Here is a 46,788-nt window from a genome sequence, read left to right as displayed (position 1 = left end):
GTTCAGCCCCGCGCACGTCCCCGCCACGACCCCCGCCACCACCGCGATCACGGCCAGGGAGCGCGGGGGAGGCTTCGCGGCGGGCGCGGAGCGCTCCCGCCACAGCGGCCCGCCCTCCCACCATCCGCGGCGGGCGGCGTAGAGCGCGGCGAGCGCGGCCGAGGCGGCGAGCCACCCGAGCAGCAGGACCCAGGTGGGCGGGTGGAGCAGCAGCCCGAGGTGGTAGACGACGGTCCATGCCGCGAAGAGGAGTACCGCCCAGTCGGTGACCCCGTCCATGAACCGGGTCGTCCGCGTCTCCCCTGCAAGGCGGCCGCTGCTCGTGCCGGCGGCGCGGTCCAGCACCTGGATCACCTGGGTCCCCCTTGAGCGCATTCGGGCACGCCACCGTTCTGCTCTGCCGGCGGGGGAGCCGAGGTCGGAAGGCCGATGCCCTGAACGTGAACGATTTTGTTGTGTGTTGGACGCCGTGCCCATACCCAGAGTTCACACATCCAGCCGCCGGATGTGCGGGTGCGCCGTGTCGTCGTGGAAGATCGTCGCTCCCGGTTATCAGTACTGATTTACTGCGCTATGCCCGATGTGCATGTTCTGATTGATGCGCTGTCGGAACCCCGCGCCCCGGCGGGCGCGCGTGAATGGATGTGATGCGCGGTGCGCCATGCGTTCGGCTTCTTCCTCGGCGTCGTGCTGACACCGGCGCTGGTGTACGGCGCGGCCTGGGGATACGTCCAGGCCGGCCAGTCCTTCGACGGCACCGGACAGGAGATCACCGACCGCACCCGCATCTACGGCGCATTCGCCCTGCTCGCCGCCGTGGGCCTGGTGATGGGCGTGATCATCGTCGCCCGCTGGGCGTCGCCGCTGGTCTCGCTCGTCCCGGCGCTGGCGCTGCTCGGCTTCTCGGCCTACTTCCTGATCGACCCCGGCCGCGCCCTGGACCTGCCGGGCAGGGTGCCGCCGGCCGGGGACATGGACTTCGGGCTGCGCATGCTCCTCGGCTCCGGCGTGTACGGGCTGATGGGGTTCGCGCTGCTGATGCCGACGTGGGCCCCGCGCCGCTGGAGCTCGGCCCGCGACGACGACTCCGCCGACATGGACTTCTACTCCGGCATGGAACGCCGCCCCTCCCGGAACGGCCCCTAGGGGACGACCGGGCGGTCCGGCCGCCGGTACGCGTGCTCGCCCCGGTAGAGGCCGGCGAGCACCTCCTCGATGCCGGCCTCCCGCAGGGAGATGTCGCGGACCTCATGGTCGCGCGCCAGCCCGGCCACCACCGCCGCCGCGTTCGCCTCGCCGGGCAGCCGCAGCCACTGCCGCGGCCCCTCCACCCGCTCCGCCTCGATCCCGCCCAGCCTGATCGGCGGCGCCGGGCGCGCCAGCTCCACGACGAGCACCCGGCCCGCGTCCACCGTCCGGCGCAGCTCGGCCAGCCCGCCGTCGTAGGCCAGCCGCCCATGGTCGATGATCATGACGCGGCGGCAGAGCCGCTCGATGTCGCCGAGATCGTGCGTGGTCAGCAGGATCGTGGTGCCGCGCTCGGTGTTGATCCGCGCCAGGAACTCGCGGACGGTCGCCTTGCTCACCACGTCCAGGCCGATCGTCGGCTCGTCAAGGACGAGCAGCTCGGGATCGTGCAGGAGCGCGGCGGCCAGGTCGCCGCGCATGCGCTGGCCGAGGCTGAGCTGGCGGACCGGGGTGTCCAGGAACGGCTCCAGCTCCAGCAGCGCGGTCAGCTCGGCGAGCCGCGTCCGGTGCGCGGCCGCGCCGACCCGGTAGAGCCGCCGGACGAGGGCCAGGCTGTCGCGCAGCGGCAGGTCCCACCACAGCGTCGTCCGCTGCCCGAACACGACGCCGAGCCGGCGGGCGAGGGACGTGCGCCGCCGTGACGGGTCCAGCCCGCACACGCGCAGCGAGCCGGACGACGCGGTGAGGATCCCGGTCAGCATCTTGATCGTCGTGGACTTGCCGGCGCCGTTCGGGCCCAGGTAGCCGACGAACTCGCCCGGCTCGACGGTGAACGACACCCCGTCCACCGCGCGCAGGGTCGTCCGCGTGCGCCGCAGGCCGCCGGAGCGCTTCCGGACGGTGAAGGACTTGACGACGTTCCCGGCCTCGATCATCGGCACCGGCCTCAGCTCCCCGTCGATCGGTAGTGGCGCAGCCCGGCCCGCCACGCCAGCGCGGCGGCCGCGCACAGCACGGCCGCCACGGCCGGGGACGCGAACCGCGCCGCGGCCGGCAGCCCGAGCGGGTCGGGGCGGTTCAGGACGTACAGCGCGGGCTGCCAGTTGACGAACGCCAGCGGGACGACGAACGTCACCCCGCGGACGAAGTCCCGCCCGAACATGGTCATCGGGTACTGCGTCAGGAACGCGCCCCCGTAGGTGACCGACTTGCTCGCGCCGTGGCTGTCGACCAGCACGAACTGCACCGCGCCCGCCAGCACCCACAGCGCCCCGAAGATCACCGTCCCGGACAGCACCATGACCGGGATCATCGCGGCCCGGCCCGGCGTCCAGGCCACCTCGGCCCGGGGCAGCGCGAGCGCCAGCATCGTTCCCGCCGGGACGAGCTTGCCGAAGCGGCGGGGCGAGAACTCCTCCGTCGCGACCTGGACGAGCGGGCTCACGGGACGCACGAGCATCGCGTCCAGCGTCCCGTGCCGCACATGCCGGCCGAGCCGCTCGGTGGTGCCGAGCACGATGTCGGAGATCCCGAAGGACAGCGCCGACGTCCCGTACAGGAACAGGACCTCCCATGCGCCGAACCCGGCGATGCGCGGGGCCTGGGAGAACAGGAGCCCGATCGCGGCGGCGTCCAGCCCGGTGACGACCGCCGTGGCGAGGGACAGCAGCGCCATCGACACCGGGTACTGCGCCGCCGCCCGGATCCACGTCCAGGCGAGCAGGCCGTACATGCGCACGGCGCCGGCCGGCGGGTCACCCACCGTGCACCACCAGCTTCCGCCGCGCCGCCCGCGTCAGGAGGGCGCCGGCCCCGAGCAGGACGGCGGCCCACGCCGCCTGGAAGCCGAGTGCGCCGATCAGCTCCGCACCGGTGTACCGGCCGAGGAACACGTCCGCGGGCACCTGGATCTGGGCCGCCCACGGCAGTGCCCGCGCGACCGTGCCGAGCGCCCCGGGGAACACGACCAGCGGCAGGATCATCCCGGAGAAGAACAGCGACATCACGAGCGTGACGGCCTGCAGGCCGCGGTCGTCGTGCAGCCAGAACATGCCCATCGCGACGAGGTAGCGCAGCCCGAAGCTCACGGCCGCGGCGAGCGGCACGGCCGCCGCGAACGCGGCGAGGCCCGCCGGGCCCGGCCAGCGGAACGGGAAGACCAGCGCCCCGGCCAGCAGCGGCGGCCCGGCGCGCAGCACCAGCGAGGCCGCGGCGCGGCCGAGGTCGTCGGCCAGCCACCAGCCCTGGAGCCCGGCCGGCCGGTGCAGGTCGATCGCGACGTCGCCGTTGCGGATGCGGTCGGTGAGGTCCATCCCGCCGAAGATCTGGACGGGCCCGATGAGCGCCTGGGTGATGAAGCAGAAGGTGACCGCGTCGGCCGCGTCGTACCCGCCGAGGGAGGGGCGCACCTCCCAGAGCGCCAGCAGGACGTACGCGCGCATGAACCCGAAGGCGGTGTTGGTGACGGACTCGGTCAGGGAACCGAGCGGATACGCGGTGTGACGGCGGAAGCCGTACCACCAGACCCACGGAAGAACGCCCACTTGCCCGGAGCCTAAGCAAGCGGGCGGCGCGCCACCACGTAATTTCGCACAGAGCGGTGGCGCGGCCCGCCCGCAGACGCCAGAAGGCCCCCGCGGGTGTAGGGACGCGGGGGCCTCCGGGGTTCCGGGGGAGCGGGCCGGAAGGCGGTCAGACCGGCGAGCAGGGTCGGCTCAGTGGAACTGGCCCTCTTCCGTCGAGCCCTTCAGCGCCGTGGTGGACGAGTCCGGGTTGATCGCGGTGCTGACCATGTCGAAGTAGCCGGTGCCGGCCTCGCGCTGGTGCTTGACCGCGGTGAAGCCCTTCTCGGCCGCCGCGAACTCGCGCTCCTGCAGGTCGACGTAGGCGGTCATGCCCTCGCGGGCGTAGCCGTGCGCCAGGTCGAACATGCCGTAGTTGAGCGCGTGGAAGCCGGCCAGGGTGATGAACTGGAACTTGAAGCCCATGTGGCCGAGCTCGCGCTGGAACTTGGCGATGGTCGAGTCGTCCAGGTGCGCCTTCCAGTTGAAGGACGGCGAGCAGTTGTACGCCAGCATCTGGTCGGGGTACTCGGCCTTGACCGCCTCGGCGAACTTGCGGGCCTCCTCCAGGTCCGGCGTGCCGGTCTCCATCCAGATGAGGTCGGAGTGCGGCGCGTAGGCCTTCGCGCGGGCGATGCAGGGCTCGATGCCGTTGCGGACCCGGTAGAAGCCCTCGGCGGTGCGCTCGCCGGTGATGAACTCGCGGTCGCGCTCGTCCACGTCCGTCGTGATCAGTGTCGCGGCCTCGGCGTCGGTCCGCGCGATGATCAGTGAGGGCACGTTCGAGATGTCCGCGGCGAGGCGGGCGGTGCTGAGGGTCTTGATGTGCTGCGAGGTCGGGATCAGGACCTTGCCGCCGAGGTGGCCGCACTTCTTCTCGGAGGCCAGCTGGTCCTCCCAGTGCACGCCCGCGGCGCCCGCGGCGATCATGCCCTTCATCAGCTCGAAGGCGTTCAGGACGCCGCCGAAGCCGGCCTCGGCGTCGGCCACGATGGGGGCGAGGAAGTGCGTGTCGCCCTCACCCTCGGCCCACTGGACCTGGTCGGCGCGCAGCAGCGCGTTGTTGATGCGGCGCACGACGGCCGGGACCGAGTTCGCCGGGTAGATGCTCTGGTCGGGGTAGGTCTGGCCCGCCAGGTTGGCGTCCGCCGCGACCTGCCAGCCCGACAGGTAGATGGCCTTGAGACCCGCCTTCACCTGCTGGACGGCCTGCAGCCCGGTCAGCGCGCCGAGGGAGTGGACGTAGTCCTCCTCGTGCAGGAGCTTCCAGAGCCGCTCGGCGCCGAGGCGCGCGAGGGTGTGCTCCTCCTGGACCGAACCGCGGATCCGCACGACGTCCTCGGCCGTGTAGGTCCGCTCGATGCCCTTCCAGCGGGGGTCGGTGTCCCACTGTCGCTGCAGCTCTTCGGCTGCGCCCTTGAGGCGACTTTCGCTGCTCATCATCTTGCCCTTCCGTGTCGTCCCCTGGGTGCCTGGATCCGACTATGCCCCGCTCGCAACCCCTTAATGAACTCGCGAGTAACAGAAGAACTGCGAAATTTCCGCTACCATGAACCCGTGACGACCTTGCGGACAGAAGAACCCCTCAACTTGACGAGCGACGTAGACCTCGTGACGTTCGGGCAGCGGCTCCGCCATCTGCGGCGCGGGCGCGGCATGACGCTGTCGGACCTCGGCGAGCGCGTCGGGCGCGCCCCGTCCCAGCTGTCCCTGCTGGAGAACGGCCGGCGCGAGCCCAAGCTGTCGCTGCTGCAGGCCCTCGCCGCTGCGCTGGAGTGCCCGGTGGAGGAACTGCTGCGGCGCCAGCCGCCCAGCCGCCGCGCGCAGCTGGAGATCGAGCTGGAGGAGGCGCAGCGCGACCCGCTCTACCGGACGCTCGGGCTGTCGCACCTCAAGGTCGGCAAGCGGATGCCGAACGAGGTGATCGAGCACATCCTCGCGCTGTACGGGGAGCTCAAGCGCAGCCGGACCAAGCCGACCGCGAGCCCCGAGGAGGCGCGCAAGGCCAACGCCGAGCTGCGCCGCCAGATGCACGAGCGCGGCAACCACTTCGCCGAGATCGAGTCGATCGCCTCCCAGACCCTCGACGCGGTCGGGTACCGGCGCGGCGCGGTGTCGCCGGGCCTGCTGATGACGCTGGTCGGCCACTTCGGCTTCAGCCTGCAGTACGTCCAGGACCTGCCGCGCTCCGTGCGGTCGGTCACCGACCTGCGCAACCGGCGGATCTACCTGGAGCGCGAGCAGCTCGGCATGCACACGCCGCGGACGATCCTGCTGCAGACCCTCGGCCACATCGCGCTGGACCACGACCAGCCGCGCGACTTCGCCGACTTCCTGCGCCAGCGCGTCGAGGCCAACTACTTCGGCGCCGCGATCATGATGCCCGAGCGCAGCGTCGTCCCCTTCCTGCAGGAGGCGAAGGCGGCGCGGGAACTGTCGGTGGAGGACCTCGCGGACGTCTTCTCCGTCTCCTACGAGATGGCCGCGCACCGCTTCACCAACGTCGCGACCCACCATCTCGACCTGGAGCTGCACTTCACCAAGAACGACGAGAACGGCACCATCTACAAGGCCTACGCCAACGACGGCCTGCTCTTCCCGCAGGACGAGGACGGCGCGATCGAGGGCCAGCGGATGTGCCGCGAGTGGGCCGGGCGGCACGTGTTCGGCGCGAACGACCGCTTCTCGGTCTACTACCAGTACACCGACACCCCCAAGGGCACGTACTGGTGCCTGTCGCACATCGACCCCACCCACGAGCGCGACTTCGCCATCACGCTCGGCGTCCGGTTCGAGGACTCGCGCTGGTTCCGCGGCCGGGAGACGTCCCGGCGGCGCAAGTCGTCCTGCCCGGACGGCGAATGCTGCCAGCGGCCCCCGAAGGCGCTGTCGGACCGGTGGGAGGGCATGGCCTGGCCGTCGGCGCGCGCGCACTCGCACGTCCTGTCGGTCCTGCCGCCCGGAGCCTTCCCCGGGGTGGACGACGCGGACGTCTACGAGTTCCTGGACCGGCACGCCGCCGTATGACCGGTGCGTTGCGCCCAGGTCAACTCTCCGGGGCGGTCCGTCCCGTTCCGTGGCGGCGGTGAATGATCTGGGAGGATCTGGCGTTTCCTAGTGGTGAGGGACCAGTGGTGAGGGACGCCCCGGTCTGGGACGTCCCGTCCGGACGCCGTCCGGGACGGTCCGCACGGAGGGAGAGCGCGTGCTGCCTGAGGTGGCTTCGTGGTTGCGCCGCCGCACGAGCGCGGCGGAGGACTGGCCGCCGCGCCTGGTGCTCGCCGCCAAGGGCGACACCAGGATCAGCGTCGTGCTGCCCGCGCGCGACGAGGAGGCGACGGTCGGCGCGATCGTGGCCGCCATCCGGGCGGACCTGGTCGAGCGGATCCCGCTGGTCGACGAGATCGTTGTGGTCGACTCCCGCTCCGCCGACCGGACCGCCGCCGTGGCCGCCGCGGCGGGCGCCGAGGTGGTCCATCAGGACGCCGTCCTTCCCGGACAGGGCCGCATGTCCGGCAAGGGCGAGGCGCTGTGGAAGTCCCTGGCCGCGACGTCGGGGGACCTGATCGTGTTCGTGGACGCCGATCTGCGCGAGTTCACCTCGTCCTACGTGACCGGGCTGCTGGGGCCGCTGCTGACCGACCCGTCCGTCGGCTACGTCAAGGGCTGCTACGACCGCCCGCTCGTCGAGGGCGAACGGCGCGTCGAGGGCGGCGGGGGCCGGGTGACCGAACTGGTCGCGCGCCCCCTGATCAACCTGCACTGGCCGCTGCTCGCCGGCGTCATCCAGCCGCTCGGCGGCGAGTACGCCGGCCGCCGCGCGCTGCTGGAGCGGCTGCCGTTCGTCACCGGCTACGGCGTGGAGCTCGGCCTCCTGCTGGACGTCTACCAGGACTCCGGGCTGGACGCGATCGCGCAGGTCGACCTCGGCCGGCGGCTGCACGCGCACCAGTCGACCGAGGCCCTCGGCGCGATGTCGGGCCAGATCATGCTGACCGGCTGGTCGCGGCTGGAGCGGCACGGCCGGATGGTGCCGCTGGAGGCCCCGTCCACCGCGCTGACCCGGTTCCGCCGCGGCGCGGACGGGCATGACCCCCACACCGCGGACGTCGCGGTGGGGGAGCGGCCCCCGATGATCGAGGTCCCCGGCTACGCCGCCGCGCGCTCGTTCTCGCCCGGCCGCAGGTGACGCCCGGTGCGCTGTGACTCCGGCCACGGTGTTACCCGCGGTAACGCCAAGAGGTGCTACCGTTGGTAACAGCGATATTGGAGAAAGGGTCTATTAATCATGACGAGCGCGGAGCCGGCGCCGTTCTCGCTGGAGCCCAGTGAGGACGTTCGCGAGGTCAGGGACTGGGTGCACGAGTTCGCCAGGGACGTCATCCGTCCCGCGGCCGAGGAGTGGGACGAACGCGAGGAGACGCCCTGGCCGCTGATCCAGGAGGCGTCCAAGGTCGGTCTCTACTCGCTCGACTTCTTCGCCACCCAGTGGCTGGAGCCGACCGGCCTCGGCATCCCGGTGGCCTTCGAGGAGATCTTCTGGGGCGACGCCGGCATCGGGCTGTCCATCGTGGGCACCGGCCTCGCCGCCGCGTCCATCGCCGCCGTCGGCACCGAGGAGCAGATCAACGAGTGGGTGCCGCAGATGTTCGGCACCCCCGACGACGTCAAGCTCGGCGCGTTCTGCTCCTCCGAGCCCGACGCGGGCAGCGACGTCGGCGCCATCCGCGCCCGCGCCGTCTTCGACGAGGCGAAGGACGAGTGGGTGCTGAACGGCACCAAGACCTGGGCCACCAACGGCGGCATCGCCGACGTCCACATCATCGTCGCGTCCGTGCACCCCGACCTCGGCAGCCGCGGCCAGGGCAGCTTCATCGTCCCGCCGGGCACGCCGGGGCTGCGGCAGGGCCAGAAGTTCAAGAAGCACGGCATCCGCGCCTCGCACACCGCCGAGGTGATCCTGGAGGACGTGCGCATCCCGAGCCACCTGATCATCGGCGGCAAGGACAGGTTCGACGAGCGCATCGCGCGGACCCGCGAGGGCAAGAGATCCAAGGGCCAGGCGGCGCTGAAGACGTTCGAGACCACTCGCCCGTCGGTCGGCGCGATGGCGCTCGGCGTCGGCCGCGCCGCCTACGACTACGCGCTCCAGTACGCGCGCGAGCGCGAGCAGTTCGGCAAGAAGATCGGCGACTTCCAGGCGATCGCGTTCAAGCTCGCCGACATGAAGTGCCGCCTCGACGCCGCCCGCCTCATGGTGTGGCGGGCCGGGTGGATGGCGCGCACCGGCAAGGACTTCGAGAACGCCGAGGGCTCGATGGCCAAGCTCATGGCGAGCGAGATGGCCGTGAACGTCACCGAGGAGGCCATCCAGATCCTCGGCGGCAACGGCTACACCCGCGAGTACCCGGTCGAGCGCATGCACCGCGACGCCAAGATCTTCACGATCTTCGAGGGCACCTCGGAGATCCAGCGCCTCGTCATCGGCCGCACCGTGACCGGCCTCCCCGTCCGCTGACGTCCGCGCAGGCCAGCGGCACCGCCATCACCACTTCCGTCCCACCGATGGCGGCCAGCCGCGGCCTCCGGCCACCATGACCAGGGGGTGGAGGGGTGGAGCTCGCCGGCGGGCGCAGGACGCCGTCGCTGAGATCCACCACCTCGGCTCCCGGAGCCATACCTGGGTATTCGAGGCGGACGGGGTTCCCGGACACCATCGTCCGATCGTGCGTGGTGCACCTGATCAGAATCAGCCTCCGGCCGGTCCCGCGCAAGCACCGCGCGGCCGTCGCCGCCGAACTGAAGAACATCTACACCGCGCGCTCGCGTGACCTGCGCGGACGAGGTTTCGGCAGGAGCAACGTGCTCGCGGCAGCGATCAAGGCGGTGCCGGTGACGATCGCTCGTGCCGGTCTCCATGGCCAGGCGGTCGAGCGCGAATGGGGGCGCCGGGAGTGGCGTGGCTGAAGCTCATCGGAACTGAGGTCGCCAGACACGCCGCACTAGGGCTCAGGGCGGTAGACGTGGCCCCGCTCGCTTCGCGCGAATAGGGTGTCCGTGGTCTCGGTGCCCTGGGCCCGGAGCACGCGCTTGAGGACCTTGTTCGTCGCTGTACTCGGCAGGTCGGTGGCGATCCGGACGAACTTCGGCCATGCCTTCGGCGACAGGTCCGGCTGGGCGTTCAGGAACTCCTGGAGATCGACGGGCGTGAGGGTCGCGCCGTCGCGCAGCACCAGCGCGCACATGAGCTGGTCGCCCGGGGCGTCGGCGTCCGGTACGCCGTACACCGCGGCCTGGCTGACCGCGTCGTTGCGCAGCAGCACCCGCTCGATCGGCGCCGCCGCGAGGTTCTCGCCGTCGACGCGCAGCCAGTCGTCGGTGCGACCCGCCAGGTACACGAAGCCCGCTTCGTCCCGATAGGCGAGATCGCCGGACCAGTACATGCCCCCGTCGAGCCGCTCGGAGGTCGCCTGTTCGTCGTTGTAGTAGCCGGCGAAGAACCCGGCCCCGGTGGTGTTGACCAGCTCGCCGACCGCCTCGTCCAGGTTGGTCACCCGGCCCAGGTCGTCGAAGACGGCGCGCGGGCACTCGGTGCGGGTGTCTCGGTCGTAGACGGCGACGCCGTCGAACGGCTGCCCGATGGAGCCGGACGGCGTGTCGTCAGTGCGGGTGATGATGACCGCGGTCTCGGTGGAGCCGAAGCCGTCCCACACGGTGCAGTCGAAGCGACGGGCGAACTCCTCGATGTCGCGGTCGCTCGCCTCGTTGCCGAACGCGACACGTAGCGGGTTGTCCCGGTCGTCGGGCTGTTCCGGCGTCGCGAGCAGGTAGGCGAGCGGCTTGCCGACGTAGTTGAGGTAGGTCGCACCGTAGTGGCGCAGGTCGCTGAGGAACCGGCCAGCGCTGAACTTGGCCGGCGCCAGAGCGGCACCGGCGTGGGCGTGCACGGCGTATCCGGCGAGAATGGCGTTGCTGTGGAACATGGGCATCGAGGAATAGACGATGTCCTCGGTCGTCAGGTCGAACTTGTCGGCGAGCGTCGCCCCCGACATCACCGCCATGAAGTTGGCGACCCGCACGGCCTTCGGCTCCCCGCTGGTGCCGGAGGTGAAGATCAGCATGAAGGTGTCCGTCGCGTCGGCCGTCGGGAACCCGGCGGTTCCACGCGGTGCGTCGGCCACCCGCTCGGGCCAGTCGACGTCGTCGGTGTCGACCACCGTCGCGCCACCGAGGTCGAGCCCGCCGAGCAGGGCCAGGTGCTGATGATCGGTCAGCAGGATCTGGCAGTCGGCCCGGCGTACGTCGGCCGCGAGACTCTCGCCGCGCCGGGTGGTGTTGATGCCGACGGTCACGTGCCCGCCGAGCGCACCCGCCGCGATCGCCATCGCCATTTCGGGGCTGTTGTGCATCAGCACGCCGACGTGGACCGGCCGGCCCGGGTCGGCCATCGCGCGCAGCACGTGCGCACGGGCGGCGCTCTCGCCGAGGTAGTCGCGCCAGCTCCGCACCTGGTCGCCGTACTTCAGGCCGGGCGTGTCCCGCTCGGCATGCCGGAGGAGGAGGGCCTGGACGGTGTCAGACACGGGACGGCTCCGATGCGGGCGCGGTGGGCGAGGCGGCGGCGGAGGGAACAGCCAGGTGGCGGCTCAGGAACGCCACGACGTGGCGGGTGGCGGCCTCGTGGAAGGGCTTGCCGGCGAAGAGGTCGAAGTGGTCGCCGGGGTAGTGCCGCACCTCGGCGCGACCGGCGAAGGCCGCCTTCGCCGCGGCGTACGGCGGCGCGCTCCTGTCGAAGTCGCAGATCTGCACCAGCCACGGGACCCGCAGCGACTTCGCGTCCTTGGCGGGCGTCCGGCCGCCGAGCTCCATCACGACGTCGGCGGCGATCTCGTTGCGCCAGGTCGGGCCCGCGAGCGCGAGGTAGTCCTCGTAGGCGCCGGGCAGAGTCAGGGCGCCGAGCTCCCCGGGACGAGCCACGACCGGGATCATCGTCGGCGCGCGGCCGGCCTTGCGTCGTACGGCCGAAGCGATGCCGCGGCCGGTGGAGGCGAGCAGCCGGGCCGGGCGGTGGTGCTTCGCGGCGAGCCGCGCGGCGGCGAGCCCGTCGACGAGCGGCACCGCGGAGACGACCGCCGCGACGTCGTCACGCGCGGCGGCTACGGAGACGACGTGGCCGCCCGCGAGCGAGATGCCCCAGAGCACGACCTGTTCGGCGTCGACGCCCGGCAGGCGCTTCGCCGCCTCGACGGCGGCGTGCCAGTCGGCGACCTGGCCGGTGACGGACACGCACTGGCGCGGACCACCGTCGCCGGCGTCGCTCGCGCCGAAGCCGCGGTAATCGAAGGTGACGGCGTGGAAGCCCGCCGCCGCGAACGCCTCGGCGAACGGCCGGAGGCCGGAGTCCTGGGTGCCGGCGAGGCCGTGGCCGAGCACCACGACGGGCGCACCATCCGCGCCGGCGTGATGCGTGGCGGCGCAGCGCACACCGGCCGAGGCGAAGTCGAAGGTGGTCATGCGATGCCTCCGTAGATGCTGGTCATCCAGATGTGCGTGAGCGCGTCGACGTGTTGCTCGCGCGGCGGCTCACCGCCGAGCGCATGGCGCTCGAGGGCGTGGTCGTTCAGGTCGAGGAGCACGGCGGCCAGGCCCGCCGCGTCCGGGCCGTCGGTCGCGTGCCCGGCGGCCCGCTCCCGCTCGATCATCTCCGCGACCATGCCCGCGAACTCGGCGCGGCCCGCGTCCCAGCCCTCCTGGACCTGCGGGTTCGCGGCCCTCGCTTCGAGCAGGGCGCGGTAGGTGTGCGGCGAGGCGTCGACGGAGTCGAAAAGCGAGTCGAGGACCTGCCGGATCCGCTCCCCGGGATCACCCTCCGCCTTGACCAGCAGGTCGGTCGCGTCGGACGCGGCGTCGTACAGGTCGGCCATCAGGGCGAGCACCGCGGTGGCCTTGCTCTCGAAGTAGAAGTAGAACGCCGAGCGGGTGACGCCGGCCCGCCGCGAGATCTCCGCGACGTTGACCTGGTCGAGGGTCTGCTCGCGCAGCAGGTCGTCGAGGGACTGGAGCAGGGCCGAGCGGCGCTGGTCGCCGCGGTTGGCGCTGCGGCGGTCGACCAGCCGCGCCCAGGTGCGCTCCTCGCTCACCCGCGCGCCTCCACGGGCCGCCGCGCCTGCCGCCGCCCAGCTCGCTCCATGCCCGCGGGGATCTCGCGGGTGCGCAGGTCGTGCTCGTAGAGGAAGTAGTCGAGCTGCTGGGTGTGCCGCGGCCGCTGCACCATGTGGGCGGTGTACTTCTGCTGGTCCTCGTCGATCACCCGCTCCATCTCGGCGACCGGCGGCGGCGCGTAGCGGCCGACGAGCCAGGCCGCGACAAGCCGGGTCTGGCACTCGACGAACGGGAACAGTGTCGGCGTCGCCTGGGCGAACCCGATGAACGCGAGGTCGTCCACGCCCGGCTTGAAGATCCGCTTGTAGAGGCGGATGTGGTTCTCGGGCGCGCTGAGGAAGTCGGGGTCGAAGAACGGGAAGGTGATGTTGTAGCCGGTGGCGTGGACGACGACGTCGAAGTCCTCGGCGGTGCCGTCGGTGAAGTGCACGGTAGGACCGTCCCAGCGCTCGATGTCGCCCTTGGCCCGCAGGTCGCCGGAGCCGAGCCGCAGCGGCAGCTCGACCGACTGCGTCGGGTGCGCCTCGAAGAACTTGTGGTTGGGCTCGGGCAGGCCGTAGTCGGTCGGGCGGCCGGCGGTCAGCGGCTGCATCACCTGCACGAACTTGCGCTGCCACGCGAACGGGATGTGCGGGGAGGTCCTGTAGTACTTGTCGGCGGGCGTTCCGGCGAAGTACTTCGGCACGATCCACGCACTGGACCGCGTCGAGATGACGACCTCGTTGTCGAGTGTCTTGCTGGAGAGCTCGACCGCGATGTCGGCGGCGCTGTTGCCCAGCCCGATGATCAGGATCCGCTTACCCGTCAGGTCGTAGGGCGTCTGAGGGTCGATGTAGGCGTGCGAGTGCATCGTCAGGCCGGTGAACTCTCCCGGCTTGTCGGCGAAGCGCGGGTCCCAGTGGTGGCCGTTGGCCACCAGGAGCACGTCGAAGCGGCGTACGCCGGTGCGCTCGGTCTCCAGCAGCCAGCCGCCGTCGGGGTGCCGCTCGGCGTGCACGACGCCGTTCTCGAACTCGATCCGGCGCCGGATGTCGAACGCGTCGGCGTAGCTGTCGAGGTAGTCCTTGATCTGGGTGTGGTGCGGGAAGTCGGGATACTCCTCGGGCATCGGGAAGTCTTTGAAGGACAGCTGGTGCTTCGAGGTGTCGATGTGCAGCGAGCGGTAGGCGCTGCTGTGCCCGTTGGGGTTGCCGAACGCCCAGTTGCCGCCGACGCGGTCCGAGGACTCGAACGTGGCGTACTCCAGCCCGTAGTCCTCCAGCATCTTGCTCATCGTCAGCCCGCTGATGCCGGCACCGATCACGGCGACCGTCGGACCACTCATCGGCTACTCCTCGGCATCTGCTTGACAAGCTGGCGTGACGCCCGTCACGTTAGGACTGCATTTGACACGTGTCAACAGATACAGACGAGCGTCAGGATGGTGGCGGATGAGTGAGCAGCGCACGGTCGTGGTGGTCGGGGGCGGGTCCGGCCTCGGAGCGGCGACGGCCGCGCTGCTGCGGTCGCAGGGCGACATCGTGGTGGTCGCCGACCTCCCCGGCACGGCCGCCGACGCCGAGGTCGACGTGACCGACGAGGGGGGAGTGGAGGCGCTCTTCGAGGGCGTCGTCGCCGAGCACGGGCGCTTCCACGGCGTGGTCAACTGTGCCGGCACGAGCACGCTCTCGCGAGTCGTCGACCACGACGCCGCGGAGTGGCGCCGGATCGTCGACGTCTGCCTCACCGGCGCGTTCCTCGTGCTCAAGCACGCCGGACTCCGGGTCGCCGACGGAGGCGCACTGGTGTCGCTGACCTCCCTCAACGCCCGCCAGCCCGGCACCGGCCTGGCTGCCTACTGCGCCGCGAAGGCCGGCCTCGTGGCGCTCACGGAGGTCGCTGCGCTCGAGCTCGCGCCGCGCCGTGTGCGCGTCAACGCAGTGGCGCCCGGACTGGTCGTCACGCCGCTGACGGCGCCGGCGATGGAGATACCCGGGGTCAAGGACGAGTACGTCGCCAACACGCCGCTCGGCCGGCCGGGAAGCCCGGAGGAGATCGCCGCATCCGTGCGCTACCTGCTGTCGGACGACGCGGCGTGGATCACCGGCGAGACCCTTGACATCAACGGCGGTGCCCGCCTGATGCGCTACCCGGATCTCGCCGGACTCGTGGAGAAGGCGTTCGCATGAGCCTCGCGAGCAGATCCGCGATCGTCACGGGCGGCGGCTCGGGCATCGGAGCCTCGCTTACCGCGGCACTCGTCGGTGCAGGCGCCGACGTGGTGTGCACGGACCTGGACCTGGGCGCCGCAGAGAAGACCGTCGCCGGCCTCGGCGGACCGGGATCGGTACGTGCGGCGGCCGTCGACGTGACGCAGGCCGCCCAGGTGCAGCAGGTCGTCGACGAGGTCGTGGAGGCCCACGGACGGATCGACCTGATGTTCAACAACGCGGGCATCACCTATTTCGGCGACACGGAGGACCTGACGCTGGACCAGTGGAACTCGATCATCGACGTCAACATCCGTGGCGTTGTGCATGGGGTGCACGCGGCGTATCCGCGGATGGTCCGCCAGCGCGGCGGGCACATCGTCAACACGGCCTCGATGGGCGGTCTCATGGCCGCGGGCCTGATGACGTCGTACGTCGCCACCAAGCATGCCGTCGTCGGGCTGTCCCTCGCGCTGCGGACCGAGGCCGCCGCGCACGGTGTCGGCGTCACCGTTGCCTGCCCCGCGGCCGTGGACACCCCGATCCTCGACAAGGGCGAGATCGGCCCCTACCGCGGTCGCGACTTCTACCTCGACGGGCAGGGGATCAAGCGCCCGCTCGATGCGGGCGTGCTCGCACGGCGGGTCCTGGCGGCCGTCGAGGCGAACGAGGCAATGGTCGTGGAGCCGCGCCGTGCGCGGCTCGCGTGGCGCGTCGGCAGGCTCTCGCCGACGTTCGTCAACAGGACGACCACGCGGTTCATCGACAGGCAGCGCGCCCAGGCGCGGAAGGGAACGGCATGACGGCGGCGCTGCCCGAGATCGGGTGCTACGGGCTGGCGGGCCATACCGGAGTCCACCGAGTTCGGTGAAGCCCGTGGTTTACCCGGCGCCGGTTGGCGCTGGTGTGTAGATGGAACGGCAGTGGGCGGTCTCGTGTTCGACGGGTGGGACGTCGCCGATCGCGGTGTGGAGCCGGCGATGGTCGTACCAGCCGACCCATTCGACGATGGCGTATTCGTCCTGGTCGCGGGTGCGCCAGGTGCGGCGGTGGATCACCCCGTCGGACGCAACGGAGGACATGACCGTCACATCCTGTCTTCTCAGTGCGCGCTCGTTTCTGTACAGGACGGGAAGGCGAGGCCATGAAGGCCCTGATACGCGGCGGTGGCGGGCGGGGTCCAACGCGCTGTCAGCTCGGCGCGAGGACGGTAGACCTCGATCGCCAAGGGGCGACAGGCCTCGATGGGGCCGCGGGCGTCGGGCCCCCACAGCGGGATCGACAGGTCGCCGGCCGGGCAGGTCGACAGGGCGCACAGCAGGTTCTGCTCGGCGAAGAACTCGAAGAAGTCGCCCGCCTCGGCCGGCGAGGGCTTCATGAAGTACTCGCCCTGATCACTGATTCCGGTGACGGTGAAGATGTTCAGCACGTCGTGCACGTCGAATTCGGTGAGGCCGTACGGCAGCACGGCGCGCGTGAGGTTGGAGTGGCAGTGGAAGTCGGCGTCCTTGCCGGTGAGGATGCGGTTGACGTAGGGGTCGCATCGGGAGCCCAGCAGGTCATGGACGCGGCCCCCGTCCTCGTCGACGCCATACCCTTCCAAGGTGTCGTTGGTGATCGTCAGCAGCGGGCGCAGATAGGGCAGGGTCGACCAGAGCCGGTCGTAGCGTGTCACGTGGGTGCCCTGCAACTGGCGTGTACGCGAGGTCCACAGGCGCTCGCGCGGGTTGTGCAGGTTCCAGACGTTGAGATCGCCGCATTGCGGTCCTTCAGGCGTGGTGACCACTCGGCAAAGGCAACCAGCGGGGACTTCCCAGGCCTGGCCCGACCGGATCGGGATCACGAAGGACTCGACCAGCTCACGGCTCTCGGTGTCGGCGGCCAGCCGGTCGTAAAAGGCCTTGTCGACTTCAAGGATGCTGCCAGGCTCGGGCTGGTAAAAAGCGGAGGTCGACGCCATCTTCGTTCTCTCCTTCCGTTTGTGGAAGCGCCGGTGAAGCGCTTCTTCTCTTCGTGTTACGACTGCGTGGCCGTCTGCCGGAGACCGTCGAGCACCTGCCGTTCGGAGTCCTCCAGATAAACAAGGAGAACACCGACGCTCTGTGTCCGGCGCCCGCGGTGCAGCAGTTCGTACAACTCCCTGTCACGCGCGGCCCAGCCGTGCTGGAACTGCTCCTCGTCGCACGACGTCGCCCAGGCGAGTCGCAACTGGGCGAGCACGGTCCGGAAGAACTCGTTGATCCGGCAGCTGCCCAGCACCGCGACCAGAGCCTGGTGGAATCGCAGGCTCGCCGTGCCGGCCTCCCGCCAGAGTCGGGCCTGCTCGGCACGCTCCTTGGCCACCACCGCCGCCTCCATGGCGGCGAACTGCTCGTCGCCGGCCACGGCGCTTTCCGTGGCCGCCTGCACTTCCAGTACTCGGCGAGTGCGGTAGATGTCTCGAACCTCGGACGCGGTGAAGGTCTTCACCGACGCGCCTTTGTTCGGCGGCTGGCTCACCAACCCCTCGGAGGCCAGCAGCCGGAGCGCCTCCCGCAAAGTGTTGCGGGAGATTTCCAACTCCGCCGCCACTGAGATCTCACGCAGCGGCGAACTCGGCGCGAACCCTCCCTCAAGGATGCGGGTCCGCAGCACGTCCACGACTCGCTCGGTCGTACTCGAGGCTTCTGGAGCCGCAGGTTCCTCGGACGGCATACGGGCATGCTAAGCACAGACTGCTCAACAATCAAGCCGCAGATACTTAAGTCTGATGTTCCTCCAACCTGGGGCATATGGCGTAGTTGCAGTCCAGCGCCTTCCATCGGTTGCAGTGGTTGCCTCAGATTGTTGAGCAATCTGTGGCGTGCAGATCACCCGTCCTGGGCAACGACAACAAGATCGACGTGTGCGCCGTCAGCCGCGGAGCGTTTCCCAGGCGGACGCTCACACGCTCGTCGCCGAGTGACCGAAGGGGCTGCACTGCTCCCGGACCCCACGGTGAAATCGGACCCCAGGGAAGCCGCACGTGTCCCCAAAAAGACAACACATCTTCCGAAAGCCATCCGGCCGAATCAGCCGCGCCGTGACCGCCGCCGCGATCGGCAACTTCGTAGAATGGTTCGACTTCTCGCTCTGCGCCCTACCTCGCCACGACCATAGGCCAGGTGTTCTTTCCGCAAGCGAGTCCTGGACTGGGTCGCCGCCCGCCGCCTGAAGTACTCCATCGGGTGGGGCCTCACCTACGACATGTGCGCCGCGATCCTGGCGCTGCCCGACGCCGCCGAGTTCGAAGGCGCCAGCGAGATCCGGCGCCTCGTCATCGGCCGCACCGTCACCGGCCCGGCCGTCCGCTGATGTGCCCGCAGGTCTGTGGACCGCCGGCCCGGGGCCGGCGCCCAGCGGGGGTCAGGGGTCCCTGGGCAGGCCCAGGAGGCGCTCGCCGATGATGTTGAGCTGCACTTCGGTGGTGCCGCCGTAGATCGTCCCTGCGCGTCCCGCCAGCATGGACAGGGCCCGCCGGCCCGACGGCTCGTCCGGTTCGGCGACCGCGGCCTCGGGACCCTGCCAGGCGTGCAGGCGATCGGCGACGTTCTGGGCGAACCGCATGCCGAGCAGCTTGCGCACGCTCGCCTCGCCTCCCGGCCTGATGCCCAGCACCTGCTTGAGCGTGCTGCGCAGCCCGAGAAGCTCGATCGCCTGGCCTTCGCAGATCAGCCGTCCCAGCTCCACCGGATCGGCCGTGCGCTCGTTCGCCGCGGCGAACAGTTCCGGCAGTCCGCGGCCGCGCCCGCCGCCCATCGCGACGCGCTCGTTGCCGAGGGTGTTCCGGGCCACCTGCCAGCCGCGATTGACCTCACCGACGACCCGCTCGTCGGGCACGAACACGTCGTCGAGGAACACCTCGTTGAACATCGCGCCGCCGGTGATCTCGCGCAGCGGCCGGACGTCGACGCCAGGCGAGGCCATGTCCACCAGGAAGTAGGAGATGCCGTCGTGCTTGGGGGCGGACGGGTCGGTTCTGGCCAGGCAGTAGCCCCACGAGGCCCGGTGCGCGCCGGAGGTCCAGATCTTCTGTCCGGTCAGGCGCCAGCCGCCCTCGACCCGCTGGGCCTTGGTGCCCAGCGAGGCCAGGTCCGATCCGGCGCCGGGCTCGCTGAACAACTGGCACCACACCATGCGCCCGCGCAGCGTGGGCGCGAGGAACTCCTCCTTCTGCCGCTCGGTCCCGTAGATCGCCAGGGAAGGGACGAGCCATGTCGCGAGCCCGAGCTGTGGTCCTGACACCCCCGCGGCGGCCATTTCCTCCTGGATGAGGATCTGCTCCAGGGGCGTGGCGCCGAGTCCCCAGGGCTCATGGAGATGCGGCACGGTCCAGCCCGCGCCGCCCATCCGGTCCCAGCGCTCGGCATCGTCCGTGATCGCGGCCAGCTCGGCCACCTGGGCGCGGATGCGCTCCCTGGCGGCCGGTTCGGCCAGGTCGATGCGGACGGGACGCGGCCCGGTGCCGGCGACGCGGGCGGCCCAGTCGGCCGACTCCCCGGCCAGCGCGCGCAGCGACAGCGCCCGGCGCAGGTACCGGTGCGCGTCGTGCTCCCAGGTGTAGCCGATGCCGCCGAGCACCTGGATGCAGTTCTTGGCGGCCGAAACCGCGGCGTCCAGTGCCACCACCCCGGCCACCCGGGCGGCGAAGGCGGCGTCGTCCGAGCCGTCGTCCAGCGCGCGCGCCGCGTCCCAGACCGACGCGGTGGCCTGCTCGAGCTCGACCAGCATCCGTGCGCACTTGTGCTTGACGGCCTGGAACTGCCCGATCGGACGGCCGAACTGTTCGCGCATCTTGGCGTGCTCGACCGCGGTCCGCACGCACCAGGCGGCTATGCCGCACGCTTCGGCCGCGAACAAGGTGGCCGCCAGGTCGCGGACCTGTTCCCCGGTCCGGACGGTCAGGACCCGCTCGGGCGGAACCCGGACGCCGGCGGCCTCGACCCTGGCGACCGGGCGGAGCGGGTCCAAACTGCGCAGCGGCGTCACCGTGACCTCGGAGGCCGGGACGGCCACGTAGCCCGGGCCGGCCGGCAGCAGCAGCAGATCGGCCGTGGCGCCGCCGAGCACCGGCCCGGTCCGGCCGGACACGATCAGCCCGGCACCGTCCCGCTCGGCTGTGAGCGCGTCGCCGAGCGCGACCGCCGCGGTGCCGGTGCCGTCGGCGATCCAGGGCAGCACCTCGCCGCGCACCTCGGCGCCGCCCGTGACGCTGATCACCGCCGCGGCCAGGGCGGTCGGCAGGTAGGGGCCGGGCGCGCAGGCGAGGCCGAGTTCCTCCAGCACGACCGCGAGGTCGAGCAGGCCGAATCCCTGCCCGCCGTGTTCTTCGGGCAGGTGCAGTCCAGGCAGCCCCTGTTCGGCCAGGGCCTGCCACCACTGCGGGCGTCCCTCGGGAGCGGACTCGGCGGACGGCGGGCTCAGGTGCCGCTCGGTGAAGCCGCGGACCGATGCGGCCAGTTCTTCGTGTTCGGGGGTCAGGCCGATGGCCATTTCAGTTCTCCTCGCTCGCCTGACGCCGGACGGCCGGGGTGCCCTGGCTGTGGATGCTCATGGGACCGGGGTGAAGCAGGGAAGGGACAGGTCGCCCTCGACGGCCTGCACGGTGACCCTGACCCGGGCCCCGATCCGCGCTTCCGGAGGGTCCACCCCGACCAGGTGGCTCATCATCCGCACGCCTTCGTCCAGGTCGACAAGCGCGACCACCGTGGGCGGGTCGGTGGCGAAGCGCCCGGACGCCTTGCGCATGACGGTGTAGGAGTAGACGGTGCCGGTGCCCGACGCGGCCCGCCACTCCAGATCGGTCGAGAAGCACAGCGGGCACACGACGCGCGGGTAGAAGACGGCTCGCTCGCAGTTCTGGCAGTGCTGCAGCAGCAGTTCGCCGCGGGCGACGCCTTCCCAGTAGGGCCGTGAATCGGCGTCGATCATCGGTTCGAACATCGGGCGGCTCCCGGACGCTGGTTTGGACGGGGACTGCTAGGAGGACAGGACGCAGGTCGCGCTGGCCGACAGGACGCCGCCGGTGCCGTGCACGAGGGCGAGTTCCGCGTCCGGCACCTGTCGGTCACCGCACTCGCCGCGCAACTGCCGGACGGCCTCGATCAGCAGGAAGATCCCGTACATGCCCGGATGGGTGTAGGACAGGCCGCCCCCGTTGGTGTTCAGGGGGAACTCGCCGCCCGGGGCGATCCTGCCGCCGGACACGAAGTCGCCGGACTCTCCCGGCTTGCAGAATCCGAGCGACTCCAGCGTCAGCAGCACGGTGATGGTGAACGAGTCGTAGATCTCCACCAGGTCGAGGTCCGCGAGTTCCACCCCGGCCCGGCGCAGCGCGGCCGGGCCGGACTGCGCGGCGCCGGTCACGGTGAGATCGGGCATGCTCATGATGGAGTTGTGGGTGTGGGTCTCGCCGTGGCCCAGTACCCGGACCGGCTTGGTCGCGACGTCGGGGAAGCGGTCCTCGGCCGCGATCACGACCGCGCCGCCGCCGTCGGTGACCAGGCAGCAGTCCAGCTTGTGCAGCGGGTCGCTGACCATCGGCGAGGCGAGCACGTCGGCGACGGTGAGGGGTTCCCGGCGGTACGCCTTGGGGTTGAGCGCGGCCCACTCGCGTGCGGCGACCGCGACCTCGGCCATCTGCTCGGCGGTGGTCCCGTACTCGTGCATGTGCCGCATCGCGGCCAGCGCGTAGGAGGTGACCGGGGTCAGCACGCCGTAGGGCTGGTCGTACTGGCCGGTCAGCGCGGCGACGCGCCGGCCCGCACGGCCTCCGCCGGTCTTCTGGGTGCTGCCGTAGGTGATCAGCGCGACGTCGATGAGGCCGGCCTCGATCGCGGCCGCGGCATGGCCGACATGCGCTTCGAAGGAGGCGCCGCCGATGTTGGTGCTGTCGGTGAAGGAGGGCTGGATCCCCATGTACTCGGCGAGCATCATCGTCGGGGCCCAGCCCCAGCCGCCCGCGGTGAGCAGGCCGTCCACGTCCTGCTTGGTCAGGCCCGCCTCGTCCAGCGCGGCCTTGGCGGCCAGCGCCTGCTGGGAGAGCACGGTCAGGTGCGGGGTCTTACCGAGGTCCGACTCGGCGACGCCGACGATCCCGGCCTTTCGCATGGTCCCTCCGATTTTGGAGCCACATTCTAGAGTGTCGTTCTAGGTTGCTGCACAGCCTGTCCCCGGATTCGTTCGCCTGTCAAGGGGGTGGGGTGAACGGCCGGGCGTGGTGCGGGCCCCGTGACAGGGAGGGTCCGTGCAGGCGGTCGCGGCGGGGTGCGGTGAGCTTGGCGAGCGGGGCAGGGGGTCGTCAGGTCGACGGGTGCGCTGCCGGCAGGTGGTGACGGCGACATTTTAGAATCAGGTTCTAAAATTAGCCTCCGCGGGCTTCAGGGCGGAGTGATGCGGCCGGCGGGTCGCGGGGTCTTGTGTCCGGCGTCACAAATCTTTTAGCATCCAGAGTGCAAAAACCGTGCGGCGTTGCCGGTAAGAGCGTGTTGATCACGCATTATCGCGACCCCTGTCAACGGGAGTCATAGTGCAACTTGTGCGTAACGACAGCGGGGGGCGGCGGCGCGCGGCGCGCTGGACCGTCGCCGGGGTCCTGCTGGCCTCGTCCGCGACCGCGTGCGGCGGAGGGACGGGCGGCGGCGCGGCCTCCGCGGACGTCCTGCGGGTCGCCACACAGCAGAAGCCGGTCCAGCTCGACTCGTGCGGACCCAGCAACGGATCCGAGCTCGCGTACCACAACGTCCTGTACGCACCCCTCATCAAGGCCGACGACAAGACCGGAAAGCTCGGCCCCGGTCTCGCGGAGAGCTGGAGCTACTCCGACGACGAACTGGGCTTCAGCCTGCGGCTCAGGCCGGATCTCGAATTCCAGGACGGCACCGCGATGGACGCCGCGGCCGTCGCCAAGAGCCTCACGCAGTGCAAGGAGATGGGGAACCAGGTCCCCGAGCAGGTCACCGGCATCACCGCCGAGGGCGACCGGACCGTCCTCGTCAAGCTCAGCGAGCCGTACGCGGCACTGCCCGACCTGTTCTCCGGGCGGCTGGGCATGATCGCCTCGCCGACCGCGCGGGAGGAGAAGGGCGAGCGGTTCGCGAGCCAGCCCGTTGGCGCGGGCCCGTACAAGCTCACCGGTTACAAGCCGGAGATCTCGGCCGAGCTGACCCGCTGGGACGGCTACACCCAGGCCGGAACCCCCGCCGCGAAGGTCAAGAAGATCGAGTGGCGGATCCTCAGCGACAACTCGGCCATGGCCAGTGAGATCCTCGCGGGCAACGTCGACTACGCGTGGGGCTTCAGCACCACGCTCATCGAGCAGCTGAAGGACCAGTCCGGTATCACTCTCGACGGCGACGACATCTCGGCCGGCTGGACCTCCATCAACCTCAACCGGTCCAAGCCGCCGCTCGACGACGTGCGCGTGCGCCAGGCCATCAGCCATGCGATCGACCGGAAGGCCATGGCCGAGGCCGTGTCCGGCGGAGCGTGGGATACGCCCACCTGGGGACCGTATCCGTCCGGCAGCCCCTTCCACGACGGCAGCGTCGAGAACGCCCAGCCCTACGACCTCGCGAAGGCCAAGGAACTGCTGCGGCAGGCGGGCCACGGCGACGGGCTCACGATCAAGGCCGTGGCCCTCAACACCTTCCCCTACGCCGACAACGCCGTCGTCCTCAAGGAGCAGCTGAAGAAGGCGGGCATCGACCTGCAGGTCAAGACCGCGCCCACGGCGGAGGCGACGAAGGACTACTACCCGGGCACCGACAACCTGATGCTGATCTCGGCGATGGGCGGGACCTCGCCCATGTACGTCTACCCGAAGTTCTACGGCCGGGAGTCCAGCGCGAACGTGGGCCGGGTCGAGACGGCCACGACCCCCCTCGTGCAGAAGCTGCTCACCACTCATGGCGAGGAGCAGCAGAAGAAGGTCATGAAGGAGATCAACGCCGTGGCCGCCGACGATGTCCCCTTCATCGGCCTGTACTTCATCCCCGAGGAGCTGGCCTGGCGCGACGACGTGACCGGAGGGCGGGACAGCAGATCGATCCAGGGGAACGTGAACCTCGCGTATCTGGGGCTGAACCGGTGACCGGGCAGGCGAGGACGGCGGCGATGGCGGACGAGGGAGGCCGGCGCGCATGGTGAACAGGACGGGTACGGGCGGCGGGACGGTCGCCGGGGAGGTGCGGCGCCCGCACAACCTCCACCTGACGGCGGCCGGCAGCATCCACGACGACGCGACCGCGCAGCGGCTCGGCTTCCGCGGCGGCACGATCGCCGGCAGCTACCACATGGAGCAGGCGGTGCCGCTGCTGCTCGACCTCTACGGCCGGGAGTGGTTCGACAGCGGGACCATGGCCGCGTACTTCCGCAATGCCACCGTCGACGGCGAAGCCGTGCAGGCGTTCGCGCGCCGCCCCGCCCCCGGCGAACGGGGAACGGCGGAGCTGTGGATGGACACGGCGGAAGGCCGGCGCGTCTGGGAGGGCTCGGCCACCGCCGGGAACCCCGACGGACCCGGTGGCCTCGCCGACCGGATGGTGAGCCGGGACGCCGACCAGGTCCGCATCCTCTCCTTCCTGGAGGTCGGCGAGGTGATCGAACTGGGCGAGCTCCGGCTGGACGGCGATCGCCAGCGTGAACGGCTGCGCAGGGGCCTGATGACCGAGCCCCTGGACTGGTACGGCGACTCTTCGCCGTGGGGGCCGGCCATCGCGTCACCGCCCACCGAGGTGTCGTTCACCTTCGAGTCGGTGAAGCAGGTCATCGTGCGGCGGCGCGGGCCCGCGGTGGGGCTCTACGGGGCGATCGAGATCCGCCACCTGGCCGGCCCGCTGCTGCTGGACGAGACCTACGAGGTCGTGAGCACGGTGCGGGCGCTCGGGTGCACCCCCAAGACGGAGTACATGTGGACCGAGACCATCGCCGGCCGCGGCGGCACCCCGGTGATCTCGGTGCTGATGATGAGCCGGGTGATGAAGGCGTCCTCGGACCACTACTCATGAGCGGGCCGCGGCGCGACACGCCCCGGCCCGCCGCGCTGGGGCACCTGAGAGTCGTGGATCTCAGTTCGGGCGTGGCGGGCCAGTACTGCGGGAAGCTGCTGGCGGGCTACGGCGCCGAAGTCACCCTCGTGGAGGCGGCCGGGGGCGCGCCGACGCGCCGCATGCCGCCCTTCGCCGGGGACGGCGGGACGGGTTCGCTCCTCTTCCGCCACCTCAACCAGGGCAAGGCGTCCGTGGTGCTGCCCGGCGGGGAGCCGGACCGGGACGAGCGGCTGGGAGCGCTCGTCGCCGGGGCGGACGTGGTCGTCCGGGACGCCGCGACCGTCCCGCCCCCGCTCGCTCCCACGGTCGTGGAATGCGTGGTGAGCGACTTCCCGGAGAACGGCCCGTACGCCGGCTGGGGCGCTGACGAGATGGTCCACCAGGCACTGTCGGGCTACATGAACGCGACCGGCCGCAGCGACCGGGAGCCCCTGTACGGCGTCGGACGGCGGGCGTACTACGCCTGCGGCACCACGGCCTTCGTGTCGGTGCTGGCGGCGGTGCACGAGAGGCGCCGCTCGGGACGCGGGCAACGGGTCCGCGCCTCGGTCTTCGAGTCGATGGCCGCCATGGGGCAGAACTTCGTGACCCAGCACAGCTACAACGGCACGACCGAGAGCCGGGCGCGCTACACGGGACTGCTGGCCACGCTGCGCTGCGCCGACGGCTACATCGTGATGTTCGCGATCAGGGACCCGGCGGCGGTGTGCCGGCTGTTCGACGCCGAGCACCTCGTCGACGACCCCCGGTTCGACCGGCCCGGCTCGTTCATCCGCAACTGGGACGAACTGGTGAAGGTCTTCCAGGGCCGTGCGCTGCGGATGACGACCGAGGAGGCGGTGACCCGGGCCCAGGAGCTGCGGATCAGCTGCGAGCGGGTCTGGACGCCGGGGGAACTGGTGTCGTCGGAGCAGTGGCGCGGCCGGGAGTTCGTGCGCACCCTGCGGCCGGCGCGCACCGGTGCCGAGGAGCGGGCCCTCGGGCCGGTCTTCCGCGTCTCCGGCTCCGCCTACCTCGCCGACACACCCAGCCCCGGCCTGCCAGGCACCGAGATCGAGGGGAAGGACCGATGAGCACGGAGACGGGCGCCCCACCGGAAGGGGCCCCTCCGGAAGAAGGCGGGCCGCTGGCGGGGATACGGGTGATCGACCTGACCACGGCGTGGGCGGGGCCGATGGCGACGCGCAGCCTGGCGTGGCTCGGGGCCGAGGTCATCAAGGTGGAGCCGCCGCGCCGCCCCGACGGCTGGCGCGGATTCCTGACCGGTGGGCCTCCCCATCACTACCCCGACTTCGACCCGGGCGAGAAGCCGTACAACCGCGACCTCCTCTTCAACACCCAGGGACACGACAAGCTCTCGCTGTCCCTGGACCTGAAAAGGCCCGGCGGGCTGGACGTCCTGCTGCGCCTCGCCGTGCTGAGCGACGTCCTGGTCGCCAACTTCACGCCGGGCGTCCTCGACCGCCTGGGCATCGGCTACGAGGACCTGGCCGCGCTCAACGACCAGATCATCGTCGTGGAGATGCCGGCGTTCGGGTCGACCGGTCCCATGTCGACGCACCAGGGCATGGGCAAGACGATGGAGGCGGCGTGCGGCATGGCCGCGCTGATCGGCTACGGCGACGACGAGGAACCCGTGCTGACGGGCCCGGCGATCCTCGACCCGATCGGCGGGCTGAACGCGGCCGCGGCCGTGCTCACGGCCCTGGAGTTGCGCGCGCACGACGGCGCCGGCTGCCATGTGGAGGTGCCGCAGACCGAGGCCGCGGCGCACTGGATCGGCGAGTTCGTGCTCGAGCGGCTCGAGTCGGACCGGACGCCGGCCCCCGAGGGCAACCACGTGCCCGACGCCGCGCCGCACCAGGCGTTCCCGGCGGCGGGCGACGACGACTGGGTCGTGGTCGCGGTGCGCGGCGACGAGGAGTGGCGGGCGCTCTGCGGCGTCCTCGGCCGTCCCGGCCTCGCCGCCGCCGAACGTTACGCGACGCTGGAGGGGCGGCTCGCCCACCAGGATGAGCTCGAAGAGGCGGTGGCGGCCTGGACGCGGACGCGCTCCAAGCGCGAGGCGGCCGATGCGCTGCAGGCCGCCGGCGTCCCGGCGGCCCCCGTGAACGACGGGACCGAGGTGGCCGCCGACCCCGCGCTGCACGCCTGCGGCTTCCTGTCCACCATGACCCATCCCGAGGCCGGTACCCACGTCTACCCCGGCCTGGGGTTCCGGCTCGACCGCACTCCCGGCGGGATGCGGCGGCCCGCGCCCCTCTTCGGGCAGCACAACGAGGAAGTGCTGGCCGGCCTGCTCGGGCTGACCGCCGGGGAGATCGCCGAACTGCGCGCGAACGGGACGGTGGCCGACGAACCCGTGGCGGACGATCCGCCGAGCCGGGGCCCGCGCCGGGTGCGCGGCGAGGCCGCCGACTCCACCCGAGGAGGACCCCGTTGATCCCCCACTCAGGAAAGGTGCCTTGATGACCACCCGCCAGAAGGCTCACCGGGATCCGGAGACGACGGCCGGCGCCGTCGCCCCCGGCCCCGGAGCCGAGGACTTCCGGCGCGGGTTCCGCGCCTGGCTGAGCGAGCACGCGCCCCCGGAACTGCGCGGCGTCGGCTGGCCTGCGCCGCCCGGCAGTCCGCACACCGAGGCGCTCAAAGCGTGGGGGGAGGTGCTGTGCGAGGCCGGGTACATGTGCGTCTCCTGGCCTCGGGAGTACGGCGGCCGGGGCCTGGGCCCCGTCGAGGTCGCGATCATGAACGAGGAGTTCGACCGGGCGGGTGTCCCGCGCGTGACCAGGGGCCGGGCCGAGACGACCGTCGGGCCCGCCATCATCGCGCACGGCACCGAGGAGCAGAAGGCGTACTTCCTCCCGCGGATCATCTCCGGAGAGCACGTGTACTGCCAGGGCTTCTCCGAGCCGGAGGCCGGATCGGACCTCGCCGGACTGCGGACGGCGGGCGTGGTCGACGGTGACGACCTCGTCATCAGCGGCCAGAAGGTGTGGACCTCCGGCTACTACGAGTCCACCATGATGTTCTGCCTGGTCCGGACCGACCCGGACGCCCCCAAGCACGCCGGCATCAGCTACGTCCTGCTCCCCGTCGCCGAGAACGGGCCGGGGACCGGCATCGAGTTCCGGCCGATCCGCCAGCTCACCGGCCGCAGCGGCTTCGCCGAGACCTTCCTCGACGGGGCACGGGTACCGCTGTTCAACGTCATCGGCGGTCTCCACCAGGGGTGGCGCGTCACGGTGACCACGCTCGGGCACGAGCGGGGCAACCGGGCGACGATCGCGCACGTCGGCTACGCGCGCGACTTCTGGGCCCTGGTCGAGGAGGTGCGGGCCCGTGGACTGATCGGGGACCCGGCCGTGCGGGAGAAGCTGGCCTGGGCCTGGACCCAGATCGAGACCATGCGGTTCTCCGGTCTCCAGCTGCTGGCGGCGCTGGCCGCGGGGCAGGATCCGGCCGCACGCGCCGAGAACGGCTCGGTGACCAAGATCCGCTGGTCGGAGTACGCGCGCCGGTTCGGCGAGATCTCCCTGGACCTGCTGGGGCCCGAGGCCCTCACCGCCGGCGGCGCGGGTGAAGAGGGGCTGGGCCATTGGCAGGAGCAGTTCCTCTCGTCCCGGTCCGGGACGATCTGGGGCGGGACTGCGGAGGTACAGCGCAACATCATCGCGGAGCGCGTCCTGGGGCTCCCCAAGGAGCACAAGGGGGCCGGCCGATGAGCCTGGCAGTCACCATCGAGCAGGAGGATCTGCGTGCCGCCGTCGGCCGGTTCCTCGACGCTCGCTCACCGCTGGCGCGCACCCGCGAGCTGATGGCGCAGCCGGTGCCCCATGACGGGGACGTCTGGCGGGCCCTGGCCGCCGAGCTCGGTGTGCAGGGGATCGGCGTGCCCGAGGAGCACGGGGGCAGCGGGACCGACATGCAGACGCTCGCCCACGTCTTCGAGGAGGCCGGCCGTGTCCTCCTCCCCGGTCCCCTGCTGTCGACCCTCGGCCTGGCGGTCCCACTCCTGCTGGCCAGCGGAGACGGCGACGCCCAGTCCCGGTACCTGCCGGGCATCGCGCGCGGGGACACCGCCGCCACGGTCGGCTGGCTCGCCCCCGGCGGGGCGTGGAACGACGCCGGAGGCGCCGCGGCGGCGGTCCGCCGCCCGGACGCCGGGTGGACGATCGACGGCCGGGTGACGCTCGTGCTCGACGGGCTCGCGGCGGACCTGTGCCTGGTGGTGGCCGCGACGCCCGCGGGGCCGTCGGTGTTCGCCGTCGACACGACGGGGCCCGGTGTGGACCGGCAGCGGATACGCGCACTCGATCCGACCCGGGGGCTCGCCGACCTCACCCTGGACGGCGCGCCGTGCTCCCTGGTGGGCGAGGAGGGCGCCGGGCACGCCCTGCTCGCGGCCGCCCGCGACCGCGCGTGCGTGCTGCTGGCCTCGGAGATGGTGGGCGCGGCTCAGGCCTGCCTGGACGCCTCCGTGGCCTACGCGAAGCAGCGCGAGCAGTTCGGCCGTCCGATCGGCTCCTTCCAGGCCGTCAAGCACAAGTGCGCCGAGGTGCTGGTCGAGGTCGAGGGCGCGCGTTCCTGCGCCCGGTACGCGGCCTGGGCGTGCGGCGGAGCCCCGGAGGAGGTGCCCGTGGTGGCCGGTCTGGCGAAGGCGGCGGCCGCCGAGGCGTTCTTCCGCGCCGCCGCGGAGAACCTGCAGATCCACGGCGGCACCGGCTTCACCTGGGAGCACGACGCGCACCTGTTCCTCAAGCGCGCCAAAGCGTGCCAGGTGCTGTTCGGCGACACCACGGCCTTCCGGCTGCGGTTGGCCGACCAGCTGGGCCTGTGAGGGGCGCCGCGCCGCCCGGTCCGGGCGGCGCGGCGATCCGCGTCAGCGGTCCTCGTCGTCGCGGACGACGAGCCGCATGCCGGCGGCGCTGGCCAGGAGCGGCCGCATCCGCTCCAGTACCTCCAGCATCGCCTCCACCTGCTCGCGGGCGGCCCGGGGCGTGCGCTGCCTGCAGATCTCGCGGCGGGCCTCGCCGACGTAGCTGGTGACCAGCCACACCAGGATGCGGTTCACCGGCTCGTCGGTGGCGCCGAGGAGCCGGAAGTTGCGGTTGAGCCACGTCCGGCCGCTGCGGCGCTGCTCCTCGAAGAAGCCTGGGGGAGTGTCGCCGACCTGGAAGATGCGCACGAGGTCGCGGCGCGGCCAGGCCGCCTCCAGGTAGGCGCGCGAGCCGGCGACGAGCAGGTCGAAGGGGTCGGTGACGCCGGCGGCCTGGGCTTCGAGCACGCCCTGGCGGGCGATCGCGATCTGCTCCTCGTGGTGACGCTCCCACAACGCCATGAAGAGATCGGTCTTGCTGCCGAAATGGTGGTAGATGCTGCCGACGCTCGCCCCCGACCGGTCCACGACCTCGTTGACGCCGGCCTCGGCGAAGCCTCGCAAGGCGAAGACCTCCCGGGCGGCGTCGAGGATCTCGGTGCGCACGATCTCGGTCGAGCGCCATTTCCGGTTGCCACCGCTCGGTGAGGTACCTGATGAGGTCTGTCGCGGCATGGGGACGGCCCCGTTTCGGGTCGGTCGTGGCCTCAAGAAGGGCGTGGTGCGGGCCGCGGGACGGAGTCCCGGCCCGGGGCCGCCCGCCGCCGGAACTCGGTGCCGGGCCGGGAAGGGGACGGCGACGGCCGGTCCGATCCTACCGGCGGCGGGCGGGGGTGATGTCAGGAGTGGTGGGCGACGCCGCGGTCGACGACGACCGTGCCGTCCTCGGTCCGAGTCTGGAACAGGGCGCGGCCCGCGCCGTCGCGCCAGAGGTCCACCACCAGCACGTCACCGGGGAGGACGGGCCGGGTGAAGCGGCCGTACATGGCGTGGAACCGCGCCGGGTCGGAGCCGCACAGCGTGTGCAGCAGCGCCCGGCCGGTGAAGCCGTAGGTGCACAGACCGTGCAAGATCGGACGCTCGAAGCCGCCGCGGGCGGCGAAGGCGGGATCGGAGTGCAGCGGGTTGCGGTCGCCGCTGAGCCGGTAGAGCAGCGCCTGGTCGGGCCGCGTGCGGTAGACGATGCTGTGGTCGGGTTCGCGTTCGGGCCGCGTCCAGGGCTCCTCGCCGGGCGAGGGCTGGTCGCCGGAGCGCTCTGCGGATGTCGAGCCGGCGCCCCCCTCGCCCATGATGAAGGCGCCGCTGCGGGCGGTGACGAGAGGCTGCCCGTCCTCGCCGGTGGCGACGCTCTCCGTGCGCACGAGCGCCCCACGGCCCTTGTCGAGCATGTCGGTGACCATGGAGGTCACCGAGACCGAGCCCTGCACGGGAAGCGGCCGGTGGAGCCGGAACGACTGCTCGGCGTGCACCAGCCGGGCGGGATCGAAGTCGCCCAGCTTCCGGCGCGGGCCGCCGCGCGCCTGGGCGGCCAGGACGGCGAACGTCGGCAGCACCCGCTGGCCGACCCCGCCGGTGTTCTCCGTGGTGAACGCCAGTTCCTGCCGCGGGTCCTCGGCCCCGGCCCCGACACCGAGCGCGTACAGCAGCGCGTCGGTGCCGTCCCAGGTCCGGCCGGCCGGCTCGCCCGGGACTCCGACGAGCGCGTGATCGAGCGCCATCTCTCGGCTCCTTGTTCGGTTCGTCGGGTGCCGCCGCGCGCTCGGCCCCGAACAACATCATGGAATCGTGTTCTAGAACTAATGACAGCCCGTCGGCCTGTCAACCCGTTGACAGGCAACGTGCCGGTGGTGTTGGCTCCATTTTGGAATGAAATTCTAATTTGAGTGACCGCCCGTCGGGATGCGCCGGGGCGGTGGCGGCCGAGGAAGGGACGCTCGATGCCCAGCACAGTCGGTGATGCCGCACAGATCGGCGGCGACGAGCGCGAGGCGGCGCGCCGCCGCCTCGCGCGGCCCGAGCGGCTGCACGGCCTCTTCGCGCCGCGAAGCGTCGCGCTCGTCGGTGCCACGGAATCATCCGGGTGGTCCCGGATGGTGGTCGGGAGCCTGCGGGCCGGGCGGCTGCCCGGCCGCGTCGTGCCCGTGAACCCCCGCCACGCATCGGTCTTCGGCCTCCCCGCCGCGCCGAGCCTGCGCGCGCTGGAAGAGCCGGTGGACCTGGCCTTCTGCCAGGTCGCCACCGAGCGGGTGGACTCGGTCATGCAGGAGGCGGCCGAGGCCGGCGTGAAGCATCTCGTCGTGCTCGCCTCCGGCTACGGTGAGAGCGGCGCGGACGGCCGCCGCCGCGAGCGGGCCCTGCTCGACCGCGCGATCGAGCTCGACCTGACACTGCTCGGCCCCAACACGCTGGGCTACATCAACCCGCACGCCCAAGCGGCGCCGTTCGGGCTTCCGGTCACCGAGCCGCTGCGTCCGGGAGGCGTCGGGGTGGTGCTGCAGAGCGGCGCCCTCGCCAGCGCCGTGCTGGACTTCTCCGCCCGCCACGGCATCGGGCTGAGCCTGCTGTCCTCCATGGGGAACGAGGCGGTCGTCACGGCCACCGACGTCGTGGCCCGCCTGCTCGAAGACGACAACACCCGCGCCATCGCGATGTTCCTCGAAACCGTCCGCGACCCGGAGGGGTTCGTGGCACTCGCCCGCCGGGCGCTGCGCGCGGGCAAGCCGATCGTCGTGCTCAAGGTCGGCCGCAGCGACGCGGGCCGCGCCAGCGCGCTGGCGCACACCGGCGCGGTCGCCGGCGACGACGCCGTGGTCGACGCCGTCTTCCGGAGCGCGGGCGTGGTGCGGGTGCGGAGCCTCGAGGAGATGCTGGCGACCGCGGACCTGCTGTCCCAGGGGCTGCCGCTCACGGAGCCGCGCATGGGAGTGGTGAGCGCGTCCGGCGGTGCCTGCGACATCATCGCCGACCGGGCCGACGACGAGGGGATCGAGGTGCCCGAGCTGGCGCCCGGGACGAGCGAGCGGCTCACCGGCCTGCTGCCGTCGTTCGCGGTGGCCCGCAACCCGCTGGACGTCACGGGGTTCGTCCTGGCGCGCCCCCCGTCCGGCGGCCGCGGCCTCGCCGACCTCTGCCTGGAGGCGATGCTGGAAGACCCGTCGATCGACTTCGTCTTCAACTCGCTGAGCGTGCCCTCGCGGGAGCCCGCGGATCCCGACGCGCTGCACGGGCGGCTGGGGGCGCTCGCCGAGACCGCGAGATCCTCCGCGAAGCCGGTCGTGCACTACTCGACGACCTGCACCGACCTCTCGCCGCCGGCCAGGGAGGCCCTCGACCGGCACGGCCTCCGGGTACTGCCGGGGATCGAGCTGGGCATGGCGGCGGTCGGGCACGCCCTGCGCTGGGGAAAGGCGCGGCAGCACCTGCTGCGCAAGCAGGACGAATCCGTGGACGTCCTGCCGGGCTCCCGCGCCGCACGGCCGTCCGCACGCACCGGCCCGTGGTCGGAGGCGGACTCCCGGGAGCTGGCCGCCTCGCACGGTGTGCCCCTGGTGCCGGCGACGCTCGCGCGCACGCGGGAGGAGGCTCGACAGGCCGCCGAAGCCCTGGGCGGTCCCGTCGCGCTCAAGGTGTGCTCGGCCGACATCACCCACAAGTCCGACATCGGCGGCGTGGCGTTGATGATCCACGGGCCGGAGGAGGCGGCCGCCGCCTTCGACCGCGTGCACGCCGCCGGCCGGAGGCACGCCGACGACGTCGAGGGCGTCCTGGTCACGCCCATGCGCCAGGGCGGTGTCGAGCTGTTCTCGGGGGTGACGGTCGACCCGGTCTTCGGCCCGGTCCTGGCCGTCGGCCTCGGCGGCGTCTTCGTCGAGGTGCTCGGCGACGTGAGCCTGCGCCCGCTGCCGGTGAGCACCGCCGACGTCGAGGAGATGCTCGGCGAACTGCGCGGCGCCCCGCTCCTGCGCGGCGTACGCGGGGGAGTGCCCGCGGACGTCGGCGGGGTCGCTCGCGCCGTCCGCGCCCTGACCCAGGCCGCGCTCTCCCTCGGCGCGTCACTGAACGCCCTCGAGGTCAACCCCTGGTGGGTGCACGGCTCCCAGGTGGAGGCGCTCGACGTCCTGGTGGTGACGGGGACGTCCGGACACCGCGACACGCCTGACGAGGCTTGACGGAGACGAGACGGCACGACGACCAGAGCACGATCGAGTACGGATCAACGGAGGTTGCGAGGCGGATGAGTGGTCTGAACGGAAGAGTCGCGATCGTCACCGGCGGCGGGCGGGGCATCGGTGCCGGAATCGCCCGGTTGTTCTCCCAGGAGGGCGCCGCGGTCGTGGTGAACGACCTCGGTGTGGGACTCGACGGCGGCGGAGAGGACGAGGGCCCGGCCGGGGACGTGGCCGAGGAGATCACCCGCGCCGGCGGATCGGCGGTGGCCGACCACGGCGACGTCTCCGCCCCCGCCACCGGGGAGCGGCTGGTGCGCACGGCCGTGGAGCGGTTCGGCAGGCTCGACGTCCTGGTCAACGCGGCCGGCATCCTCCGCGACCGGATGATCTTCAACATGGCCGAGGAGGAGTGGGACGACGTCATCAGGGTCCACCTGAAAGGCCACTTCAACACCATCAAGCCGGCGGCCGCCCACTGGCGCGACCGGCGCGACCCGGACGGTCACTTCCGCATCATCAACTTCACCTCGGCCTCGGGGCTCTACGGCGCGCCCGGGCAGCCGAACTACGCCGCGGCGAAGATGGGCGTGGTCGGCCTGACCTACTCCTGCGCCAACAGCCTGGCGCGGTACGGCGTCACGGCCAACGCGATCGCGCCCGTCGCCGCGACCCGGATGACCGCGTCGATCCCCGGCGACCGGAAGAAGGCCCGTACGGTCACCGAGGACCAGCGGGCCGCCGAGAACGTCGCCCCGGTGGCGGCCTACCTCGCCGGCGAGGCCTCGGACTGGCTGACCGGACGCGTCATCGGCGCCAACGGCTACGACGTCAGCCTCTACAGCAACCCCGAGCCGGTCCGCATGCTCTCCGGAAGCTCCCGCTGGGACACCGGGGCGCTGGGAGAGTCCATGGAGCGGGTGTTCCGCCCCGTCGTGACGCGGAAGGGCTGAGGGCACCGGGCGGAAGGGGGACGACGCGTCGTCCCCCTCACCGGCGCCGGGCCCATTGGGGAAAGGCACCGCGTGCCGGCACGCGCGACCGCGTGCCGGCACCCGCCCGCGGTATCAGTCCTGGAGTCCGATCGCCTTCTTCTCCAGGCCCCGGGTGGCGGCCAGGCCCGCCGCGAGCAGCGGCTCGACCGAGTCTCCGACGGTGTCGAACCCGCTGCCGACCGTCCCGCCCTGGAGATGGCGGTAGTGGATGCCCTCCAGGATGACGGCGAGCTTGAGGTGGGCCAGCCCCAGATGCAGCTCAAGGTCGCCCAGCCGCCGTCCGCTGACCAGTTCGTAGTGGGCGAGCTGCTCCTCCCCGCTCGGGTAGCCGGGGGCCAGGCTCGCCGTGGCGTCGCTGGCGCCCTGCGAGATCGCGGAGAGCTTGTCGTAGACGAGGAGCAGCGCCAGATCGGTGAGCGGGTCGCCCAGGGTCGCCATCTCCCAGTCGATGACGGCGGCGACCCGGTCGCCCTGTACCAGCAGATTGTCCAGGCGGTAGTCGCCGTGGACGATCGCGGCCTCCTCGCCCGCGGCGCCGGCGGAGACGCCCGCCTGGAGCCGGACCAGCAGCGCGTCGGCGTCCGGGAGGTCGCGGGTGCGGGAGCCGTCCAGCTGGCGGCCCCAGCGGCGCACCTGCCGGGCGAGGAACCCGGCGGGCCGTCCGAAGCCGGTGAGCCCGACGGCGGCGGGGGGCACGGCGTGCAGTTCGGCCAGCACCCCGATCATCTCCAGCGCCACCTGCCGGGTGAGGCCGGCTCCCAGCGGTTCCAGCTGCTCGCGGCGCCGGTACGCCGTGCCGGGCACCTGCTCCATGACGTAGAACGAAGCCCCCAGCACGGTGTCGTCCTCGCAGAGGGCGAAGGTCCGCGGTACCGGCACGGCGGTGCCGGCCAGCGCGCTGATCACCGTGAACTCCCGCCCCATGTCATGGGCGGTGGCCTGGACGTGGCCCAGCGGCGGGCGCCGCACGATCCGGGTGGTGGTGCCGTCGGCCACCGCGTAGGTGAGGTTCGACTTGCCCCCGGACACCACCTGGGCGGTCAGGCGGGGGCCGAGGTCGCCGGGACGTTCGCGCGCGTACCAGGCGGCGAACCGCTCGAGGTCCAGCCCGGGCGGGGGACCGGGCTCCGGGGGAGTCATCAGGCGCCGCCTCCGAGGGTCGCGCCTCCGTCGAGGACCACCGTGTGGCCGGTCATCCACGACGCCTCCTCGGACAGCAGGAAGGCGACCGCGTTGCCGACGTCCTCCGGCACGCCGAGCCGCCGCAGCGGGTAGCGGGCGGCGGCGGCCTCCTCGCGGTCCTCGTAGAGCGCCCGCGCGAACCGCGTCTTGACCACGGCCGGGGCGACCGCGTTCACCCGGACCGCCGGGCCGAGCTCGGCCGCCAGGCCCTTGGTGAGGTGGATGAGCATCGCCTTGCTCGCGCCGTAGAAGGCGAGGCCCGCCGAGGGCTTCAGCCCCGCGGTCGACGCGACGTTGACCACGGCGCCGCCGTGCTCGCCCATCCAGGCCCGGTGGCACAGCTGCACCATCGCCAGGGCGGCCATGACGTTGACGTCGGTGATCTTGCGGGCGGCGTCCAGGTCGAGATCGATGAGCGGGCCGTACACCGGATTGATCCCGGTGTTGTTGACGAGCAGGTCCAGGCTCCCGAACGTGGCGAGGGCGCGCTCGACGACCTCCTCGCGGTGCGCGGCGTCGCCGATGTTGCCCGCCACGCCGAGCGCGTGGCCGGGCCCGCCCAGGACCTGGACCGCCTCGGCCAGGGCATCGGGCTTGCGCCCGGTGACGCACACCCGGACGCCGTCGGCGACGAGGCGCTGGGCGATGGCCAGCCCTATGCCCCGGCTGGCGCCGGTGACGACGGCCGTGCGGGCCGTTCCGGTGGTGACCGCTTCAGGCATGTGAGGACTCTCCTGCGTCGTGGATCTGGTCGATGGAGGTGGGCACGGCTTCCGAGCCCGTGGAGGAATCGGTGTCGCGCCGGACGGCCGGCTCCGGGCCCGGACCGGCCCCCGGGCGGAAGCGGATGACCATCTCCTGGGCGCCGGTCGCCATCAGCTCGCCGTCCGCGGAGAAGAGCGACCCGAGGCCGAGCGCGCGGGCGGCCCCGGCAGACGGGCTCGTGCTGACGTAGTGCAGCCACCGGTCGGCGCGCCCGGCGCGGTGCAGCCACACGGCGTGGTCGAGGCTGGCGCTCGACACCGCGTCCCGCCGCAGGCGCGTCCCGCGGAACGCCGCGCGCATGATGCTGAAGTCGGACATGTACACGGTCAGGATGCGGTGCAGCAGCGGGTCGTCGGGCAGTCCCGCGGGCACGCGCAGCCAGACTCCGGAGGGGGCGAGCGGGTCGGTGCCCTGGGCGCCCTCGCGCAGCTCGACCGGGCCGGGCAGCCCTCCGTCGCCGGGGGCGCCCTCCGCGAAGGGATAGCGGGAGGCGGCGTCCTCGGGCGGGGGCGGTGAGTGCGGCGCGGGCAGCTGATGGACGAGGTGGTCGGGCTCGCTGCGCTGCATCGAGCAGGTCACCGTTCCGATGACCTCCTCGTCCTGCCAGGCGTCGACCCGCTGCAGGACGAACGAGCGGCCCGTGCGCAGGGGGGTCACCTCGTACCTGATGGGGCGGGCCGGGTCGCCGGCGCGCGCGAAGTAGCCGTGCAGCGAGTGCAGCACCACATCGTCCGGGGCGGTCCGCGACGCCGCCACGCCCGCCTGGGCGAGCATCTGCCCGCCGAAGACCCGGTGCGCGGGGCGGTCGTTGCTCGACCCCACGAACGTGCCGTCCTCGACCTGGTCGAGGTCGAGCACCCGCAGAAGACCGTCGACGGCCGCGGCCCCCGTCCGCAGATCCCGCCACCGGTCCCGGCCCGGCAGGACGAGCCGGCCGTGGCCGGGCCCTCCCGGTAGCCGCTCGGCGCGCAGCGCGGAGCGGCGTACCTTGCCGGCCTCGTCGCGCAACGGCCTGCCGACGAACTCGTAGGCGCGCGGCCGCTTGAACGGCGCGAGCAGCGGCCGCAGGTGCGCGTCCAGTTCGTCGGCCCCGGGCGGGGGCCCGTCGCCGGGCGCCCGCTCCACGAGGGCGACGGCCCGCTGGCCGAGGTCCTCGTCCGGCAGGCCGACCACCGCGCAGGCGCGCACGCCGGGGTGCCCCTCCAGCGCGCCCTCGACCTCGGCGGGGTAGATGTTGGCTCCGCCGCTGACGATGCAGTCGGTGGACCGGTCGGCGAGGTAGAGGTAGCCCTCCTCGTCGTACCAGCCCAGGTCGCCGAGCGACTCCCACCCGTTCCGGCTGCGGGGCTCCGCGCCGACGTAGTGGTAGGTGGATCCCTGGCCGCCGGCGGGCATGAGGAAGACCTCGCCCACGACGCCGGGCGGCACGACGCGGCCCTCCTCGTCCTGGACCTCGAACCGGGAACCGCGGATGGGGCGCCCGACCGACCCGCGGCGCTCGAGCCATTCCCGGCCCGTGATGAAGGTGACGCCCTGGCTCTCGGTACCGGCGTAGACCTCGACGACACGGTCGGGTCCCAGCCAGTCGATGTACTCCAGCTTCAGCCGCGGCGGGCACGGCCCGCCCACGTGCAGCAGCGTGCGCACCGAGGAGACGTCGGCGCCGGCGAGACGCTCCGCGGGCAGGCGGCGGAGGCGGTTCATGTGGGTGGGCACCATCTGGAGCCACGTGACCTCGTGCTCTTCGATGAGGCCGAGGGCGTGCTCGGGGTCGAAGCTCGACATGATCACAAGCCGGTTGCCGCAGAAGAGCCCGCGGGCGGAGTAGACGAACGCCGCGTTGTGGTACAGCGGCCCGCAGACGAGGTGCACGCCGTCGGCGTGCATGTACTCGACGTTGGAGGACCGGGGGTCGTAGTACGGGTCGTCGTGGCTGACGATGAGCTTGGGCTTGCCGGTGCTGCCGCCGGAGGTGAGCGCCTTCCAGTACGCCGGGACGACGTCGGGCAGCTCGCCGTCGTCGAGGCCGTCGTCGGGGACGAAGCCGGGCGGCAGGGTGGCGGGTTCCCCGGGCGGTTCCTCCCCGGGCGTTTCGCCGTCCCCCACGAGCAGTGCGGGGCGGGCCAGGTCGAGCACGCGCCGGCGTTCGGCGGGCGGGAACCTGTGCGACAGCGGCAGGACGGAACCGCCGAGCTTCCAGGTGGCTATGCACGCGCAGAAGAACTCGACCGAGTTGGGCAGGGCGATCGCGACCGTGTCGTCCTTGCCGGCGCCCGCGGCGGCGTAGGCGCGTGCCAGCCGGTTGGTGTGGCGGTCCAGCCCGGCCCAGGTGATCTGCCCGGAGCCGTCACCGGCCACCAGGGCGGGCTCGTCGGGCTTGGTGGCGGCGAAGTGGGCGAAGAGGCGGCCGATGCTCGTCCTGCGGCCCATGGAAGTCCTTCCGTCGACGACTCGTCCGTGCGGGACGACGCGGTGCTGGGCCGCATCCTCCAAAGTATATGCATCGGTAGTGCACATTAACCTCGGAGAGGTTCTCTTGCCAAACATCTGCTAGAGCTCCTTGACGTGTGACCTGGCGAGATGGTCTTCTGCATGGAAGGTGCACGTTCCCGCGAGGGGAGTGGTCGGGGTGCCGCACGCGCGATCTCCGGCCCCGCGCGGCCCCGTCGCGAACGCTCGGAACGCCTGCGCCCTGGCTGAGGGCGCTCTTGCCGCCCCTGCGGCCGGTCCGGCCGCTGCCCGTGATCGCGCCGGTGGCGGCCGTCCTCGTGGCGGGGGTGGCGGCGGTCGATCGTGCCCTCCATCTGAGTTCCCCGGTGCGGGGGCGAGCGCGAGGCGAGTGCACCGGTTCGGGGCCATGAAGAGGAGAAACGTCCGGCCCACCCCTTGACAGCCTGTGACGGCGCCCACAATAGTTTATGCACTGGCGATGCATATTTCCCACGATCGGAGGTGGCCCCATGGCCACGACGAGCCTCGATGCCCGGGACGGGGCGCCCGGCGGCGCCGCTCCCGCGCTGCTCGAAGTGGACGACCTCACCGTGTCGATCGGCGGCAACCGCCTGCTGTCGGAGGTCTCACTGAACATCCGGTCCGGCGAGCTGGTCGGGCTGGTCGGTGAGTCGGGGTCCGGCAAGACGCTGACCGGGCTGAGCCTCCTCGGACTGCTCCCGCCGGACGCGTCGGCGCAGGGCAGCGTCCGTTTCGACGGCGTGGACATGCTCAAGGCCGACGGGGAGCGGCGGCGCCGGCTCCGCGGCAGCGAGCTGAGCATGATCTTCCAGGAGCCGCGGGCCTCGCTGCACCCCTCGCGCCCGGTGGGCAAGCAGATCGTCGACGTCATCCGTGCGCACGGACCGGTGCGCGCCGCCGACGCCCGGCGCCAGGCCGTCGACATGCTCGGCATGGCCGGGCTGCCGGATCCGCGGCACACCATGGATGCATATATCCACCAGCTGTCGGGCGGCATGTGCCAGCGGGTGATGATCGCCATGGCGCTCGTCTGCCGGCCGCGGCTGCTGGTGGCCGATGAGCCGACCACCGCCCTGGACGTCACCATCCAGGCCCAGGTCATCTCGCTGCTCCGGCGGCTCGCCGCCGAACTCGATCTCGCGGTCCTGCTCATCACCCACAACCTGGGCGTGGTGTCGACCCTGTGCTCGCGCGTCGTCACCATGTACTGCGGCCAGGTGGTCAACGACGACAGCGCCGAGCAACTGCTCGGCGCGCCGCAGCACCCCTACGCCTCGGCGCTGGTGCGCGCCTCGGACGTGAGCCTGGACCACCCGGACGACCGCGCCGGCATCACCGGCGCGCCCGCCAACCCGGCCCGCCCACCGGACGGCTGCCGCTTCCATCCGCGCTGCCCCCATGCGGAGAAGCGCTGTGCCGAGCACGTGCCCGCTCTGGAGCCGGCCCCGCAGGGGGGCAGGACCCGATGCCTGCGCAGCCATGAGCTGGTACTCCCGGGGGTGGGCGCATGACCGTCGACAGCGCGCTGTCCATCCGCAAGGGGGAAGAGCGCCAGGCGCCCGCGTTGCAGGTCCGCGACCTCGTCGTCCGCTACGGCGGCCGCCGCGACTCCTTCCACGCCGTCGACGGCGTCAGCGTCGAGGTCGCCCGCGGCGCGACGCTCGGCATCATCGGCGAGTCCGGCTCGGGCAAGTCCACGCTCGCCAAGGCCATCGCGGGGCTCGTCCCGATCGCCGCCGGCACGGTCGAGGTGCTCGGCCCGGACGGCGGCCTGGCACCGGCGGCATCCTCGGTGGGGCGCGCCGGCCAGGTCCAGATGATCTTTCAGGACCCCGCGCTCGCGCTGAACCTCGGCCGGCCGGTCTGGAAGAGCGTCGTCGAGCCCCTGGTGCCGCACCGGCTAGCCGTCCCCCGGCGGCTGCGCGACCGCGGCGTGGAGCTGCTCGGGCAGGTCGGTCTCGGCCCCGAGATCGCCGACCGGCGTCCCGGCCAGATGTCGGGCGGGCAGCGCCAGCGGGTCACCATCGCCCGGGCGGTCGCGGCCCGCGCTCCGGTCGTGATGTGCGACGAGCCCGTGGCGGCGCTCGACATCTCGGTCCAGGCCGGCGTCCTGCGCCTGCTCGACGAGCTGCGCGAGGCGTCCGACCTCACCTACCTCTTCATCTCCCATGACATGGCGTCCATCGCCAGGATCGCCCACGACGTCGGTGTCATGTACCTCGGCCGGCTCGTCGAGATCGGCCCGGTGCGAGAGGTGCTCCGGTCACCCCGGCACCCCTACACGCAGGCGCTGATCAGAGCGGTCCCACGGGTCGGCTTGGGCGCCCGCGACGCCGAGATCCAGACCCTGGAAGGCGAGATCCCCGATGCCCGCCGCCCGCCCTCCGGATGCCGCTTCCGTACCCGCTGCCCCTTCGCGCAGGAGATCTGCGCACTGGAGGAGCCGCCCGCGGAGAGCGTCGCCGAGTCCGCGGACAGCGGCTCGGCGCACCAGGCCGCCTGCCACTTCTGGCGGGAGATCCGCGCCGGAACCGCCCCGCGCCGGCCGGACTGAGCGCCGCCGCCCGGCCCAGGCCGCGTAACGAAACAACACGGCCGCACTACTCCTGACCGCCCTTCCGGAGACCCACCCCAGAAGAAGGACTATCGCCGATGCTGCGACTCCGCCGTAACGGGTTCCGCGCCGCCGCCCTCACCACCGTCCTCGTCGCCGCCCTCGCCGCCTGCGGTTCCGGCTCCGACGGGTCCGGGGAAGGGAAGACGCTGCGGACCATCCAGAGCCTCAACCCGAGCCAGTTCGACCCGTGCGGCCCCGCCAACGGGTCCGAGACGGCCTACATGGCCGCCATCTACGCTCCGCTCATCCGCACCGATCCCGGCACGGGCGAGCTGTCCCCCGGCATCGCCACGAAATGGGACTTCTCCGATGGCCTGAAGACCCTGACGCTGGACCTCAAGACCGGCCTGAAGTTCCAGGACGACACCGCCCTCGACGCGGCGGCGGTGAAGAAGAGCATCGAGCAGTGCCTCGCCCTGGAGAACCAGACGATCCCGGGGCTGGAGTCCATCGAGGCGGAGGGCGCCGGCACGGTCGTCTTCAAGCTGTCCGAGCCCGGCAGCGGCCTGCCGGAGCTGCTCGGGTCGCGCCTCGGCCTGATCGCGTCCCCGGCCGCGCGCGAGAAGTCGGGCGACAAGTTCGGGGCCGAGCCGGTGGGCGCCGGCCCGTACCGGCTCACCGGCTTCGTCCCCGGGGCGTCGGTGACCCTCCAGAAGTGGGGCGGCTACCAGGAGGCGGGACTGCCCGCGGCCAAGGTCGACCGCATCACCTCGCAGATGATCAGTGACCCGTCCGCGCAGGTGGCGGCGCTCACCGGCGGCCAGGCGGACTTCGCCTGGCGCCTGGACTACTCGGCCCCCAAGGCGCTCACGGGCACCGACGTGAAGACCGAGCACAAGGTCGGGACGTCGATGACCAACCTCGCCGTCGACCGGAGCCAGGGACCGCTGCGGGACAAGCGGGTGCGCCAGGCCATCAGCTACGCGATCGACCGCTCCGCGCTCGCCAGCGCCAACACCGCCGGCCTGAGCGACCTCGGGGCCGGCCAGCCGTACCCGCCCGGCACCGCCTACCACTTCGGCGACCTCGCCGGCGCCTACCCCCACGACCCCGGTAAGGCCAAGGAGCTGCTGGCCGAGGCCGGCCACCCCGACGGCCTGACGCTGCGGGCGGCGTCGCTGAACTCTCCGGCGTTCGTCAACAACGGCGTGGTCGTCTCCGACCAGCTCGCCAAGGTCGGGATCAAGGTCGAGTTCGAGGCCAAGGACATCGGTGAGGCGACCAAGGGGTTCTACGTCGACCACAGTTACGACCTGATGTCCAGCGGCACGAACGCCGGGCCCGACTGGCTGAGCATCTACCGCCGGCTGCTGACCACGAAGTCCGCCGGCAACGCGGGCAACGTTCCGGTCCCCGGCGGCGAGGAGGCCGTCAAGCGGGCGAACGCCGCGGACGGCGACGAGGAGCTGAAGGCGGCCCTCAAGAACGCCGCGAGTGTGGCCCTGGAGGAGCTGCCGATCATCCCGCTCTACTACTCGCCCACGGTCACCGCATGGGGCGGCAACGTCACCGGCGGCGCGGAGTCGATCGCCCTCAACGGTGAGGCGGACCTGACCGCGCTCGGGCTGAAGTGATGGCGGGGCCCACAGACGCCACCGGGCTCCGGGCGGGCGCGGCCGGCAAGGAAGAGCCGGCCGCCCCCGCCGGGACCCCCGGTGCCAAGCCCGCCACACGCGGCCGAAGGCCGCGGGCGGGTGGCGGGCTGGTGAGGTTCGTCCTGGTCCGCCTGCTGCTCTTCCCGCCCACCGTGGTCGGAGCGGGCCTGTTCACCTTCCTGCTGGTCAAGATCATTCCAGGCGGGCCCGCCTACGCCCGGCTGGGCGACAACGCGACGCCGGAGTCGGTGGCCCTCATCGAGCGGCAGCTCGGGCTCGACCGCCCGCTGCCGGAGCAGTTCCTGACCTGGCTGGGCAAGGCGGCCATCGGCGACTTCGGGAACTCCTTCCAGACCGGCTACCCGGTGGCGGCCACGATCGCCGAGACCCTGCCGGTGACCCTGCAGCTGACCCTCGTCGCGATCGTGTGCACGTGCCTGATCGCCATCCCGATCGGAGTGTTCGCGGGCAGGCGCGCCACGCGCTCGTCGGGCCGGTTCGTCCGGAGCTTCTCCGGCCTGGGCCTGGCCGTGCCGGACTTCTTCGCCGCCCTCGTGCTGATCACGGTCTTCTCGGTGTGGCTCGGTGTGCTGCCGCGGCTCGGGTTCACCCCGTTCACGGAAGACCCCCTGCAGAACGTCCACCACCTGATCCTGCCGGCGCTGCCGATGATCCTCGGAGGCAGCGCCATCGTGATCCGGCAGGTGGGCGCCGCGATGGCCGACGCCATGGCCAGCGACCACGTCCGGACCGCGCGTGCCATGGGGGTCCCGGAGCGGCGGATCACCTGGCACTACGCGTTCCGCTCCGTGCTGCCCACCACCCTGAACGTCCTCGCGCTGCTCGCGCTCGGCCAGCTGGGGGCGACGCTGATCCTCGAGCAGATCTTCGTCCTGCCCGGCCTCGGCCGGACCCTCGTCACCGCCATCGGCCAACTCGACTTCCCGGTCATCCTGGGCGTCGTCCTGGTCTACGTCGTGATCGCCCTGCTGGTGAACCTCATCGTGGACATCGTGGCCGGCCTGGTCGACCCTGCGATCCGGAAGGGGACGTCATGATCGGCGGCATCGGGCGCCTGCGCCGCGTCATGCCCGTGGGCGCCTGGCTGGCGGTGACGATTCTCGCGCTGCTGGTCAGCGCGGCGGTACTGGCTCCGTGGATCGCCCCGCACGACCCGCTGGCGCAGGACCTCACCAGGAAGCTGCAGGGACCGAGCGCGGACCATCTGCTCGGCACCGACCGCTTCGGACGCGACGTGCTGAGCCGGCTCGTCCACGGCGGGCGCAACGCCTTCGGCGGCGTGGTGATCTGCATCTCGGTCGCGGTGCTGCTCGGCGTGCCCTGGGGGACCGTCGCCGGATTCTGGCCCCGCTACGTGGGCACGGTGCTGATGCGCGTCTCCGACACCCTGATCGCCTTCCCGCTGCTGGTGCTGGCGATCGCCATCACCGGCTCGCTCGGCGTCGGCCTGGTCACCTCGATGGTCGCGGTCGGCCTCGTGCTGGCGCCCAACACCGCCCAGCTCACGCGAGCCGGCGTGCTCGCGGTGCGCGAGCAGGACTTCGTGGCCAGCGCGCGGCTGTCGGGGGTCTGGACACCGATCGTGCTGGTGCGCCACGTGCTGCCCATCGCCCTGCGCCCGGTCGTGATCCAGCTGACCATCTACACCGGTCTCACCTTCGTCATCCAGGGCGCCCTGGCCTTCCTCGGGCTGGGGCCGCAGCGCCCGACTCCGAGCTGGGGAGGCGACCTGAACGACGCCTACTCGCAGATCCTGTCGGCCCCGCTGCTGATCCTTCCGTCCGGCCTGCTCCTGGGGACCGTGGTCCTGTGCGTCTACCGCATCGGCGACGTCCTGCGCGACCGGATGAGCGCGGGGACGTCCCCGGGCATTCGAAAGGAGAACGATGTCGTCGTCGCCTGATCTGCCGGACCCGCCGGTCTCCGCGCTGGACGGCGTGGTCGTCCTCGACCTCAGCACGTCGGTCGCCGGGCAGTACGCCGGACGGATGCTCGCCATGAACGGCGCCGACGTGGTGCTGGTCGAGCCGCCCGGCGGCACCCCCACCCGGCGGCGGGGGCCGCGTGCCGAGAGCGGGTCCTTCCTGTTCCGGCACCTCAACCAGGGCAAGCGCTCCATCGTGCACGACCACGGCTCTCCGGCCGACCGGGGCGCGTTGCGGGCGCTGACGGGCCGTGCGGACGTGGTCCTGCGCGACCAGGGGTCCGCCGCGCCCGAGGGAGCCGGGGACCGGCTGATCGACTGCGTGGTGGGCGACGCCCCCGAGAACGGCGCCTACGGCGGGTGGCGGTTCACGGAGATGATCCACCAGGCGCTCTCGGGCTCGATGAAGGTCACGGGCGCGTTCGACCGTGAGCCCGTCTACGGGCTCGGGGAGCGGGCCTCCTACGCCGCCGGGACCACGGCCTACATCTCCGTCGTGTCGGCCCTGTACGAGCGCCGCAGGTCCGGTGCCGGGCAGCGCGTCGACGCCACCGTCTTCGAGTCGCTCGCCGCGATGGGACAGAACATCGTGAGCCAGCACAGCTACAACGGCACCCACGCGACCCGCCAGCGCTACCCGGGCTTCCTCGCGCTGCTGCGCTGCGCCGACGCCTGGATCGTGATCTTCGTCATCCGGAACTGGCCCACCGTGTGCCGGGTCCTCGGCTGCGAGCACCTGCTGGACGACGAGCGGTACCAGACCTCGGCGGACCGGTTGCGCAACTGGGAGGAGATCGTCGCCGTACTGCAGGAGCGCGCGGCGCGGCGCCGGGCCGACGAGGTGATCGACGGCTGCCAGCGGGGACGGGTCAGCGCGGAGAAGGTGACCAGCCTGCGGGACCTCCTCGAATCGGAGCAGTGGCGCGTCCGGCGGGTCATGTCGCGGGTCCGCGGCCCCGGCGGGGAGGAAGCGGCCGTGCGCTCGGTGTTCACCATCGACGGCGC

The 46,788-nt window shown here is 72.0% G+C and carries 41 protein-coding genes; 21 read left to right on the top strand and 20 right to left on the bottom strand.

The window, feature by feature from the left end; genetic code table 11:
• A partial coding sequence (locus tag E1285_RS12700) for a hypothetical protein (RefSeq protein ID WP_207946559.1) occupies positions 1-354 on the bottom strand: 354 nt, incomplete at its 3' end.
• A gap of 300 nt (positions 355-654) precedes the next feature.
• Between E1285_RS12700 and E1285_RS12695 the strand changes: the two genes are divergently transcribed.
• Positions 655-1,146 carry a hypothetical protein gene (locus E1285_RS12695; protein ID WP_132151449.1) on the top strand — a complete coding sequence of 164 codons (492 nt, stop codon included), beginning with the start codon at positions 655-657 and terminating at the stop codon, positions 1,144-1,146.
• Here E1285_RS12695 and E1285_RS12690 read toward each other — a convergent pair.
• The 4 genes from E1285_RS12690 to aceA all read right to left on the bottom strand — a co-directional run bounded on the left by E1285_RS12690 (position 1,143) and on the right by aceA (position 5,189).
• Positions 1,143-2,123: an ATP-binding cassette domain-containing protein gene (locus E1285_RS12690; protein WP_132151453.1), complete on the bottom strand. Its 981-nt coding sequence runs from the start codon at positions 2,121-2,123 to the stop codon at positions 1,143-1,145. The genes E1285_RS12695 and E1285_RS12690 overlap by 4 nt on opposite strands.
• 11 nt (positions 2,124-2,134) lie before the next feature.
• Positions 2,135-2,950, bottom strand: coding sequence for an ABC-2 family transporter protein (locus E1285_RS12685; RefSeq protein WP_347814076.1), 816 nt, complete (start codon positions 2,948-2,950; stop codon positions 2,135-2,137).
• On the bottom strand, positions 2,943-3,731 hold the full coding sequence (locus tag E1285_RS12680) for an ABC-2 family transporter protein (protein ID WP_132151447.1): 789 nt from the start codon (positions 3,729-3,731) through the stop codon (positions 2,943-2,945). Before E1285_RS12680 ends, E1285_RS12685 begins: the two co-directional genes overlap by 8 nt.
• A gap of 171 nt (positions 3,732-3,902) precedes the next feature.
• A complete protein-coding gene (aceA, locus tag E1285_RS12675; RefSeq protein WP_132151445.1) occupies positions 3,903-5,189 on the bottom strand; it encodes an isocitrate lyase in 1,287 nt (428 codons plus the stop codon).
• 150 nt (positions 5,190-5,339) lie between these two features.
• On the opposite strand from aceA, the gene E1285_RS12670 reads away from it, so the two are divergent.
• The 4 genes from E1285_RS12670 to E1285_RS12655 all read left to right on the top strand — a co-directional run bounded on the left by E1285_RS12670 (position 5,340) and on the right by E1285_RS12655 (position 9,716).
• Positions 5,340-6,776: a helix-turn-helix domain-containing protein gene (locus E1285_RS12670; RefSeq protein ID WP_132151443.1), complete on the top strand. Its 1,437-nt coding sequence runs from the start codon at positions 5,340-5,342 to the stop codon at positions 6,774-6,776.
• Positions 6,777-6,954: 178 nt separating this feature from the next.
• Positions 6,955-7,938, top strand: coding sequence for a glucosyl-3-phosphoglycerate synthase (locus E1285_RS12665; protein ID WP_132151441.1), 984 nt, complete (start codon positions 6,955-6,957; stop codon positions 7,936-7,938).
• Positions 7,939-8,037: 99 nt separating this feature from the next.
• The gene (locus E1285_RS12660) at positions 8,038-9,267 is read left to right on the top strand and encodes an acyl-CoA dehydrogenase family protein (protein WP_132151439.1); all 1,230 of its coding nucleotides are present in this window, start codon (positions 8,038-8,040) and stop codon (positions 9,265-9,267) included.
• 95 nt (positions 9,268-9,362) lie between these two features.
• Positions 9,363-9,716, top strand: coding sequence for a transposase (locus E1285_RS12655; protein ID WP_132151437.1), 354 nt, complete (start codon positions 9,363-9,365; stop codon positions 9,714-9,716).
• A 35-nt stretch (positions 9,717-9,751) separates the two neighbouring features.
• On the opposite strand, the gene fadD1 is transcribed toward E1285_RS12655, so the two are convergent.
• Genes fadD1 through E1285_RS12635 form a run of 4 tightly spaced genes read right to left on the bottom strand, consistent with a single transcriptional unit; the run spans position 9,752 to position 14,235 of the window.
• Entirely contained in the window at positions 9,752-11,332 is a 1,581-nt protein-coding gene (gene fadD1 / locus E1285_RS12650; protein WP_132151435.1) for a fatty-acid--CoA ligase FadD1, read from the bottom strand.
• Complete coding sequence (locus E1285_RS12645) at positions 11,325-12,263, bottom strand: alpha/beta fold hydrolase (RefSeq protein WP_132151433.1); 939 nt, start codon at positions 12,261-12,263, stop codon at positions 11,325-11,327. Before E1285_RS12645 ends, fadD1 begins: the two co-directional genes overlap by 8 nt.
• A complete protein-coding gene (locus E1285_RS12640; RefSeq protein ID WP_132151431.1) occupies positions 12,260-12,889 on the bottom strand; it encodes a TetR/AcrR family transcriptional regulator in 630 nt (209 codons plus the stop codon). Before E1285_RS12640 ends, E1285_RS12645 begins: the two co-directional genes overlap by 4 nt.
• Positions 12,886-14,235 carry an NAD(P)-binding domain-containing protein gene (locus E1285_RS12635; RefSeq protein ID WP_132151428.1) on the bottom strand — a complete coding sequence of 450 codons (1,350 nt, stop codon included), beginning with the start codon at positions 14,233-14,235 and terminating at the stop codon, positions 12,886-12,888. The genes E1285_RS12640 and E1285_RS12635 overlap by 4 nt, the downstream gene beginning before the upstream one ends.
• A 106-nt stretch (positions 14,236-14,341) precedes the next feature.
• Here E1285_RS12635 and E1285_RS12630 point away from each other — a divergent pair, with 106 nt between their 5' ends.
• Positions 14,342-15,079 (top strand): SDR family NAD(P)-dependent oxidoreductase, encoded by a 738-nt coding sequence (locus E1285_RS12630; RefSeq protein ID WP_132151426.1) that lies wholly within the window; start codon positions 14,342-14,344, stop codon positions 15,077-15,079.
• Positions 15,076-15,903, top strand: a complete 828-nt coding sequence (locus tag E1285_RS12625; RefSeq protein WP_132151424.1) for an SDR family oxidoreductase — start codon at positions 15,076-15,078, stop codon at positions 15,901-15,903. Before E1285_RS12630 ends, E1285_RS12625 begins: the two co-directional genes overlap by 4 nt.
• Positions 15,904-15,981: 78 nt before the next feature.
• Here the strand turns inward: E1285_RS12625 and E1285_RS12620 are convergent, their stop codons facing one another.
• The 6 genes from E1285_RS12620 to E1285_RS12595 all read right to left on the bottom strand — a co-directional run bounded on the left by E1285_RS12620 (position 15,982) and on the right by E1285_RS12595 (position 22,228).
• Positions 15,982-16,182, bottom strand: coding sequence for a hypothetical protein (locus E1285_RS12620; protein ID WP_132151422.1), 201 nt, complete (start codon positions 16,180-16,182; stop codon positions 15,982-15,984).
• A gap of 20 nt (positions 16,183-16,202) precedes the next feature.
• On the bottom strand, positions 16,203-17,060 hold the full coding sequence (locus E1285_RS12615; RefSeq protein ID WP_132151420.1) for a DUF1989 domain-containing protein: 858 nt from the start codon (positions 17,058-17,060) through the stop codon (positions 16,203-16,205).
• A 56-nt stretch (positions 17,061-17,116) separates the two neighbouring features.
• A complete protein-coding gene (locus E1285_RS12610) occupies positions 17,117-17,740 on the bottom strand; it encodes a GntR family transcriptional regulator (protein ID WP_243722741.1) in 624 nt (207 codons plus the stop codon).
• A 744-nt stretch (positions 17,741-18,484) separates the two neighbouring features.
• Complete coding sequence (locus E1285_RS12605) at positions 18,485-20,611, bottom strand: acyl-CoA dehydrogenase (RefSeq protein WP_132151416.1); 2,127 nt, start codon at positions 20,609-20,611, stop codon at positions 18,485-18,487.
• 57 nt (positions 20,612-20,668) lie between these two features.
• Positions 20,669-21,061, bottom strand: coding sequence for a Zn-ribbon domain-containing OB-fold protein (locus E1285_RS12600; RefSeq protein ID WP_132151414.1), 393 nt, complete (start codon positions 21,059-21,061; stop codon positions 20,669-20,671).
• Positions 21,062-21,097: 36 nt separating this feature from the next.
• Positions 21,098-22,228 (bottom strand): acetyl-CoA acetyltransferase, encoded by a 1,131-nt coding sequence (locus E1285_RS12595; protein WP_132151412.1) that lies wholly within the window; start codon positions 22,226-22,228, stop codon positions 21,098-21,100.
• A 427-nt stretch (positions 22,229-22,655) separates the two neighbouring features.
• On the opposite strand from E1285_RS12595, the gene E1285_RS12590 reads away from it, so the two are divergent.
• From E1285_RS12590 to E1285_RS12565, 6 genes are read left to right on the top strand one after another with little or no spacing between them, the layout of a single operon-like run.
• Positions 22,656-24,209, top strand: a complete 1,554-nt coding sequence (locus tag E1285_RS12590; RefSeq protein ID WP_165966589.1) for an ABC transporter substrate-binding protein — start codon at positions 22,656-22,658, stop codon at positions 24,207-24,209.
• 49 nt (positions 24,210-24,258) lie between these two features.
• Entirely contained in the window at positions 24,259-25,125 is an 867-nt protein-coding gene (locus tag E1285_RS12585) for a hypothetical protein (RefSeq protein ID WP_132151408.1), read from the top strand.
• Positions 25,122-26,240 carry a CoA transferase gene (locus E1285_RS12580; protein ID WP_132151406.1) on the top strand — a complete coding sequence of 373 codons (1,119 nt, stop codon included), beginning with the start codon at positions 25,122-25,124 and terminating at the stop codon, positions 26,238-26,240. Before E1285_RS12585 ends, E1285_RS12580 begins: the two co-directional genes overlap by 4 nt.
• Positions 26,237-27,610, top strand: coding sequence for a CoA transferase (locus E1285_RS12575; RefSeq protein WP_132151404.1), 1,374 nt, complete (start codon positions 26,237-26,239; stop codon positions 27,608-27,610). The genes E1285_RS12580 and E1285_RS12575 overlap by 4 nt, the downstream gene beginning before the upstream one ends.
• 25 nt (positions 27,611-27,635) lie before the next feature.
• Positions 27,636-28,892 (top strand): acyl-CoA dehydrogenase family protein, encoded by a 1,257-nt coding sequence (locus E1285_RS12570; RefSeq protein ID WP_132151402.1) that lies wholly within the window; start codon positions 27,636-27,638, stop codon positions 28,890-28,892.
• A complete protein-coding gene (locus E1285_RS12565; RefSeq protein WP_132151400.1) occupies positions 28,889-30,007 on the top strand; it encodes an acyl-CoA dehydrogenase family protein in 1,119 nt (372 codons plus the stop codon). Before E1285_RS12570 ends, E1285_RS12565 begins: the two co-directional genes overlap by 4 nt.
• A gap of 42 nt (positions 30,008-30,049) precedes the next feature.
• Here the strand turns inward: E1285_RS12565 and E1285_RS12560 are convergent, their stop codons facing one another.
• Both E1285_RS12560 and E1285_RS12555 read right to left on the bottom strand, forming a co-directional pair.
• Positions 30,050-30,652 carry a TetR/AcrR family transcriptional regulator gene (locus E1285_RS12560; protein ID WP_243722740.1) on the bottom strand — a complete coding sequence of 201 codons (603 nt, stop codon included), beginning with the start codon at positions 30,650-30,652 and terminating at the stop codon, positions 30,050-30,052.
• 233 nt (positions 30,653-30,885) lie between these two features.
• A complete protein-coding gene (locus E1285_RS12555) occupies positions 30,886-31,764 on the bottom strand; it encodes a MaoC/PaaZ C-terminal domain-containing protein (RefSeq protein WP_132151396.1) in 879 nt (292 codons plus the stop codon).
• A gap of 219 nt (positions 31,765-31,983) precedes the next feature.
• Between E1285_RS12555 and E1285_RS12550 the strand changes: the two genes are divergently transcribed.
• Together E1285_RS12550 and E1285_RS12545 are read left to right on the top strand one after the other, a co-directional pair.
• On the top strand, positions 31,984-34,215 hold the full coding sequence (locus E1285_RS12550) for an acetate--CoA ligase family protein (protein ID WP_132151394.1): 2,232 nt from the start codon (positions 31,984-31,986) through the stop codon (positions 34,213-34,215).
• A 65-nt stretch (positions 34,216-34,280) separates the two neighbouring features.
• A complete protein-coding gene (locus E1285_RS12545) occupies positions 34,281-35,165 on the top strand; it encodes an SDR family NAD(P)-dependent oxidoreductase (protein WP_132151392.1) in 885 nt (294 codons plus the stop codon).
• Positions 35,166-35,279: 114 nt separating this feature from the next.
• Here E1285_RS12545 and E1285_RS12540 read toward each other — a convergent pair whose 3' ends face one another.
• From E1285_RS12540 to E1285_RS46585, 3 genes are read right to left on the bottom strand one after another with little or no spacing between them, the layout of a single operon-like run.
• Positions 35,280-36,347 (bottom strand): phosphotransferase family protein, encoded by a 1,068-nt coding sequence (locus tag E1285_RS12540; protein WP_132151390.1) that lies wholly within the window; start codon positions 36,345-36,347, stop codon positions 35,280-35,282.
• A complete protein-coding gene (locus E1285_RS12535) occupies positions 36,347-37,111 on the bottom strand; it encodes an SDR family oxidoreductase (protein ID WP_132151388.1) in 765 nt (254 codons plus the stop codon). Before E1285_RS12535 ends, E1285_RS12540 begins: the two co-directional genes overlap by 1 nt.
• Positions 37,104-39,584, bottom strand: coding sequence for an AMP-binding protein (locus E1285_RS46585; protein ID WP_132151386.1), 2,481 nt, complete (start codon positions 39,582-39,584; stop codon positions 37,104-37,106). The genes E1285_RS12535 and E1285_RS46585 overlap by 8 nt, the downstream gene beginning before the upstream one ends.
• Before the next feature lie 530 nt (positions 39,585-40,114).
• Between E1285_RS46585 and E1285_RS12525 the strand changes: the two genes are divergently transcribed.
• The 6 genes from E1285_RS12525 to E1285_RS12500 form a co-directional block, all read left to right on the top strand.
• The gene (locus E1285_RS12525; RefSeq protein ID WP_132151384.1) at positions 40,115-41,137 is read left to right on the top strand and encodes an ABC transporter ATP-binding protein; all 1,023 of its coding nucleotides are present in this window, start codon (positions 40,115-40,117) and stop codon (positions 41,135-41,137) included.
• Entirely contained in the window at positions 41,134-42,180 is a 1,047-nt protein-coding gene (locus E1285_RS12520) for an ABC transporter ATP-binding protein (protein ID WP_132151382.1), read from the top strand. The genes E1285_RS12525 and E1285_RS12520 overlap by 4 nt, the downstream gene beginning before the upstream one ends.
• A gap of 98 nt (positions 42,181-42,278) precedes the next feature.
• Positions 42,279-43,817 (top strand): ABC transporter substrate-binding protein, encoded by a 1,539-nt coding sequence (locus E1285_RS12515; protein ID WP_132151380.1) that lies wholly within the window; start codon positions 42,279-42,281, stop codon positions 43,815-43,817.
• Positions 43,817-44,896 (top strand): ABC transporter permease, encoded by a 1,080-nt coding sequence (locus E1285_RS12510; protein WP_132151378.1) that lies wholly within the window; start codon positions 43,817-43,819, stop codon positions 44,894-44,896. The genes E1285_RS12515 and E1285_RS12510 overlap by 1 nt, the downstream gene beginning before the upstream one ends.
• A complete protein-coding gene (locus E1285_RS12505) occupies positions 44,893-45,762 on the top strand; it encodes an ABC transporter permease (protein WP_132151376.1) in 870 nt (289 codons plus the stop codon). The genes E1285_RS12510 and E1285_RS12505 overlap by 4 nt, the downstream gene beginning before the upstream one ends.
• The coding region (locus E1285_RS12500) for a CoA transferase (RefSeq protein WP_132151374.1) at positions 45,746-46,788 on the top strand (1,043 nt) is incomplete at its 3' end. The genes E1285_RS12505 and E1285_RS12500, both read left to right, overlap by 17 nt.

The sequence above is a fragment of the Actinomadura sp. 7K507 genome, assembly GCF_004348425.1.
GTDB lineage: Bacteria > Actinomycetota > Actinomycetes > Streptosporangiales > Streptosporangiaceae > Spirillospora.
Note: the sequence above shows the minus strand (reverse complement) of the source record. Positions and strands in the feature narration are given on the sequence as shown.

What these genes read in the sequence shown, in the direction of transcription:
- E1285_RS12645 (WP_132151433.1), bottom strand. Translation starts at nt 12,263, where the DNA reads ATGACCACCTTCGACTTCGCCTCGGCCGGTGTGCGCTGCGCCGCCACG.
- E1285_RS12630 (WP_132151426.1), top strand. Translation starts at nt 14,342, where the DNA reads ATGAGTGAGCAGCGCACGGTCGTGGTGGTCGGGGGCGGGTCCGGCCTC.
- E1285_RS12510 (WP_132151378.1), top strand. Translation starts at nt 43,817, where the DNA reads ATGGCGGGGCCCACAGACGCCACCGGGCTCCGGGCGGGCGCGGCCGGC.
- E1285_RS12520 (WP_132151382.1), top strand. Translation starts at nt 41,134, where the DNA reads ATGACCGTCGACAGCGCGCTGTCCATCCGCAAGGGGGAAGAGCGCCAG.
- E1285_RS12585 (WP_132151408.1), top strand. Translation starts at nt 24,259, where the DNA reads ATGGTGAACAGGACGGGTACGGGCGGCGGGACGGTCGCCGGGGAGGTG.
- aceA (WP_132151445.1), bottom strand. Translation starts at nt 5,189, where the DNA reads ATGAGCAGCGAAAGTCGCCTCAAGGGCGCAGCCGAAGAGCTGCAGCGA.
- E1285_RS12625 (WP_132151424.1), top strand. Translation starts at nt 15,076, where the DNA reads ATGAGCCTCGCGAGCAGATCCGCGATCGTCACGGGCGGCGGCTCGGGC.
- E1285_RS12545 (WP_132151392.1), top strand. Translation starts at nt 34,281, where the DNA reads ATGAGTGGTCTGAACGGAAGAGTCGCGATCGTCACCGGCGGCGGGCGG.
- E1285_RS46585 (WP_132151386.1), bottom strand. Translation starts at nt 39,584, where the DNA reads ATGGGCCGCAGGACGAGCATCGGCCGCCTCTTCGCCCACTTCGCCGCC.
- E1285_RS12660 (WP_132151439.1), top strand. Translation starts at nt 8,038, where the DNA reads ATGACGAGCGCGGAGCCGGCGCCGTTCTCGCTGGAGCCCAGTGAGGAC.
- E1285_RS12555 (WP_132151396.1), bottom strand. Translation starts at nt 31,764, where the DNA reads ATGGCGCTCGATCACGCGCTCGTCGGAGTCCCGGGCGAGCCGGCCGGC.
- E1285_RS12570 (WP_132151402.1), top strand. Translation starts at nt 27,636, where the DNA reads ATGACCACCCGCCAGAAGGCTCACCGGGATCCGGAGACGACGGCCGGC.
- E1285_RS12635 (WP_132151428.1), bottom strand. Translation starts at nt 14,235, where the DNA reads ATGAGTGGTCCGACGGTCGCCGTGATCGGTGCCGGCATCAGCGGGCTG.
- E1285_RS12565 (WP_132151400.1), top strand. Translation starts at nt 28,889, where the DNA reads ATGAGCCTGGCAGTCACCATCGAGCAGGAGGATCTGCGTGCCGCCGTC.
- E1285_RS12540 (WP_132151390.1), bottom strand. Translation starts at nt 36,347, where the DNA reads ATGACTCCCCCGGAGCCCGGTCCCCCGCCCGGGCTGGACCTCGAGCGG.
- E1285_RS12505 (WP_132151376.1), top strand. Translation starts at nt 44,893, where the DNA reads ATGATCGGCGGCATCGGGCGCCTGCGCCGCGTCATGCCCGTGGGCGCC.
- E1285_RS12615 (WP_132151420.1), bottom strand. Translation starts at nt 17,060, where the DNA reads ATGGCGTCGACCTCCGCTTTTTACCAGCCCGAGCCTGGCAGCATCCTT.
- E1285_RS12575 (WP_132151404.1), top strand. Translation starts at nt 26,237, where the DNA reads ATGAGCACGGAGACGGGCGCCCCACCGGAAGGGGCCCCTCCGGAAGAA.
- E1285_RS12580 (WP_132151406.1), top strand. Translation starts at nt 25,122, where the DNA reads ATGAGCGGGCCGCGGCGCGACACGCCCCGGCCCGCCGCGCTGGGGCAC.
- E1285_RS12525 (WP_132151384.1), top strand. Translation starts at nt 40,115, where the DNA reads ATGGCCACGACGAGCCTCGATGCCCGGGACGGGGCGCCCGGCGGCGCC.
- E1285_RS12605 (WP_132151416.1), bottom strand. Translation starts at nt 20,611, where the DNA reads ATGGCCATCGGCCTGACCCCCGAACACGAAGAACTGGCCGCATCGGTC.
- E1285_RS12620 (WP_132151422.1), bottom strand. Translation starts at nt 16,182, where the DNA reads ATGTCCTCCGTTGCGTCCGACGGGGTGATCCACCGCCGCACCTGGCGC.
- E1285_RS12595 (WP_132151412.1), bottom strand. Translation starts at nt 22,228, where the DNA reads ATGCGAAAGGCCGGGATCGTCGGCGTCGCCGAGTCGGACCTCGGTAAG.
- E1285_RS12535 (WP_132151388.1), bottom strand. Translation starts at nt 37,111, where the DNA reads ATGCCTGAAGCGGTCACCACCGGAACGGCCCGCACGGCCGTCGTCACC.
- E1285_RS12515 (WP_132151380.1), top strand. Translation starts at nt 42,279, where the DNA reads ATGCTGCGACTCCGCCGTAACGGGTTCCGCGCCGCCGCCCTCACCACC.
- E1285_RS12600 (WP_132151414.1), bottom strand. Translation starts at nt 21,061, where the DNA reads ATGTTCGAACCGATGATCGACGCCGATTCACGGCCCTACTGGGAAGGC.
- E1285_RS12690 (WP_132151453.1), bottom strand. Translation starts at nt 2,123, where the DNA reads ATGATCGAGGCCGGGAACGTCGTCAAGTCCTTCACCGTCCGGAAGCGC.
- E1285_RS12550 (WP_132151394.1), top strand. Translation starts at nt 31,984, where the DNA reads ATGCCCAGCACAGTCGGTGATGCCGCACAGATCGGCGGCGACGAGCGC.